The sequence below is a fragment of the Fructilactobacillus florum DSM 22689 = JCM 16035 genome, from assembly GCF_001436645.1.
Classification (GTDB): Bacteria; Bacillota; Bacilli; order Lactobacillales; family Lactobacillaceae; genus Fructilactobacillus; species Fructilactobacillus florum.
Genome location: NZ_AYZI01000007.1, coordinates 57,672 through 104,842 on the forward strand (window position 1 = coordinate 57,672; position 47,171 = coordinate 104,842).

Below are 47,171 nucleotides of genomic sequence, written 5' to 3' on the forward strand. Positions count from 1 at the left end.
CGTCAACTTTCATGGTCATCTCAATTCCTCCTTGCGGGATGTTTGCTAGTAGTTAGTGAAGACGTGTGAACTAAACTTCTTTTGATCTTGCCCCCGATACAGGTAACTTTGAATTCCGTTCGTTGAGCCAACCGTGATCTCAATCGGACTATTTTGGGGTAGATATTTTTGAGCCGAAGTCTGCAGATACTGGGTAAAACTGTTGATTGCCGTGTAACTGTAGAATTGGGTCGTCACGTTCACGTGCATCCCAGTCAACGTTCCGTTGGTATACTGCGCCTGAGCCGTGACCCCACTTAGATTAGGGAAATAACTCTGAGCCTGTTGTTTAAACTGATCAAAGGCAGCTGCATCATTGTCATTTGGTGCTTTTTGCCCGTTCGCAATCGGAAAGACATAGTTTTTCTGATCGATCGTCTTCCAATTATCGACCTTGGTAGACTGGGGTGCGTTATTTGAGGAAGCAATAAAGTTTCCTCCCACCAAACTATCATCTGGGGCCGCTTTGTACAGAGCCACCACAATTGGAATGTTTTTTAAATCTGCTTGCTTGCGGAGGCGCGCCAAAATCTGATTAGCAATTTCTTTCCCATTAGACTCGATTTCAGCATCGGTTAGGTTTTTAGAATACTGCGCTCCGTATTTTTCCTTTGTGTAATAGTAAACGGAATTCAAACCAACTCCAATGGTCATCCCCTTAAGCTCGGTTTTACCATCCACCGTTTGCAGAAAATCCTGTTCTTCAATCTGTTGGAGGTACTCGGGCACAACCTTGTCTTTGGGCTGGTTAGGATTTAGCCCATCGGGATTATCATCAGTTTTGCGTCCCACCCAGTTTTGGACCGTGGTCGCAGACAATTGCTGCCCTTCTTGGAAAATATACTTATCTGGAGAAAAATTTTGTTTGGAAATCTCCAGCAATCCCCGCTGAAAACCCTGCAGGTTAAACTGGTTACTTGTCTGCTGACCATTAATGCCAGCAGCTTTGCTAACCTGGTAATGACCATCCTTAATCAAACTTTGATAGTCGTTGTTCGAATTACTGCCAGTTAACTGAGTCTTTTGTGAGCCACTGTTGGTACTGATTTTGTTGCGGTTGCCACATCCCACCAACAAAACGGTGCTCGCTGCGGCAATCGCCAAGATACTAATTCGTCGTTTCAAACCTTCACCTTCCTAATCATCCGTCGCTTGCATCTTCTGCTGAAAGCGTACCTCATCCCAAATGGGGATTTGAAGTTGTTCTGCTTGCTGACGTTTGCTACCTGCAGCCTCACCAGCGATTACCAGATCGGTTTTGGCAGAGACACTGCTCGTGACCGAACCGCCATGAGCCGTGATCCAAGCCGTGGCTTGCGGTCGCGTGAGCTGGGTCAGCTTTCCAGTTAATACTACTCTTTTTCCGTCAAAAAATGTATTGTGATTCGTTTTTGGACCGCGATACGTCATCGTCAGTCCAGCCGCCGTTAGCTCGGCTAACAACGTTTGACTATTAGGGTCAGCAAAGTAGGTTACCAAACTATCGGCAATAATCCCGCCAATTGTCGGAACTGCTTCAAGCTCATCCTTGGTGGCCTGCTGCAGTTGCGTCATGGTTTCAAACCTAGCCGCTAACAATTGCGCCGCCTTGCTGCCGACGTGCCGAATTCCTAAACCGAAAAGAACCCGCTCTAATGAGTTAGTTCGACTATTAGCAAGTGCTTGAAGTAAATTTTGTGCCGACTTCTCTCCCATTTTATCAAGCTGAACCAGTTGGTCAAATTGCAGCTGGTAGAGACTGGCCACATCGTCAATCAGATGATGGGCGAAAAGCTGGGCGACAATTTTCGGACCCAGGCCGGCAATGTCCATTGCATTTCGCGAAGCAAAATGAGTAACCTGTTCGGATAATTGGGCCGGACATTTCGGATTAATGCACCGCAAAGCCACCTCATCATCTAAATGAACTAATTTAGCTCCACAAGAAGGACAGGTCGTGGGAATTTCAGCTGGACGCGCCGTCTGGGGGCGTTGATCTGGTAGATAGCGATCCACCGATGGGATGATATCACCGGCTTTATAAATTACGACCGTATCCCCTAACCGCAAATCCTTACTTCTCAGATAGTCGGCATTGTGTAGTGAGGCGCGGGCAACCTGAGTTCCGGCAAGTTGCACCGGTGCAAAAGTGGCTGTGGGCGTTACTACTCCGGTGCGTCCGATTGTCCACTCGATTGCCTCCAATTTAACGTGGGCCTCTTCTGGCGGAAATTTAAAGGCAATCGCCCACTTGGGTACTTTCACTGTGTGACCAATCTCGGTTTGAAGCGCCAACGAATTGGTTTTAATGACAATTCCATCAATTCCATAGGCAAGCTCATCACGCCGCTGTTGGTTTTTAGCAATATAGGCATCAATGGTCGCTAGCTGACTGGCAACCTGATAATCAGGATTAATGGCGAAACCCAGTTCTTGTAATTCGGCTAACAGCTCACTTTGAGTCGTGGCCTTGACATCGTGATAGTCAGCAACATTGTACATAAAGGTGCTGAGGTGCCGAGATGCGGTTACTTGCGGATCGAGTTGCCGCAAACTCCCGGCGGCTGCATTTCTGGGGTTGGCAAAGGTCGGTTGTCCCTCCGTTTCCCGGCGCTCGTTGAGTTTTAAAAAGGCCGCTTTGCCCATGTAGCACTCTCCACGAACCTCAATGTCGATGGGACGCGTCAATTGGTGTGGAATGGAAGGAATCGTCATGATATTGGCAGTAATATCCTCGCCAATCAAGCCGTTGCCCCGCGTCGATCCCTGTACTAACCGTCCCGCTTCGTAACGCAACGAAATTGATAAACCATCAATTTTTAGTTCACAATTAAATTCCTGATCAGCTGGATATGCTTGTTGCAACCGTTCAATAAATCCATGAAGCTCATCGACTGAAAAAACATCCCCCAACGACAACAGTGGAATCCGATGTTGTACCTTGGTAAACTCACTGGCCGCGGCCCCACCAACTTGCTGTGTCGGTGAATCGGGGCTCACCAGTTCTGGGAACCGTTCCTCAATTTCAACCAATCGCCGATATTGTTGATCGTAAACGTCGTCTGGAACGGTTGGCTGATCAGCTTCATAGTACTGCTGACCCCATTCACGTAACTTTTGGCGCAGCGGTCCAATTTCTGCCCGCGCCGTCGTTAAAGTTAGGGATGATACTGCTGGCTGCTCCATACGATCCTCCTTAGTTGTTTTTTGTAATCGGAGCAAAGGCTGCAAGCAACCGTTTCACTCCTTTAGCTTCAAATGCAATATCTAATTCCTGATCCTCGCCACTGCCACTGACTTTGACAACTCTCCCGGTGCCCCACGCCTTGTGCGTCACCTGATCGCCAACCTGCCAGTTAGTGTCTGATGCACCACTGTGTTGATGCTGAGCTGGTGGCGTTTGCGGACCACGGTAGGTTGAACTCAGCGCCTGAGCCGTTCGCCGGTTCTGGGGACTGTCAAACGGTGTTCGGAGTCCAGACGCTCGAGGTGTTCCTTGACCGGGATCCGTTTGCAACAGATCAGGACTGACTTCATCCAAAAAGCGCGAGGCTGGATTATTTTGCATTCGTCCATATAACGTTCGCCCGTAAGCATTGGTCAAATACAACTTTTGCTGGGCTCGGGTAATCCCCACGTAGGCTAAGCGCCGTTCTTCTTCTAGTTCAGTTGGATCGTCTGCCGCTCGCGAAAGTGGGAAGAGGTTTTCTTCCATCCCAATCATAAACACGACGGGAAATTCAAGTCCCTTAGCGGCGTGAAGCGTCATTAACGTCACCTGTTGCGCTTCCTCGTCCACATCATCTTGGGCAGAAACCAGTGCAAGGTCGGCTAAAAAATCAACCAATTGGTTCCCGGTTTCGCTTTCAGCTGGATGGTACCGCGCGTCAAAGTCCTGAGTGACTGACAGAAATTCTTCCAAGTTGGCTACCCGAGCTTCATTTTCCAGTGAATCGGTTGCTTTCAGGCTTTTCAGGTAACCGGTCTGGTCTAACACTGCCTCAGTAATTGTCGTCACGTCCCCAGTTTCAGCTACTTTCTGGAGCTGGGTAATGGTGTCAGCAAAGCCAGAAATCGCATTGCGAGCCCGACTAGATAGCGCATTGGCGTTGGTTGCATTCCGTGCCGCCGCCAACAATGAGCTAGCTTGATCCGTGGCAAACTGGCGGAGTTTTTCTACACTGGTACTGCCAATCCCCCGTTTAGGAACATTAATGACCCGCTCAAAGCTCATGGAATCATTTCCATTGGCGATCAAGGTCAGGTAGGACAACACATCCATGATTTCTTTGCGTTCATAAAACCGATGCCCGCCCACCATGGTGTAGGGAATGCTGGCCTTCAAAAACGTTTCTTCAACGATTCGCGACTGCGCATTAGTTCGGTAGAGAACCGCAAAGTCATTGTAAGAATAATGGTGCTTGGCCATCTCGGCCTTAATCCGTGTGACCACAAACTGGATTTCATCCCGCTCACTTTGCGCCCGATAATACGTAATGGGTTCGCCGGCTTGATTCTCGGTCCATAATTTTTTTGGTTTGCGCTCTTCGTTGTTTTGGATAACATCGTTGGCTGCCTGCAGGATTTTTTTAGTTGACCGGTAGTTTTGCTCCAACAGGGTCACGTGCGCATCTGGATAATCAGTTTCAAAGTCCAGGATGTTATTCATGTTGGCGCCCCGCCAACCATAAATACTTTGGTCAGCATCCCCGACCACGCAAATGTTGTGATGCTTGGCAGCTAACATGCGCACTAGACGGTACTGGGCTTCGTTGGTATCCTGATACTCATCAACGTGAATGTAGTGAAACTTGTCTTGATAGTAATGAAGCACGTCGGGAAACTGCTCAAACAGCTGGATTGGCAACATGATTAGATCGTCAAAGTCAACGGCATCATTAGCCTGTAGTTGTTTTTGGTATTCGCGATAAACTTCGCCCGTAACTTGGGCAAACGGATCATCTGAGTCATGCGCTTTTTGGTAGTCAGTTGGCGTCTGTAATTCGTTTTTAGCATTTGAAATGGCTCCCAAAATTGCGCGCGGATCATTTTTCTTGGGATCGTAATCTAAGTCATGCAAAATTCGTTTAATTAGGGTTTTCTGCTCGCTAGTTCCGGCAATCGAAAAAGCCTGATGATACCCTAATTTTTCAATGTTACGCCGTAAAATGCGGACCCCAAGGGCATGAAAAGTGGAAACCCAGACATCATTACCCCCAACTTCTAAGAGTTGATTAACCCGCTCCTTCATCTCCCGAGCGGCTTTATTGGTAAAAGTAATCGCTAAAATCTGCCATGGCAAAACATGCTTTTCCTCGATCAAATAGGCAATTCGGTGGGTCAACACTCGGGTTTTCCCACTTCCTGCTCCGGCCATGATCAGCAACGGACCAGTCACCTGTTGCACCGCTTCTTGTTGTTTGTCATTCATATTTTTTAAAAGGTCGGCGTCCGCCATGATTTATTCGTCCTCTCGCTTCGCATTAGTCAGTTTAATTATAGCAAAAAAAAGACGACCACATCGTCGTCGCTTAATTTTTTCCTGCGGTTTGCGGACCGAGCCCGCTGGCTTCTAATTCGGCCATGGCTTGTTGTAAATCAGCTGTCTGAATCAGTAAACAGCCTGAATAGCTGTTGGACAAGGCTGCCTGGCGGTAAGAGAAAATAAACTGCCAGTCTGGATGCTGCTCCCGCAACTCCAAGACCAGGGGAACCTGACGGCGCGTGAACGTCTGCATAATCACATCACGATATTTTTTTACGGGTGAAATTGGCAACCCTGAAATGGCGCGAAGATGTTGGCGGTATTCATTAATATTCATTGCTAAATCAAACAAATATCCGGTGTTGGATACGGTTGTCTCAACCCCACAAACATACAGCGTCCCGGTGGCGGTGTAGCCAAAATTAATCTCATAGGTGCCAACATAGTCAACGTGTTGCCCGATTTCCTTTGTGATGCGCTGCATTTCTGCGACTAACTCGGCTTCAACGTCGTCCATAACAGTATAAATAGTACGCTGTCCCTGGGCAAAGGTCTTAATCACAACGGGCGGAAATTGTTGAATCTCCCCTTGCTGATCTTTCGTTGCGATTACTGCGAGAGACTGTTGAAACGGAACGACAGATTCCATTACAAAACTGCCAGCTTGAAAGTACTGCGAAGCCAACTGGATATCCGAACTTTGATGCAAGATAAAGAACGGATCCGTGCGGGTCATGCGGACGATGGGCTTCAAAACGGCCGGAAATCCCAAAGATGCCGTCGCTACTTGCATGTCATGTTCATCAACAACCGTCTCATAGGGAACACTATTAACATTCAACTGGTCAAAAAAGGCATGTTGTAGGCCTCGGTCCTGCACAATACTTAACAAATCATTCCCCTGCGGAACAATCGTAAACTGGCGCAAATAATCAACCATCGCAGCACTAAGTTCATCAGAGACGTAGGTCACCACCTGACACGCCTCACCAAAGCGGCGTAACTGGTCGCGGTCATCCCAACCACCGACCAAAGCCACATCAGCTTGACGCCGAATCTGACTATTACTCTTTGTACTGTAGGTAACGATGCGTAACCCGGCATCACGAGAACAGTTAATGAGCTGGGTACTGCTAAACTCGTCACCCAAAATTCCAATCGTATCTCCTGGTTTCAAAACCGCCGTCATCGTGTTTTCTCCTTCATCGCCATTTGATCATATTGATCCAAATGATATTTCTGAATAATGTTAATGATCTTTTGCGAATAACTAGGATCCGTCGCATAACCAGACTGGCTCAACGCCAGGGCTGCTGCTTGATAGTCATCCGTCTGGACCACATTTTTATACTGTTCCCGATTCCAATCCGTGCCGTAGGCTAACAATTTAGCGTGCGCTGCAATCGATTCATCCCAGTTTTGATAGACACGAAACCGCCCCTTCACGAGACTCGGGGTTCCATTCGTAAACTCCGTCGTTTGCAACTCAACGTTGGGTTGATCTGGCTCCGCCTTAACCCCAAATAAATTATAGTATTTAGCTGCCAGTTCACTTTGGCCCCAATCTGATTCTAAAATCGCTTGAGCCAACGTAATGCTTGGTAAAATGTTATAAGTTTGTTTAACTCGCATTGTTTCAGGCAGGAGCTTATTAATAAACTCCCGGTGCTGGCGACTCGTATTTTCATTACGATACGTTGGCACGTCTGGTTCACGCGCATAATTAAAAACAGCGAGTGCCGCCCCAATCAACAAGATGAGCAAAAAAAGCAGTCCATAACTGGTTAACTGCCCGGTTTGTACAATATTCTTTTTAGAGCTCGGTCGTCTACGCCGTTGGCGGGGACGCCTTCTTTTTTTATTTGCCACAACAAACCTCGGTTGCATTCGATATGGTTAAATTGTACTACAAAATAGTGTAGAATTAACATTAGTTAGATTCCAACCAACGGAAATGAAAGGGAGGCGTATAATTTTGCCAAAAAAGAATGATGAACTAACCGAAACTGAAAAATCGCCCTTTGGAATTGGCGACGAAGTCAGCTTTGAGCTCCAAAAGGAAACCTTTACTGGTCTGATTGAAAAAGCATATAAAAATGCCTTTCTCGTAACTTTTGAGACTGATGATGCTGATATCATTGATAGCTACCATAATAAAACGATCGTGAATTGGAAAGATCTCACCATGATCAAGGCTGCGCCACATCCAAAGCAACCAGCAACTGACGAGCATGATGCCGCCGAATAAATAATTTCAATAAGTCCTTGTCTACGAATAACGACAAGGGCTTATTTTTTATAGGTGGTCAAATCATCCTGCTAGACCGATTACCATAAACAACTAAATAATAAAATTATTTATGAAAAACACCAACGGAATCGTCACCAGGCACAAGATGGTCGAACAGCTCATTAGTGCAATTGCGGGAGCTGGGTCGTGGCGGGCTTGTAGTGAAAACAGTACGACTAATCCGGCGACGGGGCAGGCTGCCATAACTACACTAGTATTTAGTGCTGTTCCCGATAACCCCACCAATCGAAATAATCCGAGCGCTAACAAAGGATAAAGCAAATTGCGCAACAGCAAACTTAGTCCGAGGGACCAATTAAATAGCGTCCGATGCAACTTGACATGTGCCAGACTATTCCCAATCACTAGCATGGCAAGCGGCGTATTAAGGGAGCTAACGTAGCCTAGGACACTCCCCAATGAGCCGGTTATTTTAATTTGCAGAAAGAAGAAAACCAGTCCTAGCAAAATTGCTAGATTGTTGGGATTTAGACAAACTTGACGCCAGTCAATCCCGGGGTGCAGATGGTCCGCTGGCTGAAACATGGCGACCCCGTAGGTCCAGTTAAAGAGATTAAAGGCTGCCAACGCCACCACCGCATAAAACACACCAACGGGACCAAATAGCGCTTGAATTAACGGAATTCCCATAAAACCGGCATTGGAAAAGATGCTCCCATACTGGGCAATCAGTCGCAAATTCGCATTTCCCACCTTGCAAAACAGCGCGTGCGATATGATCATTTCTGCTCCATACAGGATGATAACTGCTACAAAGGCCAGGAAAAATTGCCGTAGCCGACTCGCTGAATATGGTGCTTGAAAGGCAACTATGATCAGACATGGAGAAACAATTTCAATCAAGATAGAGGTCAAGTCACGGGACGTCTGTGGCTTCATCAAATTAAGCCGCCCAATTAAGAAACCAACAAACATTAGTCCAAACAAGATGATAATTTGGTTGGCAAGCTGCGTAATGTTCACTAACATCTTCCTTTCTACACTAAAATTACATTAAGTTCATCATAGCTGATTTTGGCAAGTGGTGGCGAAAATTTTTCCAATAAAAAAAGCATGCCGAGGCATGCCTGCTAAAATCTGCAAAAACTATTTCTTTTTGGGTGCTGGCTGTTCGTGCAACAACTTACTAAAAGTTGCTAGTTGCCCATACTCAGCGTTGTCTTGATTGGGGACAATAATTAGGTTACCTTGCTGACCGGCTTGCTTGATCGCTTCAATCGACTGTGCGTTAAAGTACTTCGGATCAGCACTCGCCAAGGCTGTTTGCAACTTGTCAATCTGGTACCCCTGCGCATCGGCTTGGATCTTCGTGGCATATGCTTGCGCGTCTGCATGAATCTCCGTCTGTTGCTTATCGGCCTTAGCCGTTGCAATTTTTGCCGCATTTTTAGCTTCGGTACTTAACCGAACTTGTTCAGCATCTCCTTGGGCGGCCGAAATCGTTGCCTGCTTGTTCTTAGAAGCCGTGATCTGGTTCTCCATGGCCTCACTAACCCCTTTTGAAGGGGTAAGATCGCCGATTTGAACCCGCTCCACCATGACTCCATAGGTGTTAGTTAAATCACCGATATTTTGCATCAACTGGTTGTTAATTTTATCCGTTGAATTTAAAACTTCGTCTAAATCCATACTACCGATAATATCTCGCAATGTTCCACTTACCTGATAGGCCATTGATTGGATCGAATTACTATTTCCAAAGGTGTACCGTTCTGCATTCGTAATCCGGTAGTTTAGCGTGACCTGAATGCTGATGCTGGCATTATCACGAGTAATCCCCGTTTGTACCGGTAGGGCTAAAGGTTGTGACTGTAAACTAATGGTGCGTACCCTTTCAAAAAACGGAATGTAAAAGTGCAACCCGCTTTCGAACTGGCGCGAATATTTCCCTAAAAATGTAACCAAACCAACGTTGTTTTGTTGAACAATCTTAATTCCCAGCATGATATTCTCCTTTAGTGACAAGATAAACTTTTTGTTCGGAAACTTCAGCAACGACATAGCTCTGTTGAGCTATCCTTTTAGTGCCGACCAGTTGATAGAAATATAGTACTCCGTTTAATTTAACTAGCCCATCGGGTTGAAGCGCGCTCCCTTGCACCTCGGTGCCCACCAAATCTGGCATCCCAATGAGTGGCGGGCGGGCAAAATGCTGCGCAATGATGGACTCAATCTCAGTTGCTACCGAGATTCCCTTGGCACTGGCAAGCAAAGTCAACGTATGCATCTCTTCTGGAGCTAAATTAATAGTAACTGCTTGCTTTTTCATCATATTCCTTAACAAATTCTAAAATGTAATCATGAGTTTATCTTAACAAGTTTTGGAGCCTAACACAACTAGCAATCCAGTATCTCACGATCTTTATTTCCGATTGCGCCACCAGAGTCCAGTAACACCGACAAGCATAACTATTCCAACTAATCCTACGACGATAGTTACTGGGGCTGCCCCGGTTTGTGGTAATCGCCACCAATGTTTAGTTCGCCGGGGTGCCCGAGTCTGCTGGGGATGTTTTTTTGTTGAAACCTCCGTTAAGGAATTATCGATTGTTTCTAATAATGATTCAGGAACCTGCAAAAGCCCTGGTTTCTGATTACCAGGCTCATCTGTTGGCGTTGGCGTTGGTTCTGGTTTGAAAGGATCGCTTGCCAGTTGCTCATATTGATAAATGATGGTTTGCTCGTCACTAGTAAATTTACCCAGCTGCGAACCCTGCACCGTCCGCAATTTATAATTCGGAATCTCGCAAGCAGTTGTCTGATAGTCAGTTCCCACCTGACCAGTAAGTGTCAGTGGTGGTAATAAGTCTTGCCCGTGAGCATCCTGATACTTCACGGTAACCGTTCCCTGGTCAGCCTGCTGCTTCGTATAAACATACGTCACGGTTTGGGGTTGCTCACTAAACTGACCGGTTGTATTTCCCGCAACCTTTTTTAGTTGATAATCAGGAAATTCCTTAGCAGTCGTTTGATAATTCTGACCCACTGATCCAGTTAAAGTTTCCGCTGGAGCCAAATCATCGCCGTTTTCGTCCCGATAATACACGGTTACTGGCTGCCCGGCATCTGGTTCAATTGTAATATAATTTGCAAAAATATTATTTCCCTGCTGAAAACTATTAACGCCAGGTGGGGTCGGCAAATCAAGATTTCCGTTAAACCTAACACTCAAAGATGACAGCTGGGAAAACTGTGATTGAGTAAGCGGTTGATCAGTTTGCCAACCATCATCCGTTTCTTTAAGTTCTCCGCTAATGTCAAGACTTCCTAAATCATATGCAAGCTTGCCCATCCAAGATTTTTCTCCATTAAAAAGCGTCCCAATCCCGCGCAATTGATCAGCCGGAATAGTTAGCAGATGGGTTTGCTGATCATAATGTAAAGACGATCTGGGAATCTCATAGTAGCGACTTCCCCATTTCTGTAGACTAATATCAATATCCATCCCTTGTAGGTTCATAGTGCCCAGTGGAGAAAAATCAGAGATTTTATTTTCCGACAGATCCAGCTTGGTCAGTGGAGAACTAGCCTTGATAGCTGGAAGCGCTGCAATCGAATCAATATTGGTACCCTCGATGGTTAGCGATGTCAGATTGGGTAAACCCATCATTTTCTCAAAAATTTGATTATCGATTTTTTGATATTCGTATCCAGGTGCAGCCGTAATTAATTGGTAAAGCGCCAACGTATCTAAATTAGTTAGCTTAGAAAAGTCCGGCATGCGTTCACTAGGTACGAAAATACCTGAAATTTCTAAATTCTGTAAACTAGGAATGTCAGCTATCTTACTCAAATCAATGTCATCGGGAGCTCCGTCAGAAGCCAAAGCAGCAGCAATATTTAGTCGATTTAAATGATTTAAATACTGAATCCCTTCAAAGTTTTGGGGCAATTGTTTAATTTTTCCTCCCCAAATTGGGATTTCGAGGTAGCTAATCGTGGCTAAATCACCAACCGTTACCGCTTCAACTGGTTTATCAAGACGCTCAGCTAAAATTTGTTGGAAGGTTTGATCAGGTACGACGGCTGTCATGGGAGTCTGATCGGTAATTTCACTTGCGTTTTGAGCTACAACTTGATTGGCCTGTACAACCAGTGGTTGTCCAATGATTCCCGTAACTGCTAACAAAATTCCGATAATAAGGCTCAATTTCAAATTTGGTTTGTTTTGCATAAAAAAATCTCCATTTAATCGCCTACAACTAATTTATAATTAATATCTTAAGATAATACTTTAAGTGTAAAGTAAATCAAGTTTCGAGTAAAGACTTTCATATCAACTTAGGAGCAATCCACAAGCATAGTGGTCAATTAATGGTTTCAAAGTTTTATAAATCAAACCACTTCACTTAAAAAAGCATCCGTCCACATCAAGAACGAATGCTTAAATAAAATCGATAATCTTATTTTATCTTGTCAAAAATTTTCAGATTATCTTGCTCATTTTAATACTCCTAAAAATCGATAGATAATATTCTAACAATTTATTTTAACATACTAACATGTTAGTATTTGAGTATCATCAAAACGAATTAACTTTTACATATCGATCACTTAAAGGAAGTTGAACCATGTCACAAACACCAAAGCAAACCATTTCAATTAAAACCAGCAACGATTCACCCCAAAAGCAATATTCCACCAAACAAGTTTCACTAGAAACGATTTTAAAGGGAGGAAACTTTGAAGTTACTCCGGAAGAATATCAAGAAATCAAGCAAATTGCCGAACAAAACCCTGATTTCAACGTAAAAATGATCAATGACCAACCTACGCCAGATACTACTAATCAGCAAGAAAGTACCAATAGAGCGACTAATAACACAACTAAATTAGAAGAACCATCCCCCCAAAAAAAGAAGAAAAACTTGAAAGAGATCCTTTGGATTGGATATTTAGTATTATTTCTCTATTCCGTGATCTCTAGAATAGACTTCGGTAAATTTTTCAATATTATTTCCGGTGGTCCCAACGGTGAATATTACGTGATGGCGATAAAATTTATCAAAAATCACATGTTAGGAATGAATTTTAAAATCTTTCCGTTCGTCATCTTTGGAATTTGGTTCTTGCATTCAAAATATAATCCTTGGCGAACGTCAGCAACCATCAGATTACTCAATAATCTAGTGACCATTGGACTCCTCATATGGTCACTACCCTTTGTCCTTTACTATGGTGGTTGGCTCGTTTTAATTTGCTTGTTTATCTTATTCCAAGGACTCTTTGCTTGGGCAACTCCTTGGTTTGGATATTGGATTGGTGACCATCGCTATCATGGCTATTATTACAATCGGTTTGATGATTATAATCCTTACGATGATTACGATGATCATGATTACTATTAATCTATAATACAAAAGCAGTAGCTACATTCGTTATGAATGTAGATACTGCTTTTTTGGAAGCAAACAATGATTAATAAAAACACCCATGCCAAATGCATGAGTGCCAAAATAAAATATTAACGTTTTGAGAATTGACGTGCTTTCCGGGCTTTTTTCAAACCTGGTTTCTTTCGTTCTTTCATCCGTGAGTCCCGGGTTAATAAGCCGGCACTCTTTAATGCTTCACGGAAATCAGGGTCAACATCGAGCAATGCTCGTGCAATCCCTAACCGAATGGCTCCAGCTTGTCCAGAGAAACCACCACCGTTAACGTTTGCTAGGGTATCGTAATTTCCTAGTGTTTCCGTTGTGTTGTATGGTTGTAAGATTACTTCACGTAAACTTGGAAATGGAATGTAATCTTCCACGTCACGACCATTAATGACAACTTTACCAGTACCGGGAACTAGACGTACCCGCGCAACTGAATCTTTCCGGCGACCTGTGCCGGCATATTGTACTTTAGCCAATTGAGTTTCCTCCTTAAATTAGATGGTTAATATCTAAAACTTCAGGTTGTTGGGCAGCTTGTTGATGATCAGCACCAGCGTAAACATGCAATTTCTTTGCAATTTTACGACCTAAAGTTCCGTGAGGAAGCATTCCTTTAACAGATTGCTCAATTAACTTGTCTGGTTTTTCATCGCGTAACATGCCAAATGATTCTTGTTTAATCCCACCAATGTATTGCGTGTGGTGGTAGTGCATCTTGTTTTTAGCTTTGTGACCCGTCAAAGCTACCTGAGCAGCATTGATGATAATCACATGATCACCACAATCAACGTTGGGTGTGTAAGTGGTCTTATTTTTACCGCGTAAAACGGTTGCGGTGACGCTTGCTAGCCGACCCAAAGGGATCCCAGCTGCGTCAATCAAATACCATTTGTGTTCAATTTCACCGGGCTTAGCCATGTATGTTGTACGCACTATTCTTTCCTCCGTGTTTCTGTGTTTGTTCGACACCTTATAAGTTTCCGGGGCTTATGTGGGGCAAACAATACCATCTACCATAATACAAATTATTAGTATAAAAGTCAATCAAGATCCCGATGCTTTTTTTGTGAATGTTGCGGATCATCACCAGGATAATAGACACGTTCTAAATACAACCCTTGAGCCGGCAGCGTCAACCGAGCTTCTTGACGATTTCGCACCTGCAAGAGCCGTTCAATATCATGAACAGGACGCTTTCCCATCCCAATTTCAACTAGCACCGCCGCCATAATTCGCACCTGGTTGTACATAAAACCATCGCCATAAAACGACAAATGGACCTCGTCATGAGCGCAATCCTCTCGAACGGTTGCGGAAAAAATCGTGCGAACCCGACTTCCCGGCTTGGCACCAGCCGCCACGAATGAGGAAAAGTCATGGCGACCTAATAAATCAGTAGCAGCTTGTTGCATTTTTTGAACATCAAGCGGAAAGCGCCAGTGGGCAGTATACCGCCGCTTGAATGGGTTAGTAAATTCCCCTTGAGCAATCCGGTAAAGATATCGTTTGCCAGTTACGTCATAACGAGCCTGAAAATCAGCTGCTACTTTGGCAACAGCAATAATTTCAATATCTAACGGACACATACTGTTTAAACCCTTCAAGAGACTGGTAGCTGCTAGTTGAAATGGAAAATCGAAATGAGCAGTTTGTGCCAGCGCATGCACCCCCGCATCAGTCCGACCAGAACCATACACAACAATTGCTGGTTCTGGGTTTTTAGCCATAATGTTTATCAACTTGGTTAAAACCCCTTCTACCGTTCGCTGGTGTGGCTGACGTTGAAAGCCCGCAAAATCAGTCCCTTCATATGCAAATGTAATTTTATACCGTGGCATTAAAATCCTCGCGTTCCCAGTACTAAAAGACCTAGTACAATTACTAACCCTAACGATCCCGTGTCAGCCGGCCGCCAAATAAATTTACGGTAACTAGTCCGCACAGCCTGAACGGAGTAACCACTCGCTCCCAGTGCGTCCGCCAGATGATCAGCATGTCGAAACGATGCCACTAGCAACGGAATAATCAAAGTTCCAATGTTTCGTACTCGTTCCCAGAGTTTGCCCTGATTAAAGTTAGTGCCACGGGAGCGTTGTGCATCCATAATCGTTTGCAGTTCGGTCAATAGCGTGGGAATAAAGCGCAGGGCAATTGAAATCATCATCCCGATGGTGGAGACAGGAACTTTAAGTCGTTTTAGGGGCTGAAGTAGCCGTTCAATTCCTGCCGCAATCGCATTTGGCGAAGTCGTCATGGTCAACAAGGCTGCTTCCATAATGATTAGCGTAAACCGTACTAAAATCAGCCCAGCCGTTACCAAACCCGTCGATGTAATCTTAACAACACCCCAGTGAAAATAAATGGTCCCCCCCGTTCCAAACAAGATTTGAATCAGGAGAGTAAACCCGATTAGCCATAAAAAGGGAATAATCGTATGAAGCATCATGGACAGTGAAAGGCGAGCCGCACTGATTTGGACAATTAAGGCACACCCCAATATGCCATAATTAAGCCAATTATTTGCAACCAGGGTCCACGTAATCAAGAGCAGCACCGCCAAAATTTTGGTTACCGGATTCAAACGATGGATCAATGAGTTTCCGGGCAGGTAATTGCCAAAAACTATTTGTTGCATGGATGACCTCCCTGATGGATATCGTTAACCAGCAGCCTCGTTGCTTCTGTAGCGGTCAATGGTAATTGTGCCAGCTGGACTCCGTGAGCTTGCAGCCGGTAATAAAATTGCACCGCAGCTGGAAGTGGGACTGCCGTAGGTGCGGTTGCAAAAAACTCACGTACGGGTTGATCTCGTATCAATTGGCCTGCTTGTAACATCAAGACCCGCGCGGCTAACTGAGCAACCACATCCATGTCATGTGTAATGATGATGATTGTTACTTGTTGCTGCTGGAGGCGTCCCAATAAGTCCAATAATTGCTGGACTCCGGCAGCGTCTAAGCCCACCGTTGGCTCATCTAAGACCAGCAACCGTGGTTTCATTGCTAAAACTCCAGCAATTGCAACCCGTCGCATTTGACCCCCCGAAAGTTCAAAGGGTGAGCGTGTTTCAAATTCTGGTGGAATCCCCACGGCCCGTAAAGCTTGCTGTGCTAACTGTCGAGCCTCTTTCTCGGACTTGCCAAAATTTTGCGGTCCAAAACTAACGTCTGCCAAAACCGTTTCTGCGAACAGTTGATGTTCGGGTGCTTGAAAAATCATGCCCACCTCGGACCGTAACTGCTGCAACGCCCGCCGATTCGTGTGGCGATTCAGTCGAAGACCATTAATGGTTACCGTCCCACTCGTAGCGAACTGCAACCCGTTTAGTAGTCGCATTAAGGTCGACTTGCCACTCCCGGTTGCACCCACAATAGCAACGGTTTCTCCTTGTGCAATCTGTAATGAAATATCAGTCAACGCTGGATGAACAACCGGCGTTTGCAAACCATAGCTATAATTAACCTGTTTTAAAACAACTGGGAAATCCATTGACTCAGTCCTTCATCATCTAAATAGTGTGCGGGCACTGTGATCCCACGGTCGCACAGTTGGTGTTGTACTTGTGCACTGAAGGGCGCCTGCATCTGCATTGCCGTAAGTAAGTCTGGTTGCTCAAAAAATCGTGCGGGCGCCCCCTGAAATACGACTTTATGCTGATTAAGTGCAAGGACCTGGTCAGCTTGAGCCACCGCAGAAACATCGTGCGTAATCATTAGAATCGTGAGTTGCGTGGTCTTTTGCAACTGCGTCAAAACAGTTGTAATAGCCTCCTTTGTCGCTGCATCGAGCATACTGGTGGCTTCATCTAAAACCAAAATTTCAGGTTGAACTGCTAAGGCACTGGCTAAGGCAACCTTTTGTTGTTGTCCGCCCGACAGCCAGCTGGGGTCGTGTTCGGCAAGTTCACTAATCCCAACTTGTTTCATGGCTTGCGGAACCAGTTGGTGCATGGTTTCATAATCAACTTGCCGATTCTCGAGCCCAAAAGCGACATTTTCAGCAACCGTGCCCGCAATCAGCTGATCAGCCGGTGTTTGAAAAACCAAGGCTAATTTTTGCTGTAACCGCTGCCGATTTTCCTGCCGAAGGGGTTCATCATCAAGCTTAATGGTGCCTGCAGTTGGTAGCAGTAACCCATCTAAAAGCTTAATGATCGTGCTTTTACCACTACCATTTGGACCGACTAGTGCCGTGGTTTGACCACTTTGCAACGTAAAGGACAGCTGTTCAAAAACTGGATCCGCGCCGTCATACGAAAAGGCAACGTCATTAAATTCAATTTTACCAGGCATCCCACCAAGTCCCCTCAATTTTATGTATAAAAAAATCACTAAAAGGTTGAGGCGCATGGAAAAAAATCCACATTCAAGCTAGACTTGGAATTCCATCATCATAACGCTTTATACCTCAATCTTAGTGATTCAGTGCAATATTAAATTAAATGCTCAAAAAAAGCTTAGACAAATTCTAAGATTACCATCTGAGCACCATCACCGCGCCGAGGCATGGTTTTTAAGATCCGCGTGTAGCCACCCTGACGATCTTGGTACTTTGGTGCTAATTCATCGAATAACTTTTGTAGTGCCGTCGTAACCTTAACGTCATCGCCTTCAGCTTTAACATCTGCAATTGAATTCTGCAGGTAAGCAGCTGCTTGACGACGTGCACTTAAGTCCCCCTTTTTACCTAGGGTGATCATTTGGTCAGCTAGTGAGCGCACTGTTTTAGCTTTGGCTTCAGTTGTTTCGATCCGATCGTTAACAATCAGTTGCGTGGTCAAGTTCCGCAAGAGTGCTCGTCGAGGACCCTGTTTACGACCAAATTTACGATAACTCATAAGTCGATTCCTCCTTTTATCTTAGTCTTCTTTACGAAAGGATAGTCCTAGGGCATCCAATTTTTGTTCGATTTCTTCTAGGGACTTCCGTCCTAGGTTACGAACATTCATCATATCCGCCATGGATTTATCGGTTAATTCTTGAACCGTGTTAATCCCAGCTCGTTTCAAACAGTTGTAAGAACGAACTGACAAATCTAATTCCTCGATTGACATTTCGAGCATTTTTTCCTTGTGGCTCTCTTCTTTTTCAACCATCACGTTGGTATTTTGTGCCCGATCTGTCAAATCAACAAACATTTCCAAATGCTGAGTTAAAATCTTAGCTGCCAAACTGATTGAATCTGAAGGAGTAATCGAACCATTGGTCCAAATATCTAAAGTCAATTTATCGAAATCATCACGTTGTCCAACACGTGTATCTTCCACTTGGTAGTTCACACGTTCGATTGGGGTATAAATAGAATCGATTGGTAACACACCGATTGGCATATCATCATTGCGAGCCTTGTTCTCTTCTGCAGAGACATACCCGCGACCCTTATCAGCCGTCATCGTCATGTGCAGGGTTGCCCCTTCTGCTACCGTTGCTAGATGTAAATCAGGGTTCAAAATGGTAGTTTCGCTATCGGTCGTAATGTCTGCCGCCGTCACTTCAGCTGGACCGGTAACTTCGACACTCATAGAGTGGACTGCTTGTTCGTCACCTTCTAATCGAAGTTTGAGCTTTTTTAAGTTCAAAATGATCTTGGTAACGTCTTCGGTCACACCCTTGATCGTTGAAAATTCGTGCAAAACCCCGTCAATCTGAACGCTGGTAACGGCAGCTCCAGGTAACGAAGCCAACAAAACTCGGCGCAAAGAATTGCCTAAAGTAGTCCCATAGCCGCGTTCCAATGGCTCAACAACTATTTCACCGTAATTATTTGTTTCTTCAATTTTATGAATGTTAGGCTTTTCAAATTCAATCATGCGAAGTACCCCTTTCAAACCGCGTTGAGTCTAATCCTAAAATCATCCCTAACTAAGCTTAAACTCGACGACGCTTTGGAGGACGGCACCCATTATGAGGAACGGGAGTAACGTCTCTAATTGCGGCAACTTCCAAACCAGTAGTTTGTAAAGCTCGAATGGCTGATTCGCGACCGGAACCAGGTCCTTTAACCGCTACTTCAACGGACTTCATACCGTGTTCCATGGCCGTTTTAGCAGCTGCTTCAGCTGCCATCTGAGCAGCGAATGGAGTTGATTTACGACTACCACGAAATCCAAGGGCTCCAGCTGAAGACCAAGCAATTGCATTTCCCTGTACATCAGTAATCATTACTAACGTGTTATTAAACGTTGAGTGGATATGAGCAACTCCTGCTTCAACGTGTTTTCTTGTTTTACGTTTACGTGTGCTTTTAGTTTTAGCCATATGCGTTGATAACCTCCTTTAATTGATTATTTGGTGCTTCGCTTCCCTTTACGAGTTCGAGCGTTGTTCTTCGTGTGCTGACCACGGGATGGTAAACCACGACGATGACGCAAGCCACGGTATGAACCGATCTCAGAGAGTCGCTTAATATTCATACTAACTTCACGACGTAGGTCTCCCTCAATTGTAAAGTCATCAAGAGCTACCCGAATCTTATCTTCTTGATCAGGAGTTAAATCCTGAGTCCGAACGTCTTCTGAAACACCGGCTTTTGCAAGCACTTTGGTAGCCGTCGTTGTTCCAACCCCAAAAATGTAGGTTAAAGCAATGACAACCCGTTTGTTACGTGGTAAATCAACTCCGGCAATTCGAGCCATTAAATCCACCTCCTATAAAATTATTTTCCTTGTCGTTGTTTGTGTTTAGGATTTGCAGAACAAATCACCATCACACGACCCTTACGTTTGATGATTTTGCAATTTTCGCACATCTTTTTAACTGATGGACGGACTTTCATATTATAAACCTCCTACATCAGGACCTACTTAAATCGATAAGTAATCCGGCCCTTCGTTAAATCATACGGTGACATTTCAACGGTTACCCGATCTCCTGGAAGTATTTTAATGTAATGCATCCGAATCTTGCCAGAGACATGGGCAAGAATCTCATGCCCATTTTCCAGTTCGACTTTGAACATGGCGTTTGGTAAGGTTTCCGTAATTTTTCCTTCGATCTCAATGACATTATCTTTTGCCAAAACAATCCTCCAAAACTTAAGTCGAACAAATTCTTTGCAAACTTATCAGCATGCTCTAATATAGCATATTTTATCAGTAACGACAAACTCTGCCTTAGGCTACGACAAGTTATTGAGAATTTGATTAATTTCTTTGGTAACCGTCGGAATTGCTTGGTCACCATTCACCGTGTGCAGCAGGTGCTCTGTTTGGTAGTAATCCAGCAGCGGCGTATTCATTTCGACATTGACTTTCAACCGATTTTTAACTGTCGCAGGTTTATCATCACTGCGTTGATAAAAAACATGCCCACCACATACATCACAAGTTCCAGCCACTTTGGGCTGATTATACAATTTGTGATAGGTTGCTCCACAGTTTTTACAGATAAACCGACCAGAAAGCCGTTCTTCTAAAACTGATGGGGCTACGTCAATGTTAATGACCGCAGAAAGTTGACGATTGAGCTGCGTCCCAATGAGCTTTAACTGCTCTGCCTGTGCCAAATTTCTCGGAAAGCCATCAAGCAGATAACCATTAGCGGTATCCGCCTGCTGCAAACGATCCGCAACAATTCCACAAGTTACATCATCGGGGACTAAATCTCCCTTATCAATGTAACTCTGGGCTTTGAGACCCATTGGTGTCTGGTTTTTAATTGCCGCACGGAAAATATCACCAGTCGAAATATGTGGAATTTGATAACGTTCCGTAATAAATTCGGCTTGGGTCCCCTTGCCAGCACCTGGCAATCCCATTAAAAATAAATTCATTGTCAAAAACGTCGCTCCCTTACTTTTTGCCAGTATCATCAGCTTGAATAAAGCCGACGTAATCTTGGCGCATGGTCAATCCTTTGATTTGCTGCATCGTTTCGATGGCAACCCCGACAATAATCAGCAGGTTAGTCCCACCGAGCCCAATTGAGTTGTTGAGATTCCAAACATTTTGCGCAATCAGAGGGATCAAAGAAACAATCCCCAAGAAAAGCGCTCCAATGGTACTCAATCTCATTAACAAACGCGAAACATAGGTTTGCGTTGTCTTACCAGGCCAGACCCCAGGAATATAGCTTCCTTGTTTTTGCAGGTTTTCGGATAATTTTTCTGGATTAACCTGCACAAAAGCATAGAAGAAAGTAAAGACCACAATCAAAATGGTGTAAAAAGTTGCCCCACTAGGGGTCTGCATATTAAAGAGTTGCGTGAGCACCTTATACCAGCCTGATTCTCCAAAATTTTTAGTGAAGAACAGCAAAATGGTCTGCGGGGTTGAAATAAAAGCACTGGCAAAAATTACCGGAATCACTCCGGCCACGTTAACCTTCAATGGAAGATAACTTGATTTACCAGAACCAGCCGAGCGTCGGGTATATTGAATTGGAATCCGACGTTCCGCCTGTTGTACCCAAGTAACAAAAGTCACAATGATCAACATGGCGACAATCAAGCCGATGACAATCAGAACCGGTTGCCACAAATCACTCGAATCGGTGCCTTCAATATATTGCTGATAAAAACTCGTTAATCCATTAGGAATGTTAGCGATAATCCCAGCAAAAATAATCATGGACACCCCTTGACCAATTCCCTTGTCGGTAATCATGTCACCCATCCACGTGGTTAACATCGTACCCGCCGTCAAAATCAGCCCGATACTAATGTAGGTGCCAACTCCGGGATTTTGCACTAGATGCAAACTACTTAAAGCATTGAAACCGGCGGTAATTCCCACCGACTGGAAAAAGGCCAGTACAATGGCCAACCGCCGAGTAACCCGATCAAGTTTTAGTCGACCAACTTCACCCTGCTTACTCCATTCCACAAAACGCGGTACGATGTCCATTTGCAACAACTGCACCACGATTTGGGCCGTAATATAGGGTGACACTCCCATCGCAAAGATGGAATAGTTGGTTAAACCACCACCACTGAAAATATTTAAAACATTAACTAACCCAGAAGACGCAACTTCTTGAAGTGCCTTAGCATTAATCCCAGGAACCGTGATGTAGGCTCCTAACCGGAAAACTGCTAGGACAAAAAGCGTAAATAAAATCTTATTACGAATATTTTTGTCAGCAAATGCACTCTTTAAGGTAGATAACATTAAATCACCTCGGCTTTACCACCAGCTGCTTCGATTGCTGTTTTAGCACTTGCAGAGAACTGGTTGGCTTTAACCGTCAAAGCTTTGTCTAGCTTACCAGTTCCTAAGATTTTGATCCCATCTTTGGGATTACGAACAACCCCAGTTTCAACAAGCACTGCTGGCGTAACTTCAGCATTACTGTCAAAACTATTGAGTTTATCTAAGCTCACCGTCACAATTTGTTTCCGGTTCATGCTAGTAAATCCACGCTTAGGAATCCGCCGGTACAAAGGCATCTGGCCCCCTTCAAAACCTAAACGAGTCTTGCCACGGGCTTTTTGACCTTTTTGACCGCGACCGGAAGTCTTTCCTTTGCTACCCATTCCACGACCTTTTCGACTTCGAGTCGAACGAGATCCGGCAGCAGCTTTTAATTCGTGTAACTTCATAGTGAGTGGCACCTCCTTTTTTTAGAAAATAATTAGTCTTCTACTTGTTCAACTTTAACGAGGTGAGCGACTTTAAAAAGTGCTCCCCGTGTCGCTGCGTTGTCAGGACGAGTGACACTGCTGTTAATCCGTCCTAAACCAAGGGCTTCCACAATTTTACGTTGTTTAGGAAGACGATGTGCAGCACTGTGAACTAGGGTAATTTTTAATTGAGCCATCTGAAAAACCTCCTTATTCAGCTAAATGATCAACTGAAACCCCACGGAGCTCGGAAACTTCGTGAGCGTTCTTCAGACCTTTCAGCCCTTCAAACGTTGCTCGGATAACGTTAATGGCGGTATCCGAACCCAGTCGCTTACTAGTAACATCGTTGATTCCGGCTAATTCCATGACCGAACGAACGGCACCACCGGCAGCAACCCCAGCACCTTCTTCAGCTGGTTTTAATAAAATGCGGCCCCCACCGTAAACGCCCACAATTTCATGCGGAATCGTTGTGTTCACGATTGGAACTTCAATCAGATTCTTTTTAGCGGCTTCAACTGCTTTTCGGATTGCTTCTGGAACTTCTTGTGCTTTCCCGGTTCCAAAACCAACGTGTCCGTTTTTGTCACCAACAACTGCTAAAGCGGCAAATCGTAACCGACGACCACCTTTAACAACCTTGGTAATCCGATTAATGGCAACCACGTTGTCATCTAAATCCAATTTATCTGGATCAATATACTTAGCCATGCGTGTGATATCCTCCTTTGATTAAAATTCGAGCCCGTTTTCACGAGCTGCTTCAGCGAGCGCTTGAACCCGTCCGTGGTATAAGTAACCGCCGCGATCAAACACAACGTGCTTCAAGTTAGCAGCTTGGGCCCGCTTAGCAACTAAGGCACCGACTTCAGCTGCCTGCGCTGTTTTGTCACCGGCTTTAATTTCTTGATCTAGAGTTGAGGCACTAGCTAGCGTTACACCCGCTACGTCATCAATTAATTGAGCGTAGATGTTTTTGTTAGAACGAAAGACGTCTAAACGTGGGCACTCAGCAGTACCAGCAATTTTACTGCGAACTCGGGCATGACGTGCCTTACGAGTTTTATTTTTGCTTGGTTTTGTAATCAAATTAGTCACCTCTGTTTGTTGTGATTAAACTTTATTTACCAGTCTTACCTTCTTTAAGAGTAATGTGTTCGTCAACATAACGAATTCCCTTACCTTTATAAGGTTCTGGAGAACGAATGGAACGAACCTTGGCAGCAAAGTCACCAACGTGTTGTTTGCTAATCCCAGAAATTTCAATCGTCGTATTATCAGGAACTTTAACTTCCAAATCTTCAGGAACTGGAACAATCACTGGATTTGAGTATCCCACGTTTAAGGTCAGTTCAGTCCCTTTTAATTGGGTTCGGTATCCAACACCGACTAATTTCAAAGTTTTTTGAAAACCATCAGTAACCCCAATTACCATATTGGCAATGTTGGCACGTGAAGTTCCATGTAATGCTCGTTCACGATTGTCGTACTTACCAGTAGGAGTGAAGTTCACTTCGTTCCCATCGATTTTCATTTCGATTTCAGTAGCAAGCGTCCGCGTTAGGTTCCCCTTGGGACCCGTCACCGTGACCTGGTCGCCACTTTGTTTGACCGAAACCCCTTCGGGCAGGTCAATCGTTTTGTAACCAATTCGACTCATCTTATACACACCTCCGTTTCGAAATTATTTATTACCAGACGTAGGCGAGAACTTCGCCACCGACTTTTTTCGCACGTGCTTCTTTATCGGTGATAACACCATCGGAAGTTGAAATGATGGCAATCCCTAAACCATTAAGAACTTTAGGAACATCATCAGACTTAACGTATGAACGCAAGCCGGGTTTTGAAATTCGTTTCAAACCTGAAATTACACGTTGATCGTTAGCGCCGTACTTTAGAAAAACGCGAATAACACCCTGAGTATCATCGTCGAGATATTCAACTCGACTCACGAATCCTTCGCGCTTTAAAATTTCAGCAATATTACGTTTCATTTTAGATGCAGGTACATCAACCGAACGGTGGCGTGCCATATTGGCATTGCGGATTCGAGTTAAAAAGTCTGCAATTGGATCTGTCATTGCCATGAACGTGAAACCTCCCCTTTAATTTTTTTGGTTTACCAGCTAGCTTTTTTCATGCCAGGAATCTGACCCTTGTGAGCAAGCTGACGCAAGCAAATGCGGCATAAATGAAATTTTTGATAAACTGCACGAGGTCGGCCGCAACGTTCACAACGCGTATAAGCTTGCGTTGAAAATTTAGCAGGACGCTGACTCTTTTCGACCATTGATTTTTTTGCCAAATTAAAACCTCCTATTTAGCGAATGGCATTCCAAACTGAGCAAGCAGTTCGTGAGCCTCTTCATCAGTGTTAGCAGTAGTAACCAGCACGATATCTAATCCACGAACTCGGTTAACATCATCATAGTTGATTTCTGGGAAAATCAATTGCTCCTTTACACCGAGAGTAAAGTTTCCTCGTCCATCAAAGGAACGGTTTGAAACTCCGTGAAAATCACGAACTCGTGGTAAAGAAACGTTAATCAACTTATCTAAGAAATCATACATTTTATCGCCGCGCAACGTTACCTTGGCACCAATTGGCATTCCTTGGCGGAGTCTAAAAGCGGCAATCGACTTCTTAGCCTTAGTAATGAGCGGTTTTTGACCAGAAATTAGCGCCAATTCGCTCACTGCTTCATCTAAGTTTTTGGAGTTTGTTACAGCATCACCAACACCCATATTCAAAACAATTTTTTCAAGTTTTGGTCCTTGCATAATTGATGAATAGTTAAACTTTTCTACTAGTGCTGGGAGAATTTCTTGCTGATATCTTTCTTGTAAACGAGTAGACATGCGAATTAATTCCTCCTTTCACTACAATCTAGTCGATTGCTTTCTGTGATTTTTTTGAAATACGAACTTTTTTACCATCTTTGATTTCAACCTTGATCCGAGTTGGTTTGTTCGTAGATGGATCTAACAACATCACGTTCGATGCATCGATTGGAGCTGCAACGTCAGAAACATTCCCTTGCGGATTGTTTTGTGATGCTTTTTGGTGCTTTTTAACCATGTTGATTCCGTCCACAACCACGCGATTTTTCGCAGCAATGGTGCGGGTAATCGTACCGTCTTTGCCCTTATCTTTACCAGCAATGACACGAACTTTGTCACCAGTCTTTAAGAACATTAATCTGACACCTCCCTGGTTTTTCTTGGATTAAAGTACTTCTGGAGCTAATGAAACAATCTTTAAGAAGTTGTTGTTTCGTAATTCACGAGCAACGGGTCCAAAAATCCGAGTTCCCCGAGGGCTCTTATCGTCATTAATTAAAACAGCAGCATTTTCATCAAACCGGATGTATGATCCATCAGTTCGACGTGCAACGGACTTAGTCCGAACGACAACTGCTTTAACAACATCACCTTTTTTGACAACGCCACCTGGTGTTGCTTGTTTGACAGTAGCAACAATAGTATCGCCAATTCCAGCATACCGCACTTTAGAACCGCCCAAAACTTTGATAGTCAGCAATTCGCGCGCTCCAGAATTATCGGCAACCTTCAAACGACTTTCTTGTTGAATCATAGTAAGTGGCCTCCTTTCAACTTAAAATCAGAATACGATAAATGAAGCAAAGCTAGATAATAACGGCTTTTTCGACAACATCAAGTAAGCGGAAGTGAACATTTTTTGACAAAGGCCGAGTTTCCATGATCTCAACAATGTCGTTCATTTTAGCAGTGTTATTTTCGTCGTGTGCCATGTACTTCTTGGTGTACTTCATCCGCTTTCCGTAAGTTGAATGTTTTTTAGTAGTTTCAACAGCAACGGTGATGGTTTTATTCATTTTGTCAGAAACCACCCGTCCACGGTATGTTTTCCGTTCATTACGTGATTCGCTCATTAAGATATACCCCCTTTATCGAATCTTATTTGTTTAATTCTGCTTGTCGCAGAGCTGTTTTCAAACGGGCAATCGTCTTGCGAACCGTTCGTAAGCGCGCCGTGTTTTCCAATTGACCAGTGGCTAATTGGAAACGAAGATTGAACAATTCTTTTTTGTAATCTTGTTCTTTAGCCCGCATTTCATCGGTAGTCAACTGACTAATTTCTTTAGCCTTCATTTGATTCGCCACCTACTTCCTCACGTTTGATAATCTTAGTACGAACAGGCAGTTTGTTGGAAGCTAACGTCAAAGCTTTGATGGCTGTTTCTGAATCAACACCACCAACCTCGAAAAGCACTTTGCCACGCTTAACGGGAGCAACCCAGCCAGCTGGGCTACCTTTACCTTTACCCATTCGAACTCCAATTCCCTTTTCAGTGTACGATTTTTGGGGGAAAATCTTAATCCAAACTTTCCCGCCACGTTTCATGCTTCGGGTAATCGCAATACGACAAGCTTCAATCTGTCTATTAGTAATCCAATGTGAATCGATGGTTTGTAAACCATATTCACCAAAAGCAACGCTGTTACCGCCCTTAGAGTGCCCGCGAAGCTTACCACGGTGTTCTCGACGATGCTTAACACGTTTTGGTACTAGCATGTTTACTTACCTCCCTGATGATTTTCCTCGGGCTTGTCAGGTAAAACTTCGCCCCGGTTAATCCAAGTTTTCACTCCGATAGAACCATACGTCGTGTGTGCTTCGTTCCAGGAATAATTGATGTCTGCCCGGAGCGTGTGTAGTGGAACACGACCTTCTGAATAGCTTTCGATTCGAGCCATATCGGCACCATTGAGTCGACCAGCTGACTGCGTTTTAACACCCTTAGCACCAGCGCGCATAACGCCCTTCATGCTCTGACGCATAGCCCGTCGAAAGGCAACTCGACCTTCTAGTTGCTTTGCAATGTTATCACCAACTAAAATTGCTTCAAGATCTGGCTTCTTAACTTCCACAATATTAATGTGAACGCGACGACCAGTTAATTTGTTTAATTCTTGTCGCAAAGTTTCAACTTCAGAACCACCCTTACCAATCACCATTCCTGGTTTGGCAGTGTGAATCGAAATGTTGACCCGTTTAGCCGCACGTTCGATTTCAACAGCCGAGACAGAAGCGTCTGCAAGCCGTTTATCAAGATATTCACGAATCTTTAAATCTTCATTTAAGTAGTTTGCAAACTGATCATCGTTTGCGTACCACTGAGCTTGCCAGCCACGGTTAACTCCAATTCGGAAACCATTTGGGTTAATTTTTTGACCCATGCTCTATCCCTCCTTTTTTTCTGATACTACGATGGTAATGTGACTCGTACGCTTGTTGATTGGTGAAGCTGATCCCTTTGCGCGCGGACGGAATCTCTTTAAAGTGGGACCTTCATCAGCATATGCTTCACTGACTACTAAATCTTGACCATCAAGGTCAAAGTTGTTTTCTGCATTAGCAACTGCTGAGTGCAAAACTTTACCAACCACTGGAGAAGCACCCCGAGGAGTGAACTTCAGGATTGCCACTGCTTCGGCCACCTGTTTGCCTCTAATAAGATCTAAAACAAGGCGGACCTTACGAGGGGCAATTCGAACTGTTTTCGCAATTGCTTTTGCTGATGTAACTTGTTCAGCCATTAGTTATCCTCCTTGTTTATACGGTTTTCTTATCGGCACTGTTGTTACCATGGCCATGGAAAGTCCGAGTGGGGACAAACTCACCCAGTTTGTGACCAACCATGTCTTCTTGAATGTAAACGGGAACGTGATGACGTCCATTATAGACAGAAATCGTGTAGCCGATGAAACTTGGGAAGATCGTCGAACGACGCGACCAAGTCCGGATTACTGACTTCTTTTCTTGATCCTTTTGTGCCTCAATCTTTTTCAACAATGACTGATCAGCAAAAGGTCCTTTTTTTAGGCTTCGACTCATGAATGGAACCTCCTTTTAAATGTATTGATACCGTAAACCTGCTAAACAAGTTTACATCTTGGAACCCTTGCGACGACGAACAATAAATTTGTTCGAGCGGGCTTTCTTCGAACGGGTTTTCTTTCCCACCGTTTTCTTGTGCCAAGGAGACAAAGGAGATGGGTAACCAACTGGAGCTTTTCCTTCACCACCACCATGTGGGTGATCGTTAGGGTTCATTACCGAGCCTCGAACATGAGGTCGTTGACCACGATAGCGAGTCCGACCAGCTTTTCCCCAGTTGACCAACGAATGTTCTTCATTGCCAACCGTTCCAATAGTAGCGCGACAAACTGAGAGAACCATCCGAACTTCACCAGAAGGTAATTTAACTAGCGAATATTTGCCATTTCCATCATTACTGATTAATTGAGCAGAGTTACCAGCTGAGCGAGCCAACTGCCCTCCCTTACCAGGCTTCAATTCAATGTTGTGAATTGTCGAGCCAACTGGAATATCACGTAGTTGTAAAGTGTTTCCAGGCTTGATATCAGCATCAGCACCTGATTGAACAACATCGCCAACTTTCAAGCCCTTAGGAGCTAGAATGTAAGCTTTAACTCCATCAGCATAAACAACTAGCGCAATGTTAGCCGTCCGGTTAGGATCATATTCAATGGTTTTAACAGTTGCTGGAACGCCATCATGATTTCGCTTGAAATCAATCACACGATATTTATGCTTGTTCCCACCGCCACGATGCCGCACAGTCATACGACCGGAGTTGTTCCGTCCGGCCTTGTGTGCATTGGCTTCTACCAAAGTCTTTTCCGGTTTGTTAGTGGTGATTTGACTGTAGTCAATACTAGTCATATTCCGGCGACCGTTGGTAGTTGGTTTATATTTCTTTAAAGGCACGGTATTTTCCTCCTATACTATAGATTATTCTTCAGAGAAAAGTTTGATTTCATCTGAATCAGGGGTTAGGGTCACGATGGCCTTGCGGCGCTTCTTCGTAAATCCAATGTAACGTCCCTGACGTTTTTCTTTTCCGCGAACATTCATGATGTTTACTTTAGCAACCTTAACGTCAAAAATAGCTTCAACAGCATCTCTAACCTGGTGCTTGTTTGCTCGAAGAGCAACATCAAACGTATACTTCTTGTCATCCATCCGATCAGTAGTTGCTTCGGTGATTACTGGACGTAAAATAATATCACGTGCATCCATTATGCGAGCACCTCCTCTAGTTGAGAAAGAGCAGCTTTGGTAATAACGACCTTTTGACTGTTAAGCACGTCCAACGTGTTAACGCCCTTGCCACTAATTACCTGAACTCGATCCAAATTGCGAGCCGAACGAGCAGCATTGTCATTGCCATCTTCTAAGACCACTAAAGTCTTAGTAGCAGCATCCAAGCTGGCCAATAAGCTAGCAAAAGCTTTGGTCTGTGGTTGGTCAAAACTTAGGGAGTCGACTACCACAAGATCGCCATTAGCTACTTTTTCAGATAAAACTGATTTAACTGCCAACCGAGTTACCTTTTTAGGTAAGTGGTAAGCATATGAGCGTGCTGAAGGTCCAAAGACTACTCCACCGCCAACCCATTGAGGTGAACGAATCGAACCCTGTCGAGCTCGACCAGTTCCCTTTTGTCTCCATGGCTTCTTGCCACCACCGCGAACTTGACCACGCGACTTTGTCCCGTTGGTTCCTTGCCGCTGCGAAGCTTGTTGCATTAAGACCGTATCAAAAACGACATTTTCATTTGGAGTAATCCCAAAGATGTTGTCATTTAAGTCAACTGTGCCGGCTTGACTACCGTCTTGTTTATATACTGATACGCTTGTCATTGTCGAATCCTCCTTTCTTATTTTTTAGCAGCACTAACTGCTGTACGAACTTTAACCAAGGTTTTGTTGGCGCCAGGAATGTTCCCTTTGATTAACAAAACGTTGTTTTCAACGTCGGCTTTAACGATTTCTAAGTTCTGAATTGTTACCGTGTTGTTACCCATGCGACCGGGCAGTTTCATTCCCTTTACCACTCGGTTGATAATAACTCCCAGTGAACCAGGACGACGGTGGTAACGAGAACCATGAGTCGTAGGACCACGCCGCTGACCATCTTTATGAATGTTACCTTGGTATCCATGACCTTTTGTAGTACCCGTAACATCAACCATGTCGCCTGCTGCAAACGTGTCAGCCTTAACTTCTGCTCCGACTTGATAGTCTCCTAAGTCAACATCGTTGATTTCACGAACGAAGCGCTTAGGAGTAGTATTTGCCTTTTTGATATGACCTTGTTCTGGTTTGTTGCTTAACACAGCGCGCTTTTCATCAAAGCCCAACTGAACTGCTTCGTAACCGTCTGTTTCCATCGTCTTAACCTGTAAGACAACGTTTGGGGTTACATCAACTACAGTTACGGGAACTAATTCCCCGTTATCAGCAAAAACCTGAGTCATACCGACCTTTTTACCTAAGATTCCTTTTTTGGTCATGAGTACACCTCCAATTTTTTTGATAATTAATTATAGTTTAATCTCAATATCAACACCACTCGGTAAATCAAGTTTCATCAATGAATCAACCGTTTTAGGGGTTGGGTTCAAAATGTCGATTAACCGTTTGTGCGTTAACATCTCAAACTGTTCCTGTGACTTGCTGTACTTGAATGGTGATGCTAACACCGTGTATAAAGCCCGTTCCGTTGGTAATGGAATGGGACCAGAAATGTTAGCCCCCGTCCGTTGTGCCGTTGCCACAATCTTATCAGCAGCTTGATCTAAAGTACGGTGCTCGTAAGCTTTCAAGCGAATCCGAATCTTTTCCTTTGCCATCAAAATCCCTCCTTCGTCTATTTTCAAAATCAGACTAACTCCGTAGAAATTACCGGACTACCTGCCATGGCAAAGCGGCCGGGTGTGCCGCAACCTTCTACATCAACGCTGTCACGTGTAATTTGGGCGCACGTCGCCCTTAATTTAAAACACTATTACATCATACTGGAAAAACGTCACGGATTCAAGGGTTTTACACAATAATTTCAAAAAAGTAAACCGTGAAGTTCCCACGTGCGCTCCAGCTGTGCTTTTAATTATTTTTATATTCAAACAAAAAACAGGAACCCATCGCTGCAATGGATTCCTGTTTTTATAAACCAGTTTAGTTGGCGTCGCCACCATTTTTCTTGATAATATCTTCTTGAATACTCTTTGGCACGGCAGTGTAGTGGTCAAAGGACATTACAAATGTTCCTCGTCCCTGCGTAGCAGACCGCAAATCGGTTGCGTAACCAAACATTTCTGCTAGCGGTACCATGGCATGGATATTTTGCGCATTATCTTGCGCTTCCATTCCCTCAACATTACCTCGACGAGCAGTCACTTGACCCATGACATCACCCATGTATTCTTCTGGAACTCGAATATCAACTTTCATGATAGGCTCCAAAATTTTGGGATCTGCTTTTTTAGCAGCTTCTCGTAAGGCAATCGAAGCGGCAATCTTGAAGGCTGCTTCACTAGAATCGACTTCGTGATAGCTTCCATCATAAAGTTTAGCTTTTAAATCAATCAGTGGAAAACCAGCTAAAACTCCATTCTCCATTGATTCTTTCAAACCTTGCTCAACGGAAGGAATGAATTCACGAGGAACCACTCCACCAACGATGGCATCTTCAAACTCAAATCCAGCGCCTTCTTCATTTGGAGTGAACTCAATCCAAACATCACCATACTGACCTTTACCACCAGATTGGCGAATGAACTTACCTTCGGCTTGGACCTGTTTGCCAAAGGCTTCTCGATAAGCAACCTGTGGTTCACCGATGGAGGCATCCACTCCAAATTCACGTTTCATTCGTTCAATAATGATGTTCAGATGCAACTCACCCATTCCAGCAATAATAGTTTGCCCGGTTTCTGGGTTCGTATTTGCTTGGAAAGTTGGATCTTCTTCTGATAGCTTTTGCAAAGCCGTATTCATCTTGTTTTGATCAGCTTTGGTTTTAGGTTCTACCGCTACTTCAATCACAGGAGCAGGGAATTCCATAGATTCAAGATGCAATGGATGGTCTGGATCCGTTAAAGAATCACCCGTGGTCGTGTTCTTCAAACCAATGGCAGCCGCAATATCTCCAGAAAAGACTTCCGAAATTTCTTCCCGATTATTGGAGTGCATTTGCAGTAGTCGACCTACTCGTTCCCGTTTTTCCTTCGTAGCATTTAAAATGTAAGAACCTGATTCCAAAGAACCCCGATAAACCCGAATGTAAGTTAACCGACCAACGTAAGGATCAGTAGCCACTTTGAAGGCCAATGCGGCAAAAGGTTCTTTATCGTTAGCTTGCACGTCAACTTCTTCACCAGTATCTGGGTCAGTAGCAATGTAAGGACGCACATCCAATGGTGATGGAAGGTAATCAACCACTCCATCCATCATCATTTGTACTCCCTTATTTTTAAAGGCGGAACCAGCGAAAACTGGATACATATTTAAGTCCAGCGTTGCTTTTCGAATCCCGGCTTTCAGGTCAGCTTCGCTAATCTCTTCGCCTTCCAAAAATTTAGACATAACGTCATCATCAACGTCGGCCACTGCTTCTACCAAGTTGTCACGTTGTTGTTGGGCTTTTTCTTGCAAATCGGCAGGAATGTCAACTGTATCCCAGTTTTCACCTTCCTTATCCTCATCATAAACGTAGGCCTTCATTTTGATTAGGTCAATTACACCAGCAAACTCATTCTCAGCCCCAATTGGCATCTGAACGGGCACAGCATTAGCACCTAAACGTTCACGAATGGTTTTAACTGAGTAATCAAAGTTCGCACCGATTTTGTCCATTTTATTAATGAAAACAATCCGAGGAACGCTGAAGTCAGAAGATTGACGCCACACCGTTTCAGTTTGTGGTTCTACTCCAGCTTGTCCATCAAGCACCACGATGCCTCCATCAAGCACTCGCAAAGACCGCTCTACTTCAGCGGTAAAGTCCACGTGTCCAGGGGTATCGATGATGTTAACACGATAACCATCCCATTCGGCCGTGGTTGCTGCCGATGTGATCGTGATTCCACGTTCTTTTTCTTCTTCCATCCAATCCATTTGGGAAGCCCCATCATGGGTTTCACCAATTTTGTGAATTTTACCGGTATAGTAAAGCACTCGTTCAGTGGTAGTTGTCTTACCAGCATCGATATGTGCAACAATCCCGATATTCCGTGTTTTTTCTAGCGGAAATTGACGCTTGTTAGCCATTTCATAACTCCTTTTTTTAATTAATTAGTTCTAAAAAAAGCGGCTAATAGATTAGCCGCTCATTCAGCCCGCTAAGCAGCCGCCTGCTTACCAGCGGTAGTGCGCAAAAGCTCGGTTGGCTTCTGCCATTTTGTGGGTGTCTTCTCGCTTCTTAACGGCAGCCCCAGTGTTGTTGGCAGCGTCAATAATTTCCTTTGCTAACCGCTGCGTCATCGTGTGTTCACCACGTAAACGTGCGTAGTTAACTAGCCAGCGGAGTCCCAAAGTTGTGCGTCGCGCTGGGCGAACTTCGATCGGAACCTGGTAGTTTGACCCACCAACCCGACGAGCCTTAACTTCCAAGACAGGCATAACATTTTTCATTGCTTCTTCAAAAACTTCTACTGGATCATTACCAGTCTCATCTTTGATTTCATCAAATGCACCATATAAGATTTCTGATGCAGTTCCTCGTTTTCCATCTAACATCAAGTGGTTAATCAATTTGGAAACCAACTTGGAGTTGTAGATTGGATCAGGAAGGATTTCGCGTTGTTGCACTTTTCCTTTTCTAGGCATCTAAAGGTCCTCCTCAATAATCGCTTATTTCTTGTCTTTTGGTCGTTTCGTTCCGTATTTTGAACGGCCCTGACGTCGGTCTTGAACTCCGGCGGTATCAAGCGCTCCACGAATCACGTGATAACGAACCCCAGGTAAATCCTTAACACGACCACCCCGAATTAAAACCACACTATGCTCTTGCAAGTTGTGACCAATTCCGGGAATGTAAGCCGTTACTTCATACAAATTAGAAAGGCGCACACGAGCGTATTTCCGCAAAGCAGAGTTAGGCTTCTTGGGAGTCATCGTACCCACACGGGTAGCAACTCCACGTTTTTGAGGAGCAGGATTGGCGGTATGAGTTTTTTTGTAACTGTTATAACCAAAGCCAAGTGCTGGTGATTTTGATTTAGAACTTCTAGATTTACGACCTTTTCGAACTAATTGGTTGATTGTAGGCATCTAAAAAGTCCTCCTTTCATAAATAGTTGTAAGTCCACACATCCAGGTGAACCATTTTTAGGGACAAAAATCGCTTACCTTGTATAAGCACAATTTCTAGAATAGCATCGCGGTTCATGATTGTCAACCAAGATTTCGTACTTATTGGCAAGGAGCTGAATTATATGAATTTAATCTGGTTTATCTGTGGTAGCTGTGTCGGCTCCTTTATGTTAGCAAGCGTCGAACGGTGGCCTGCCATCCTAACTATGCAACGGTCGCGCTGTAAGAACTGTCACCGCCAATTACAGTGGTTTGAACTGTTGCCCATTCTAAGCTTTGGATGCTTACACGGTTGTTGCAAAACTTGCCAAGTTCCAATTGGCTGGTGGTCACTGAGTTGTGAAATCAGCAGTGGGTTATGGTGGTGGGCTTGTCCGCCTACCTCCCTTGGCAATACCCGTTGGCTTTTATTTGGGATGTTGTTGTTACTTACCGCTTGCTGTGATTGGCAAGTACGTCAAGTGCCAGTAGGCTGGTTAATTTGCTTGGGTTTAATCGCCTGCAGTTTTAGTCCGCACTCCTTCCAAATAAACTGCTTGTTGAGTATCTCCTACCTAAGCATCCAGCCTTGGTTACACTCCCAACCTTGGATTGGTAGTGGAGATCTGGACCTTTTACTAATTTTGTTTATTGCTTATGACCCGCTTCAATGGTCCTGGCTCGTTTTATGGGCCGCTCTGATCGGAATTAGCTGCGCCCTTTACGAACGCTGTCACAGCATCCCGTTTTTCCCCTGTCTGTATCTGGCAACCCTCTTGCTCAAGCTAACCTAGTAATGGTGAAATAATCATTGAACCCTCCCACATAAGTGGTAACAGTGGTGATTTATTTATTCTGGTTTTCAGAGTACAATTAGAACAATCATCCTATTTACCACGGTTTGAGGAGGACCTTATGAAGCAGTTAGAACAAGCCATTCGCGACCACGGAACGGTGTTACCAGGAAATATTTTAAAGGTTAATTCTTTTTTGAATCATCAGCTTGACCCTGAATTAATGCAGGCCATTGGGATTGAATTTGCCACTCGTTTTAAATCAGAAGCAATTACTAAAGTTGTTACGATTGAATCTTCTGGAATCGCCCCAGCAGTCATGACTGGCTTGGCGCTGAAAGTTCCAGTCGTCTTTGCCCGTAAAAGCAAATCCCTAACCGTTCACGATCATGTTTACCAAGCGAACGTTGTTTCTTACACAAAACAGACCGAAACGCCGATTTATATTGAGCAACAGTTTCTTGCTCCCACAGACCACGTGTTGATCATTGATGACTTTCTTGCCAATGGAGAAGCCGTTAAAGGTCTCTTACAAATCATTGCTGACGCCCACGCAACCGTTTCAGGTATCGGGATTGTTATTGAAAAATCTTTCCAACCAGGAGCAAAATGGTTGCACCAGCAACACTATCGCTTACAATCACTTGCCCGAATCAAATCACTGGAACACCAAACGGTAACCTTTCTTGATGATGAACCATCGAGATAAATTCCATCAAAAAAAGACCTCCAACTAATAACGTTGGAGGTCTTTTTTATCGAGCTTGGCAACAATTGAAACTATCGCCTTTACTAATTATCATGATCCGGACTAGTAACCGAAGATGCATCACTAGCAGGACCGTTTACAGCAGGTTGGTTTAATTCATCGGGTTCAATATCTTCATATTCATGAACTCCGGTCCCGGCTGGCAGTAATTTACCAATAATTACATTTTCTTTCAATCCAATCAACGGATCAACCTTACCACGAATAGCGGCATCAGTCAGTACTCGCGTGGTTTCTTGGAAGGAAGCTGCCGACAAGAAACTGTTGGTTTCAAGGGCTGCCTTGGTAATTCCCAATAAGACCGGACGAGCGGTCGCTGGAACCTTGCCAGTTACAACGGCATCGTGATTCCGAGTCTTAAATTCATCAATGTCAACCAGCGTGCCCGGCAAGATATCAGTATCACCTGGATCCATAACTCGGACCTTACGCAACATTTGCCGAACCATGATCTCAGCGTGCTTATCATTCACTTCCACACCCTGACGTCGATAAACTTCTTGAACCGCCGTTAACAGATAGGTTTCCGTTGATAACGTATCTCGAATTTTGAGCAGTTCCTTCGGGTCAATGGAACCTTCATTAAGCGCATCACCACGGCGAACCACATCACCTTCGGCTACCCGCATTCGAGCATTCAAAGGAACCTTGTACTTTCTTGTATCGGCTTTCCCTTGGATGGTAACTTCTTTCACCCCTTCAGCAGGGTTTTCTTCCACCAGGTCAACCTTCCCAGTCACTTCACTAATCGTTGACTTACCCTTGGGATTTCGAGCTTCAAAAATTTCTTGAACTCGGGGAAGTCCTTGGGTGATATCAGTATTGCTGGCAACTCCTCCGGTATGGAAAGTCCGCAAAGTTAGCTGCGTTCCTGGTTCTCCAATTGACTGGGCAGCCACAGTTCCAACTGCTTCGCCAACCTCAACCTCATCTCCAGTAGCCAAGTTCTGCCCGTAACACTTCTCACAAACCCCGTGAGCCGTGTTACACGTGAAGGCCGAACGAATTTCGACACTTTCAACTCCGGCGTCTACAATTTCTTGGGCAAGTTTGTCATCAAGCATCTGATTTTTAGTGGCAATTACCGCTCCCGTTTTAGGATTTACCACCGTCTTCATCGCATTCCGACCCAAAATTCGGTCGTACAACGGTTCAATCATTTCGTTGCCTTCTTTGATGGCACGTACAATCAAACCACGGTCGGTGTGACAATCTTTTTCTCGAATAATCACATCCTGAGCCACGTCAACCAATCGTCTTGTCAAGTAACCTGAGTTAGCCGTTTTCAGGGCCGTATCGGTCATTCCCTTCCGCGCCCCGTGGGTTGAGATAAACATTTCCAACACGGACATTCCTTCTCGGAAGTTTGAAGTAATTGGCAATTCCATGATTTTACCATCAGGAGAAGCCATTAAACCACGCATTCCGGCTAGCTGGGTAAAGTTTGAGATGTTTCCCCGTGCTCCTGAATCACTCATCATAAAGATGGGATTTTCTGGATCAAAGTTTTGCATCAAAATATCTTGAATGTCGTCTCGCGCTTCGTTCCAAACGTTCACAACCCGCTCATAACGTTCTTGGTCGGTAATCAAGCCTCGCCGAAATTGCTTGGTGATCATCGCAACCTGTTTGTGGGCGTTTGCAACAACCTCCGGCTTCTCGGTCAAATTCGTAATGTCTGACATTCCAACCGTTAATCCAGACTTAGTTGATTCATCATTTCCTAAGTCCTTAATGCGGTCAAGCAATTGGGAAGTTTCGGTAACCTTGTACTGGTTATAAACCTCGGCAATAATATCTGACAGATAGCTCTTCTTGAACGGCTTAATCAACGACGCATCCTTGATGTGATCGTGGATATTCTCGCCCGCCTGTAAGAAGTATTGATCCGGCACATAGCCGTGGAGGTTAGTATCAGTCGGCTCATTTAGATAGATAAAGTCTTTTGGTAAGATCTCATTAAACAAGACTTTCCCGACCGAAGTTACTAAAATCTGCTGCCGTTGTTCAGCGGTAAATGGCTTGTCAGGGTACGCTGCTGCAGGAATCCCGATTCGACTATGCCAGTGAACTAGTCCATCACGGTAAGCTACCTCAACTTCGGCTGGATCATTGAAAATCATTCCTTCGCCTTCACGACCAGGTTCTTCCATCGTAAGGTAGTAATTTCCAATTACCATATCTTGTGACGGAGCCACCACTGGCTTACCATCTTTAGGTGCCAAAATATGTCCAGCAGCGGCCATCAGCATCCGTGATTCTGCCTGAGCTTCTTCTGACAGTGGCACGTGAATCGCCATCTGGTCACCGTCAAAGTCGGCATTGTAAGCCGCACACACCAATGGATGTAACCGCATTGATTTTCCACTAACCAAGACTGGTTCAAACGCCTGAATTCCCAACCGGTGTAACGTAGGAGCTCGGTTCAAAAGTACAGGATGTTCTTTGATAACATCGGGAAGGACATCGAAGACAACATCGTCTTTGCGCTCGATTTCTCGCTTAGCATTTTTGACGTTGGAGGCCAATCCACGTTCAACTAGTTCATGCATAATAAATGGTTTAAATAATTCCATTGCCATTGATACTGGCAAGCCCATTTGGCTTAATTTTAACCACGGACCAACGTCAATAACCGAACGTCCTGAGTAATCAACCCGTTTCCCGAGCAAGTTCTGACGAAAACGTCCTTGTTTTCCCTTCAATAAATGCGAAAGTGATTTTAAAGGACGATTTCCTGGCCCAGCAACCGGACGACCACGCCGACCATTATCAATCAGTGCATCAACTGCTTCTTGCAGCATCCGTTTTTCATTTTGAACAATAATCCCAGGTGCGTGCAGATCAAGTAGCCGTTTCAATCGATTATTCCGGTTAATCACTCGCCGGTACAAATCATTCAAATCAGAAGTGGCAAAACGGCCTCCTTCCAGTTGAACCATCGGACGCAAATCTGGTGGCATTACTGGAATTGCATCCATCACCATCCAGCCCAAGCGGTTACCAGAAGTTAGAAACGCTTCTAAAATATCCAATCTTCGAATGGCTCGCGTACGTTTCTGTCCAGTCGCCTTTTTTAGCTCTGCTTTTAATTCAGCAACTTCTTTATCCAAATCGACATCATCAAGCAGTGCCCGAATTCCTTCTGCACCAATCTTAGCCTGGAACCGAGACCCATATTCACGCTTTTTATCCCGATAATCTTGCTCGGACAAAAGCTGTTTCTTTTCCATGGGGGTGTTTCCCGGATCAGTCACTACATAAGAAGCAAAGTAAATCACTTCTTCTAAGGCGCGGGGACTCATATCTAAAACTAGTCCCATTCGACTAGGAATTCCCTTGTAGTACCAGATGTGCGTAACGGGGGCAGCTAACTCGATGTGTCCCATGCGCTCACGGCGAACCTTAGCACGCGTTACCTCAACTCCACAACGATCACAAACAATTCCGCGATAACGAATTCCCTTGTACTTACCACAGGCACATTTCCAGTCCTTGGTGGGTCCAAAGATTCGTTCATCAAACAAACCGTCTTTTTCCGGTTTCAACGTCCGATAGTTAATGGTTTCCGGTTTTTTAACCTCACCATATGACCAACTGCGAATCGTTTCAGGTGAGGCCAACCCCACCTGCATTGTCTTAAATTTATTAACGTCGACCATTGGCAATCCCTCCTTTGTAATCGTTATTCAGCATCATCGTGGTTAGCTGGATCAGCAGCTTGACCAGCCTTTTGTTTTGAAGCTGCCGAATCATCTTGCGTGGCGGCCATCTTACTTAGCGCCTTTACATTAACTACCTCATCATCTTCGTCCATATCACGAAGATCAATTGAGCGATGGTCATTGCCAAGCACCTGCATATCAAGTCCTAAGGCCTGCAGTTCTTTAACCAGCACGCGGAATGATTCCGGTACGCCTGGTTTTGGAATCGGATCGCCCTTGACAATTGCTTCATAGGTTCTAACCCGACCAACCACGTCATCTGACTTATAAGTTAAAATTTCTTGGAGGGTGTGAGCGGCACCATAGGCTTCCAGTGCCCAAACTTCCATTTCCCCAAATCGTTGTCCACCAAATTGCGCTTTTCCACCTAGTGGTTGCTGGGTAACCAACGAGTAAGGTCCAATCGAACGAGCATGAATCTTGTCTTCTGACATATGGTTCAATTTTAGATAGCCCATTACACCGACCGCAACTGGTTTGTCGAAAGGTTCACCAGTCCGACCATCATACAAAACGGTTTTCCCGTCTTTAGCCATGCCAGCCTCTTTAACCGCATCCCAAACATCAGAACTCCGTGCTCCATCAAAAACAGGAGTAGCAACATGAATTCCCAGTTTTTTGGCAGCCATCCCCAGGTGCATTTCTAACACCTGACCAATGTTCATCCGAGAAGGAACTCCCATGGGGCTTAACAAGATATCGACCGGGGTTCCGTCAGGCATGTACGGCATATCTTCTTCCGGAATCACAATTGAAACCGTTCCCTTATTACCATGCTTTCCGGCCATCTTATCGCCGACCTGCAATTTCCGTTTCTGGGCGATGTAAACGCGAACCATTTTATTCACACCGGGTTGTAATTCATCACCATTTTCTCTGGAAAAGACTTTGACGTCCTGAACTACTCCGTCTGCCCCATGCGGAACTCGAAGTGAAGTGTCGCGAACTTCGCGCGATTTTTCCCCAAAGATCGCATGTAAAAGCCGTTCTTCTGACGATAATTCGGTTACCCCCTTGGGAGTAACTTTTCCGACGAGAATGTCACCATCGTGTACCTCTGCTCCAATCCGTACGATTCCATCATCGTCAAGATCTTTCAGGGCATCATCACCGACATTAGGGATCTCGCGGGTCATTTCCTCAGGTCCCAGTTTAGTATCCCGCGTTTCTGATTCGTATTCTTCAATATGAATCGATGTGTAGGCATCCTCTTTAACTAATTTTTCACTGATAGCAATCGCATCTTCAAAGTTATACCCTTGCCAGGTCATGAAAGCCACCGTTGGATTTTGACCCAAAGCGAGTTCTCCATTTTCCATAGCTGGTCCATCAGCGATAATTTCATCAGCATCGACATGATCACCAGTCTTTACAATTGGAGTCTGGTTATAATTCATTCCGTTGTTAGAACGCATGAATTTAGTTAACTCATACGTATCTTGGGTACCGTTATCACGCCGAATTTTAACCTGCGTCGCGTCCACATATTCAACGGTTCCAGCGTACTTAGCAATCTTTGCAACCCCTGAGTCATGCGCCGTTTTGTATTCCATCCCGGTGCCGACGAGCGGTGCATGTGGATTGATCAGTGGAACGGCTTGCCGTTGCATGTTTGATCCCATCAAGGCCCGGTTCGAATCATCGTTTTCTAGGAAGGGAATACATGCTGTGGCGACCGACACCACCTGTTTTGGTGAAACATCCATATAATCGACATTATCACGGTCTGCTTCAACGTATTCTGATTTATCACGAGCCATGACTTGCTCATCACGGAAAGTCCCATCATCGTTAAGAGGGGTATTGGCCTGCGCAATTACGTATTTATCCTCATCGCCGGCCGTCAGGTAATCGATCTTATCAGTAACCTTGTGAGTATGCCAATCTACCCGGCGATATGGTGATTCGATGAAGCCGTATTTGTTAACGCGGGCATAGCCAGAGAAGGAGTTGATCAGTCCAATGTTAGGACCTTCTGGCGTTTCAATCGGACAAATTCGCCCATAGTGGGTGTAGTTAACATCTCGAACTTCATAGCCAGCTCGATCCCGGGTAATTCCACCAGGTCCAAGCGCAGAGAGACGTCGTTTGTGGGTTAATTCACCCAACGGATTAGTTTGATCCATGAACTGCGAAAGTTGTGATGAACCAAAAAATTCTTTGACCGAAGCCACTACTGGACGAATATTAATTAGTTGTTGGGGGGTTACCGTAGCTGGATCTTGAATTGACATCCGTTCACGCACAACTCGTTCCATCCGGGATAACCCAATTCGAAATTGATTTTGTAAAAGCTCCCCTACTGAACGCACCCGCCGGTTACTCAAGTGGTCAATGTCGTCGACATTTCCTAGTCCTTCTTGTAGATTCATGAAATAGTTAATTTCTGCCAACATATCAGCGGGGGTGATATGTTTGTAGTCTAGACTGATGTTGTCATTACCAACGATTGGAACCACTTTTTCTGGATCATTGGCAGAGTAAACTTTGATAATCTGAACCGTCATTGGTTCTGTAACTACGGCTTCGGCAGCTGGAGTAAACGTCACGGCTTTAAAAGCTGGATCTTTTAGATAAGGGGATAATTGTTTGATCAGTGTTTTATCAACCAGGTCCCCTTTATTAGCAATTACTTCCCCAGTTTCGGGATCGGCTAAGGTTTCAGCAAGCGTCGTTCCCATCAACCGATTCTTCAAGCTTAATTTTTGGTTGGTTTTATAACGTCCCACTGGAGCCATATCATAACGCTTAGGATCAAAGAATCTTGTAGTCAACAGATTTCTTGAAGAGTCCGCAGTTTTAGGTTCTCCTGGACGCAAGCGCTCATAGATGTCTTTTAACGCTTCTTCAACTCGGGTATCACTGGTATCTTTGTGGACATCTTTTTCGAGGGTTAGACTAAGGCTATCGCTGGTATTACCAAGAATTGCGATAATCTCATCATCAGAACCAAATCCAAGAGCGCGAACTAACTCGGTAATGGGCAACTTTCTGGTTCGATCAATGCGAATGTACGAAATGTTTTTAGCATCGGTTGCGAATTCCATCCAAGCACCGCGGTTAGGAATTACGGTAGCACTATAAATATCGCGTCCATTCTTATCCAATTCTCGGTGGTAATAAGCCCCTGGCGACCGTACTAACTGAGACACAATTACCCGTTCTGCTCCATTAATAATGAAGGTCCCCTGGTCTGTCATCAGTGGCAAATCGCCAAAAAACACATCTTGGGTCTTAATCTCACCCGTCTCGTGGTTAGTCAGTTTAAGCGTCACATGAAGCGGAGCAGCATAATTCACTTCATGAGCGCGTGCCTCAGCCACTGTATACTTGGGTTCTAACAATTGATAGTCAACAAAATCCAATGATAATTTCCCTTGGAAGTCATCAATCGGCATGATGTCTTGGAACATTTCCCGTAAGCCTTCGTCCAAAAACCAATTGTAAGAATCAGTCTGCACTTCAATCAGGTTGGGTAAATCCAACACCTTTTTAATGCGGGCGTAACTTCTCCTGGTCCGGTGTTTTCCATACTTAACAACGTTTCCAGCCAAGTTGTGTACCTCCTCTTAAAAATCCACGAAAAGAAATGTTACGTTTTCATTACAATTTGTCAAAAAAGCGATTTTAAGGCAAAAAAAATCCAAAAATAAGCGAACTTATTTTTGGCTTTCTATGCGCACCGTTCCGGACAAGAGATCGAAACGATCCATTTCAATTCAATATCTATACATTAATAATAATATCAGTCTGCTAACCATTCGTCAAGAAAGAACTTTACACCGAAACGGCGGTAGGTTGTTTGGTGGTTATAGTAATCCGCTTATTGCGGGCACCAATCGTAATCTTGGTTCCCGGTTGTAGTTGATGTTGTAATAATTCTTCACTAAGCGGATCCTCTAGCTTCGTTTGAATGGCCCGGCGCAGAGGACGTGCCCCATACTCAGGGTTATATCCACTCTTTGCCACAACATCCAAAGCAGCTGGGGTAATTTTTAATTGAAATCCTTGTTCGGCAACCCGTTGTACCAGAGACTGTGACATCAATTTTACAATTCGATGGAGTTCCGAACTAGTCAGTGCATGAAAAATAACCGTTTCGTCAATTCGATTCAAAAATTCTGGTCTAAAGAACTGCTTAACCTGCTGATCAATGACTTTGCGAACCGCCTTTTCATCACGACGAGCATGATCTGCGTCAAAACCAACGGTCTTTTGATCGCGGAGCGCCGCAGCTCCAAGGTTGGAAGTCATAATAATAATCGTGTTGCGAAAATCAACGCGCCGACCCTTAGAGTCAGTTAAAAAGCCATCATCTAACACTTGCAGCATGATGTTAAACACATCAGGATGAGCTTTTTCCACTTCGTCTAGCAAAATCACTGAATAAGGATGTTTGCGAACTTTTTCAGTCAGTTGACCGCCTTCTTCAAAACCAACGTAGCCCGGAGCCGAACCCACGAGCCGACTCGTGGAATATTTTTCCATGTATTCGCTCATATCAACCCGAATGACATCATCTTCAGAACCAAACATGGTTTCAGCCAAATCTTTGGCTAATTCAGTTTTACCCACTCCGGTGGGACCAAGAAATAGAAAGGAGCCAATCGGACGATTAGGATCTTTTAAACCGCTGCGCGCCCTACGAACTGCTCGAGCAACGGATGAAACCGCCTCATCCTGACCAACTACTCGCTTATGAAGTTCCTGCTCAAGATTAACCAAACGCTGACTGTCACGCTTCGTGAGGTGTGTAACTGGAACCCCCGTCCATTCAGAAACAATTTGTGCGACATCCTCACCAGTTTCTACCAACTGGTATTCATGCTGTTGATTCTCCCGCTTTAGTTGTTGCTGCTCTTGTTGCTGTAATTGGGTAACTTTCGTAGTGAGTACCTGCTCTTGCTGGCGTAACTCGACAGCTGCGGCAAAATTTTGGTCAGCAAGCTCTTGATCTTTTTTCATTTGTACCTGAGATAGTTTGGCTTCCTGCTTACTCAACTTAGTAACCTTCGCCAATTGATCAATGCGAACTTTTGCAGCCGCCTCGTCCATTAAATCAATCGCCTTGTCGGGGAGATAGCGGTCACTAATGTAGCGCTTCGACAAATCAACTGCCGTATTGATGGCCTCATCAGTAATCTGAACGTGGTGATGTTCTTCATACCGAGGACGAATCCCAGCTAAAATGCGTTTAGTTTGATCGACACTGGGCTCCTCGACCTGCACTTTAGCAAAACGTCGCTCTAAAGCAGCATCTGCTTCAATGTGTTTTTGGTACTCATCCAACGTGGTAGCTCCAATCAACTGCAGTTCACCACGAGCTAAGGCCGGCTTTAAAATATTAGAAGCATCAATGGCTCCTTCTGCTCCACCAGCCCCAATGAGTGTATGCAACTCATCAATAAATAAAATTACGTTTTTGGCAGTCTGAATCTCATTGATGACTTTCTTGAGCCGATTTTCAAACTCTCCACGATATTTAGTGCCAGCAACTAGCGAACCCATATCAAGCATCATAATCCGATTGTCAGCCAGATCTTTGGGTACCTGCTTTTGCACGATTTTTTGTGCCAATCCTTCAGCAATCGCGGTTTTCCCTACCCCGGGCTCACCAATCAGCACCGGGTTGTTTTTCGTTCGCCGACTAAGAATTTGAATTGATCGTTTAATTTCGGCGTCTCGACCGATAATTGGATCCAACTGATTATTTCTCGCCGCGGCCGTCAGATCCTTTGCTAACGAATCGAGCGTTGGCGTTTGTTGATTGCTACCAGCTGATTTGTTTTCAACGGTCATCCCCTGATCAGGAACCCCCATTTTACGAATCGTAATTTTGCGAACATCCGCTGGTTGGTGACCTAACGCGATGAAAATCCGAGCTGCTACCGTCTTTTCGTTTGCAGTTACAGCCAGCAACAGATGCTCTGGAGCTATTTTGGAACTACCGTACTCTTGAGCGACTTGACCAGCGGTTTGTAAAATCGTTCGCATTGCCGGCGAATATGGCAGATAATCACTGGCCTCAACTTCTTGATCACCATAGCCAACCAGTTGTTCAATCTCTTCTTTAATATCTTGTTCTGTAATTGATAGTTGTTTGAGCGTTTGATAAGCAATTCCGTTCTTAACGAGTGCCAATGCTAATAGCAATTGTTCACTGCCAACATGTTGCTGCTTAAACCGGCGTGTTTCTTCTTGAGCAGCAACTAGTACTGCTTTTGCACTCGGGGTTAATGCATCGTTCATTTAGGAACTCCTTTCGATTAACATTCGTACTTGAGGCGCATCAATAAAGAGCGCATGATTCGAGCACGAACTTGAGCTTCAGTGTAACGGTCGGTGACTGCAAGTGCCGTTGGTGCAAGTAGCGCAGCAATTAATGTCACCTCACGTTGTGATAAAATCCCATGCTCAGCTAAGGTTTGTAACAAGACTGTGGCCTCTCGGTTAGTCAGCTGATCGCCAATCGAAGCAATCAGTTGATCAAAAACATCCGCATCCTGCATCAGTTTAATGCGCTCGATACGAATATAACCACCGCCACCACGTTTACTTTGGACTAAGTACCCATCTTGAATAGTAAACCTTGTCTTAATGACATAGTTAATCTGGGACGGTACTACGTCAAAGCGTAACGCCAAATCGGCCCTGCGAATTTCAACCTGCTCGGCATCAGCATTCACTAACAATTGTTTCAAATACTCCTCAATTGTGTCCGACATGCTGTGACTTGCCATCATCTCATCTCATCTCTGACTAATTTTGACTTTAATTATAGCGGGACTTCAATTAAATAACAAGCAAACGAGCTCCAGCTAACACAAAAAACGATGAACGCAGTGTCATCGTTTTAAGCAATATTTAAGTCGGGAAGACAGGATTCGAACCTGCGACCCCCTGGTCCCAAACCAGGTGCTCTGCCAAGCTGAGCTACTTCCCGATGAAAAATGCACCTAGTAGGAGTCGAACCTACA

56 protein-coding genes and 1 tRNA gene (1 of these 57 only partly in view) are annotated in these 47,171 nt (G+C 44.5%); 4 read left to right on the forward strand and 53 right to left on the reverse strand.

The features are described from left to right. The 6 genes from gatC to FC87_RS04785 all read right to left on the reverse strand — a co-directional run. Positions 1-19 carry the beginning of an Asp-tRNA(Asn)/Glu-tRNA(Gln) amidotransferase subunit GatC gene (gene gatC / locus FC87_RS04760; RefSeq protein WP_009166666.1) on the reverse strand. It extends 287 nt beyond the left edge of the window, so only the first 19 of its 306 coding nucleotides appear in the window; the start codon lies at positions 17-19; its stop codon lies off the left edge, out of view. A 26-nt stretch (positions 20-45) separates the two neighbouring features. Further along, positions 46-1,164 (reverse strand): CamS family sex pheromone protein, encoded by a 1,119-nt coding sequence (locus tag FC87_RS04765; RefSeq protein WP_009166667.1) that lies wholly within the window; start codon positions 1,162-1,164, stop codon positions 46-48. A 12-nt stretch (positions 1,165-1,176) separates the two neighbouring features. Continuing rightward, positions 1,177-3,204 carry an NAD-dependent DNA ligase LigA gene (gene ligA, locus FC87_RS04770; protein WP_009166668.1) on the reverse strand — a complete coding sequence of 676 codons (2,028 nt, stop codon included), beginning with the start codon at positions 3,202-3,204 and terminating at the stop codon, positions 1,177-1,179. 10 nt (positions 3,205-3,214) lie between these two features. Continuing rightward, positions 3,215-5,476 (reverse strand): DNA helicase PcrA, encoded by a 2,262-nt coding sequence (pcrA, locus tag FC87_RS04775; protein ID WP_056961765.1) that lies wholly within the window; start codon positions 5,474-5,476, stop codon positions 3,215-3,217. A 73-nt stretch (positions 5,477-5,549) separates the two neighbouring features. After that, positions 5,550-6,692: an ATP-grasp domain-containing protein gene (locus tag FC87_RS04780; RefSeq protein ID WP_056961766.1), complete on the reverse strand. Its 1,143-nt coding sequence runs from the start codon at positions 6,690-6,692 to the stop codon at positions 5,550-5,552. After that, the gene (locus FC87_RS04785; RefSeq protein WP_009166671.1) at positions 6,689-7,372 is read right to left on the reverse strand and encodes a glycoside hydrolase family 73 protein; all 684 of its coding nucleotides are present in this window, start codon (positions 7,370-7,372) and stop codon (positions 6,689-6,691) included. The genes FC87_RS04780 and FC87_RS04785 overlap by 4 nt, the downstream gene beginning before the upstream one ends. Positions 7,373-7,478: 106 nt before the next feature. On the opposite strand from FC87_RS04785, the gene FC87_RS04790 reads away from it, so the two are divergent. Next, positions 7,479-7,751 carry a hypothetical protein gene (locus tag FC87_RS04790; RefSeq protein ID WP_009166672.1) on the forward strand — a complete coding sequence of 91 codons (273 nt, stop codon included), beginning with the start codon at positions 7,479-7,481 and terminating at the stop codon, positions 7,749-7,751. A gap of 93 nt (positions 7,752-7,844) precedes the next feature. On the opposite strand, the gene FC87_RS04795 is transcribed toward FC87_RS04790, so the two are convergent. From FC87_RS04795 to FC87_RS04810, 4 genes are all read right to left on the reverse strand, one after another. Beyond that, a complete protein-coding gene (locus FC87_RS04795; RefSeq protein WP_056961768.1) occupies positions 7,845-8,777 on the reverse strand; it encodes an AEC family transporter in 933 nt (310 codons plus the stop codon). 123 nt (positions 8,778-8,900) lie between these two features. Beyond that, entirely contained in the window at positions 8,901-9,758 is an 858-nt protein-coding gene (locus FC87_RS04800) for an SPFH domain-containing protein (RefSeq protein ID WP_009166674.1), read from the reverse strand. Further along, a complete protein-coding gene (locus tag FC87_RS04805) occupies positions 9,745-10,086 on the reverse strand; it encodes a hypothetical protein (protein ID WP_225349207.1) in 342 nt (113 codons plus the stop codon). Before FC87_RS04805 ends, FC87_RS04800 begins: the two co-directional genes overlap by 14 nt. 90 nt (positions 10,087-10,176) lie before the next feature. Further along, positions 10,177-11,988, reverse strand: coding sequence for a MucBP domain-containing protein (locus tag FC87_RS04810; protein WP_009166676.1), 1,812 nt, complete (start codon positions 11,986-11,988; stop codon positions 10,177-10,179). A 397-nt stretch (positions 11,989-12,385) separates the two neighbouring features. Between FC87_RS04810 and FC87_RS04815 the strand changes: the two genes are divergently transcribed. Next, positions 12,386-13,162, forward strand: a complete 777-nt coding sequence (locus FC87_RS04815) for a hypothetical protein (RefSeq protein ID WP_009166677.1) — start codon at positions 12,386-12,388, stop codon at positions 13,160-13,162. 116 nt (positions 13,163-13,278) lie between these two features. Here the strand turns inward: FC87_RS04815 and rpsI are convergent, their stop codons facing one another. The 38 genes from rpsI to rpsL all read right to left on the reverse strand — a co-directional run bounded on the left by rpsI (position 13,279) and on the right by rpsL (position 34,885). Continuing rightward, positions 13,279-13,671, reverse strand: a complete 393-nt coding sequence (gene rpsI, locus FC87_RS04820; RefSeq protein WP_009166678.1) for a 30S ribosomal protein S9 — start codon at positions 13,669-13,671, stop codon at positions 13,279-13,281. 13 nt (positions 13,672-13,684) lie between these two features. Further along, on the reverse strand, positions 13,685-14,128 hold the full coding sequence (gene rplM / locus FC87_RS04825) for a 50S ribosomal protein L13 (RefSeq protein ID WP_009166679.1): 444 nt from the start codon (positions 14,126-14,128) through the stop codon (positions 13,685-13,687). 107 nt (positions 14,129-14,235) lie between these two features. Beyond that, positions 14,236-15,033 carry a tRNA pseudouridine(38-40) synthase TruA gene (truA, locus tag FC87_RS04830; protein ID WP_009166680.1) on the reverse strand — a complete coding sequence of 266 codons (798 nt, stop codon included), beginning with the start codon at positions 15,031-15,033 and terminating at the stop codon, positions 14,236-14,238. Next, positions 15,033-15,830, reverse strand: a complete 798-nt coding sequence (locus FC87_RS04835; RefSeq protein ID WP_009166681.1) for an energy-coupling factor transporter transmembrane component T family protein — start codon at positions 15,828-15,830, stop codon at positions 15,033-15,035. Before FC87_RS04835 ends, truA begins: the two co-directional genes overlap by 1 nt. Continuing rightward, on the reverse strand, positions 15,818-16,684 hold the full coding sequence (locus FC87_RS04840; RefSeq protein ID WP_035421890.1) for an ATP-binding cassette domain-containing protein: 867 nt from the start codon (positions 16,682-16,684) through the stop codon (positions 15,818-15,820). Before FC87_RS04840 ends, FC87_RS04835 begins: the two co-directional genes overlap by 13 nt. Then, positions 16,663-17,487, reverse strand: a complete 825-nt coding sequence (locus tag FC87_RS04845; RefSeq protein ID WP_035421888.1) for an ATP-binding cassette domain-containing protein — start codon at positions 17,485-17,487, stop codon at positions 16,663-16,665. Before FC87_RS04845 ends, FC87_RS04840 begins: the two co-directional genes overlap by 22 nt. Positions 17,488-17,651: 164 nt before the next feature. Beyond that, on the reverse strand, positions 17,652-18,032 hold the full coding sequence (gene rplQ, locus FC87_RS04850; RefSeq protein WP_009166682.1) for a 50S ribosomal protein L17: 381 nt from the start codon (positions 18,030-18,032) through the stop codon (positions 17,652-17,654). 21 nt (positions 18,033-18,053) lie between these two features. After that, the gene (locus FC87_RS04855; protein ID WP_009166683.1) at positions 18,054-19,004 is read right to left on the reverse strand and encodes a DNA-directed RNA polymerase subunit alpha; all 951 of its coding nucleotides are present in this window, start codon (positions 19,002-19,004) and stop codon (positions 18,054-18,056) included. A 58-nt stretch (positions 19,005-19,062) separates the two neighbouring features. Further along, positions 19,063-19,452 (reverse strand): 30S ribosomal protein S11, encoded by a 390-nt coding sequence (gene rpsK / locus FC87_RS04860; protein ID WP_009166684.1) that lies wholly within the window; start codon positions 19,450-19,452, stop codon positions 19,063-19,065. Between the two features lie 26 nt (positions 19,453-19,478). Beyond that, complete coding sequence (rpsM, locus tag FC87_RS04865; RefSeq protein ID WP_009166685.1) at positions 19,479-19,829, reverse strand: 30S ribosomal protein S13; 351 nt, start codon at positions 19,827-19,829, stop codon at positions 19,479-19,481. Between the two features lie 20 nt (positions 19,830-19,849). Continuing rightward, positions 19,850-19,969, reverse strand: coding sequence for a 50S ribosomal protein L36 (gene rpmJ / locus FC87_RS04870; RefSeq protein WP_009166686.1), 120 nt, complete (start codon positions 19,967-19,969; stop codon positions 19,850-19,852). 24 nt (positions 19,970-19,993) lie between these two features. Next, positions 19,994-20,212, reverse strand: coding sequence for a translation initiation factor IF-1 (gene infA, locus FC87_RS04875; protein WP_009166687.1), 219 nt, complete (start codon positions 20,210-20,212; stop codon positions 19,994-19,996). A 99-nt stretch (positions 20,213-20,311) separates the two neighbouring features. Further along, on the reverse strand, positions 20,312-20,965 hold the full coding sequence (locus FC87_RS04880) for an adenylate kinase (RefSeq protein WP_009166688.1): 654 nt from the start codon (positions 20,963-20,965) through the stop codon (positions 20,312-20,314). Between the two features lie 19 nt (positions 20,966-20,984). Beyond that, the gene (gene secY / locus FC87_RS04885) at positions 20,985-22,301 is read right to left on the reverse strand and encodes a preprotein translocase subunit SecY (RefSeq protein ID WP_009166689.1); all 1,317 of its coding nucleotides are present in this window, start codon (positions 22,299-22,301) and stop codon (positions 20,985-20,987) included. After that, on the reverse strand, positions 22,301-22,732 hold the full coding sequence (rplO, locus tag FC87_RS04890) for a 50S ribosomal protein L15 (RefSeq protein WP_009166690.1): 432 nt from the start codon (positions 22,730-22,732) through the stop codon (positions 22,301-22,303). The genes secY and rplO overlap by 1 nt, the downstream gene beginning before the upstream one ends. A 32-nt stretch (positions 22,733-22,764) precedes the next feature. Further along, entirely contained in the window at positions 22,765-22,950 is a 186-nt protein-coding gene (gene rpmD / locus FC87_RS04895; protein ID WP_009166691.1) for a 50S ribosomal protein L30, read from the reverse strand. A 13-nt stretch (positions 22,951-22,963) separates the two neighbouring features. Further along, positions 22,964-23,467 carry a 30S ribosomal protein S5 gene (gene rpsE / locus FC87_RS04900; protein WP_009166692.1) on the reverse strand — a complete coding sequence of 168 codons (504 nt, stop codon included), beginning with the start codon at positions 23,465-23,467 and terminating at the stop codon, positions 22,964-22,966. Positions 23,468-23,488: 21 nt separating this feature from the next. Continuing rightward, positions 23,489-23,854: a 50S ribosomal protein L18 gene (rplR, locus tag FC87_RS04905; RefSeq protein WP_275452990.1), complete on the reverse strand. Its 366-nt coding sequence runs from the start codon at positions 23,852-23,854 to the stop codon at positions 23,489-23,491. Between the two features lie 22 nt (positions 23,855-23,876). Then, positions 23,877-24,416, reverse strand: coding sequence for a 50S ribosomal protein L6 (gene rplF / locus FC87_RS04910; RefSeq protein ID WP_009166694.1), 540 nt, complete (start codon positions 24,414-24,416; stop codon positions 23,877-23,879). Positions 24,417-24,447: 31 nt separating this feature from the next. Beyond that, positions 24,448-24,846 carry a 30S ribosomal protein S8 gene (gene rpsH, locus FC87_RS04915; RefSeq protein WP_009166695.1) on the reverse strand — a complete coding sequence of 133 codons (399 nt, stop codon included), beginning with the start codon at positions 24,844-24,846 and terminating at the stop codon, positions 24,448-24,450. A 32-nt stretch (positions 24,847-24,878) separates the two neighbouring features. Further along, positions 24,879-25,064: a type Z 30S ribosomal protein S14 gene (locus tag FC87_RS04920; protein WP_009166696.1), complete on the reverse strand. Its 186-nt coding sequence runs from the start codon at positions 25,062-25,064 to the stop codon at positions 24,879-24,881. 11 nt (positions 25,065-25,075) lie between these two features. Beyond that, on the reverse strand, positions 25,076-25,618 hold the full coding sequence (rplE, locus tag FC87_RS04925; RefSeq protein ID WP_009166697.1) for a 50S ribosomal protein L5: 543 nt from the start codon (positions 25,616-25,618) through the stop codon (positions 25,076-25,078). 28 nt (positions 25,619-25,646) lie between these two features. Further along, positions 25,647-25,955 (reverse strand): 50S ribosomal protein L24, encoded by a 309-nt coding sequence (rplX, locus tag FC87_RS04930; protein WP_009166698.1) that lies wholly within the window; start codon positions 25,953-25,955, stop codon positions 25,647-25,649. Positions 25,956-25,985: 30 nt separating this feature from the next. Next, complete coding sequence (gene rplN / locus FC87_RS04935; RefSeq protein ID WP_009166699.1) at positions 25,986-26,354, reverse strand: 50S ribosomal protein L14; 369 nt, start codon at positions 26,352-26,354, stop codon at positions 25,986-25,988. Positions 26,355-26,406: 52 nt separating this feature from the next. Next, entirely contained in the window at positions 26,407-26,673 is a 267-nt protein-coding gene (gene rpsQ, locus FC87_RS04940; protein ID WP_009166700.1) for a 30S ribosomal protein S17, read from the reverse strand. Positions 26,674-26,698: 25 nt separating this feature from the next. Further along, a complete protein-coding gene (rpmC, locus tag FC87_RS04945) occupies positions 26,699-26,893 on the reverse strand; it encodes a 50S ribosomal protein L29 (protein ID WP_009166701.1) in 195 nt (64 codons plus the stop codon). After that, positions 26,883-27,317: a 50S ribosomal protein L16 gene (gene rplP / locus FC87_RS04950; protein WP_009166702.1), complete on the reverse strand. Its 435-nt coding sequence runs from the start codon at positions 27,315-27,317 to the stop codon at positions 26,883-26,885. Before rplP ends, rpmC begins: the two co-directional genes overlap by 11 nt. A gap of 2 nt (positions 27,318-27,319) precedes the next feature. Continuing rightward, a complete protein-coding gene (gene rpsC / locus FC87_RS04955; protein WP_009166703.1) occupies positions 27,320-27,982 on the reverse strand; it encodes a 30S ribosomal protein S3 in 663 nt (220 codons plus the stop codon). Between the two features lie 3 nt (positions 27,983-27,985). Beyond that, positions 27,986-28,342: a 50S ribosomal protein L22 gene (rplV, locus tag FC87_RS04960; protein ID WP_009166704.1), complete on the reverse strand. Its 357-nt coding sequence runs from the start codon at positions 28,340-28,342 to the stop codon at positions 27,986-27,988. A gap of 16 nt (positions 28,343-28,358) precedes the next feature. After that, positions 28,359-28,640, reverse strand: a complete 282-nt coding sequence (rpsS, locus tag FC87_RS04965; RefSeq protein ID WP_009166705.1) for a 30S ribosomal protein S19 — start codon at positions 28,638-28,640, stop codon at positions 28,359-28,361. A 51-nt stretch (positions 28,641-28,691) separates the two neighbouring features. Continuing rightward, the gene (gene rplB / locus FC87_RS04970; RefSeq protein ID WP_009166706.1) at positions 28,692-29,537 is read right to left on the reverse strand and encodes a 50S ribosomal protein L2; all 846 of its coding nucleotides are present in this window, start codon (positions 29,535-29,537) and stop codon (positions 28,692-28,694) included. Positions 29,538-29,561: 24 nt separating this feature from the next. Then, positions 29,562-29,849 carry a 50S ribosomal protein L23 gene (gene rplW, locus FC87_RS04975; protein ID WP_009166707.1) on the reverse strand — a complete coding sequence of 96 codons (288 nt, stop codon included), beginning with the start codon at positions 29,847-29,849 and terminating at the stop codon, positions 29,562-29,564. Beyond that, positions 29,849-30,472, reverse strand: a complete 624-nt coding sequence (rplD, locus tag FC87_RS04980; RefSeq protein ID WP_009166708.1) for a 50S ribosomal protein L4 — start codon at positions 30,470-30,472, stop codon at positions 29,849-29,851. Before rplD ends, rplW begins: the two co-directional genes overlap by 1 nt. A 17-nt stretch (positions 30,473-30,489) precedes the next feature. Next, positions 30,490-31,125, reverse strand: a complete 636-nt coding sequence (rplC, locus tag FC87_RS04985) for a 50S ribosomal protein L3 (RefSeq protein WP_009166709.1) — start codon at positions 31,123-31,125, stop codon at positions 30,490-30,492. A 30-nt stretch (positions 31,126-31,155) separates the two neighbouring features. Then, positions 31,156-31,464 carry a 30S ribosomal protein S10 gene (gene rpsJ / locus FC87_RS04990; protein WP_009166710.1) on the reverse strand — a complete coding sequence of 103 codons (309 nt, stop codon included), beginning with the start codon at positions 31,462-31,464 and terminating at the stop codon, positions 31,156-31,158. Between the two features lie 325 nt (positions 31,465-31,789). Continuing rightward, positions 31,790-33,883 carry an elongation factor G gene (gene fusA / locus FC87_RS04995; protein WP_009166711.1) on the reverse strand — a complete coding sequence of 698 codons (2,094 nt, stop codon included), beginning with the start codon at positions 33,881-33,883 and terminating at the stop codon, positions 31,790-31,792. Positions 33,884-33,970: 87 nt separating this feature from the next. Further along, positions 33,971-34,441, reverse strand: a complete 471-nt coding sequence (gene rpsG / locus FC87_RS05000) for a 30S ribosomal protein S7 (protein WP_009166712.1) — start codon at positions 34,439-34,441, stop codon at positions 33,971-33,973. Between the two features lie 24 nt (positions 34,442-34,465). Next, positions 34,466-34,885, reverse strand: coding sequence for a 30S ribosomal protein S12 (gene rpsL / locus FC87_RS05005; protein ID WP_009166713.1), 420 nt, complete (start codon positions 34,883-34,885; stop codon positions 34,466-34,468). Positions 34,886-35,049: 164 nt separating this feature from the next. Here rpsL and FC87_RS07190 point away from each other — a divergent pair, with 164 nt between their 5' ends. Further along, on the forward strand, positions 35,050-35,700 hold the full coding sequence (locus FC87_RS07190; protein WP_162257636.1) for a prepilin peptidase: 651 nt from the start codon (positions 35,050-35,052) through the stop codon (positions 35,698-35,700). Positions 35,701-35,821: 121 nt separating this feature from the next. Then, complete coding sequence (locus FC87_RS05010) at positions 35,822-36,409, forward strand: xanthine phosphoribosyltransferase (protein ID WP_054690201.1); 588 nt, start codon at positions 35,822-35,824, stop codon at positions 36,407-36,409. 83 nt (positions 36,410-36,492) lie between these two features. Here FC87_RS05010 and rpoC read toward each other — a convergent pair whose 3' ends face one another. The 5 genes from rpoC to FC87_RS05035 form a co-directional block, all read right to left on the reverse strand. Next, positions 36,493-40,131 carry a DNA-directed RNA polymerase subunit beta' gene (gene rpoC, locus FC87_RS05015; protein WP_056961770.1) on the reverse strand — a complete coding sequence of 1,213 codons (3,639 nt, stop codon included), beginning with the start codon at positions 40,129-40,131 and terminating at the stop codon, positions 36,493-36,495. Between the two features lie 23 nt (positions 40,132-40,154). Next, positions 40,155-43,748, reverse strand: a complete 3,594-nt coding sequence (gene rpoB / locus FC87_RS05020) for a DNA-directed RNA polymerase subunit beta (RefSeq protein WP_009166717.1) — start codon at positions 43,746-43,748, stop codon at positions 40,155-40,157. Between the two features lie 223 nt (positions 43,749-43,971). Continuing rightward, complete coding sequence (locus FC87_RS05025) at positions 43,972-46,443, reverse strand: ATP-dependent Clp protease ATP-binding subunit (RefSeq protein ID WP_035421882.1); 2,472 nt, start codon at positions 46,441-46,443, stop codon at positions 43,972-43,974. Positions 46,444-46,460: 17 nt separating this feature from the next. Further along, the gene (locus FC87_RS05030) at positions 46,461-46,934 is read right to left on the reverse strand and encodes a CtsR family transcriptional regulator (RefSeq protein WP_054690198.1); all 474 of its coding nucleotides are present in this window, start codon (positions 46,932-46,934) and stop codon (positions 46,461-46,463) included. Positions 46,935-47,063: 129 nt separating this feature from the next. Further along, a tRNA-Pro gene (locus tag FC87_RS05035) sits at positions 47,064-47,137 on the reverse strand. Between the last annotated feature and the right edge of the window lie 34 nt (positions 47,138-47,171).

Bases quoted from the DNA above. Each gene is read 5' to 3' on its own strand.
- ligA (WP_009166668.1), bottom strand. From the start codon at position 3,204: ATGGAGCAGCCAGCAGTATCATCCCTAACTTTAACGACGGCGCGGGCA.
- pcrA (WP_056961765.1), bottom strand. From the start codon at position 5,476: ATGGCGGACGCCGACCTTTTAAAAAATATGAATGACAAACAACAAGAA.
- FC87_RS04780 (WP_056961766.1), bottom strand. From the start codon at position 6,692: ATGACGGCGGTTTTGAAACCAGGAGATACGATTGGAATTTTGGGTGAC.
- FC87_RS04800 (WP_009166674.1), bottom strand. From the start codon at position 9,758: ATGCTGGGAATTAAGATTGTTCAACAAAACAACGTTGGTTTGGTTACA.
- FC87_RS04805 (WP_225349207.1), bottom strand. From the start codon at position 10,086: ATGATGAAAAAGCAAGCAGTTACTATTAATTTAGCTCCAGAAGAGATG.
- FC87_RS04810 (WP_009166676.1), bottom strand. From the start codon at position 11,988: ATGCAAAACAAACCAAATTTGAAATTGAGCCTTATTATCGGAATTTTG.
- FC87_RS04815 (WP_009166677.1), top strand. From the start codon at position 12,386: ATGTCACAAACACCAAAGCAAACCATTTCAATTAAAACCAGCAACGAT.
- truA (WP_009166680.1), bottom strand. From the start codon at position 15,033: ATGCCACGGTATAAAATTACATTTGCATATGAAGGGACTGATTTTGCG.
- FC87_RS04835 (WP_009166681.1), bottom strand. From the start codon at position 15,830: ATGCAACAAATAGTTTTTGGCAATTACCTGCCCGGAAACTCATTGATC.
- FC87_RS04840 (WP_035421890.1), bottom strand. From the start codon at position 16,684: ATGGATTTCCCAGTTGTTTTAAAACAGGTTAATTATAGCTATGGTTTG.
- FC87_RS04845 (WP_035421888.1), bottom strand. From the start codon at position 17,487: ATGCCTGGTAAAATTGAATTTAATGACGTTGCCTTTTCGTATGACGGC.
- rplQ (WP_009166682.1), bottom strand. From the start codon at position 18,032: ATGAGTTATCGTAAATTTGGTCGTAAACAGGGTCCTCGACGAGCACTC.
- FC87_RS04855 (WP_009166683.1), bottom strand. From the start codon at position 19,004: ATGATTGAATTTGAAAAGCCTAACATTCATAAAATTGAAGAAACAAAT.
- rpsK (WP_009166684.1), bottom strand. From the start codon at position 19,452: ATGGCTAAAACTAAAAGCACACGTAAACGTAAAACAAGAAAACACGTT.
- rpsM (WP_009166685.1), bottom strand. From the start codon at position 19,829: ATGGCTCGAATTGCCGGAGTTGATTTACCACGTAACAAACGGGTTGTC.
- rpmJ (WP_009166686.1), bottom strand. From the start codon at position 19,969: ATGAAAGTCCGTCCATCAGTTAAAAAGATGTGCGAAAATTGCAAAATC.
- FC87_RS04880 (WP_009166688.1), bottom strand. From the start codon at position 20,965: ATGAATTTATTTTTAATGGGATTGCCAGGTGCTGGCAAGGGGACCCAA.
- secY (WP_009166689.1), bottom strand. From the start codon at position 22,301: ATGTTATCTACCTTAAAGAGTGCATTTGCTGACAAAAATATTCGTAAT.
- rplO (WP_009166690.1), bottom strand. From the start codon at position 22,732: ATGAAGTTACACGAATTAAAAGCTGCTGCCGGATCTCGTTCGACTCGA.
- rpmD (WP_009166691.1), bottom strand. From the start codon at position 22,950: ATGGCTCAATTAAAAATTACCCTAGTTCACAGTGCTGCACATCGTCTT.
- rpsE (WP_009166692.1), bottom strand. From the start codon at position 23,467: ATGGCTAAGTATATTGATCCAGATAAATTGGATTTAGATGACAACGTG.
- rplF (WP_009166694.1), bottom strand. From the start codon at position 24,416: ATGAGTCGAATTGGTTACAAAACGATTGACCTGCCCGAAGGGGTTTCG.
- rpsH (WP_009166695.1), bottom strand. From the start codon at position 24,846: ATGGCAATGACAGATCCAATTGCAGACTTTTTAACTCGAATCCGCAAT.
- rplE (WP_009166697.1), bottom strand. From the start codon at position 25,618: ATGTCTACTCGTTTACAAGAAAGATATCAGCAAGAAATTCTCCCAGCA.
- rplX (WP_009166698.1), bottom strand. From the start codon at position 25,955: ATGTTCTTAAAGACTGGTGACAAAGTTCGTGTCATTGCTGGTAAAGAT.
- rplN (WP_009166699.1), bottom strand. From the start codon at position 26,354: ATGATTCAACAAGAAAGTCGTTTGAAGGTTGCCGATAATTCTGGAGCG.
- rpsQ (WP_009166700.1), bottom strand. From the start codon at position 26,673: ATGAGCGAATCACGTAATGAACGGAAAACATACCGTGGACGGGTGGTT.
- rpmC (WP_009166701.1), bottom strand. From the start codon at position 26,893: ATGAAGGCTAAAGAAATTAGTCAGTTGACTACCGATGAAATGCGGGCT.
- rplP (WP_009166702.1), bottom strand. From the start codon at position 27,317: ATGCTAGTACCAAAACGTGTTAAGCATCGTCGAGAACACCGTGGTAAG.
- rpsC (WP_009166703.1), bottom strand. From the start codon at position 27,982: ATGGGTCAAAAAATTAACCCAAATGGTTTCCGAATTGGAGTTAACCGT.
- rplV (WP_009166704.1), bottom strand. From the start codon at position 28,342: ATGGCTGAACAAGTTACATCAGCAAAAGCAATTGCGAAAACAGTTCGA.
- rpsS (WP_009166705.1), bottom strand. From the start codon at position 28,640: ATGAGTCGAAGCCTAAAAAAAGGACCTTTTGCTGATCAGTCATTGTTG.
- rplW (WP_009166707.1), bottom strand. From the start codon at position 29,849: ATGGATGCACGTGATATTATTTTACGTCCAGTAATCACCGAAGCAACT.
- rplD (WP_009166708.1), bottom strand. From the start codon at position 30,472: ATGACAAGCGTATCAGTATATAAACAAGACGGTAGTCAAGCCGGCACA.
- rplC (WP_009166709.1), bottom strand. From the start codon at position 31,125: ATGACCAAAAAAGGAATCTTAGGTAAAAAGGTCGGTATGACTCAGGTT.
- rpsJ (WP_009166710.1), bottom strand. From the start codon at position 31,464: ATGGCAAAGGAAAAGATTCGGATTCGCTTGAAAGCTTACGAGCACCGT.
- fusA (WP_009166711.1), bottom strand. From the start codon at position 33,883: ATGGCTAACAAGCGTCAATTTCCGCTAGAAAAAACACGGAATATCGGG.
- rpsG (WP_009166712.1), bottom strand. From the start codon at position 34,441: ATGCCTAGAAAAGGAAAAGTGCAACAACGCGAAATCCTTCCTGATCCA.
- rpsL (WP_009166713.1), bottom strand. From the start codon at position 34,885: ATGCCTACAATCAACCAATTAGTTCGAAAAGGTCGTAAATCTAGAAGT.
- FC87_RS07190 (WP_162257636.1), top strand. From the start codon at position 35,050: ATGAATTTAATCTGGTTTATCTGTGGTAGCTGTGTCGGCTCCTTTATG.
- FC87_RS05010 (WP_054690201.1), top strand. From the start codon at position 35,822: ATGAAGCAGTTAGAACAAGCCATTCGCGACCACGGAACGGTGTTACCA.
- rpoC (WP_056961770.1), bottom strand. From the start codon at position 40,131: ATGGTCGACGTTAATAAATTTAAGACAATGCAGGTGGGGTTGGCCTCA.
- FC87_RS05025 (WP_035421882.1), bottom strand. From the start codon at position 46,443: ATGAACGATGCATTAACCCCGAGTGCAAAAGCAGTACTAGTTGCTGCT.
- FC87_RS05030 (WP_054690198.1), bottom strand. From the start codon at position 46,934: ATGGCAAGTCACAGCATGTCGGACACAATTGAGGAGTATTTGAAACAA.